At 74.2% G+C, this 57,177-nt stretch carries 48 protein-coding genes and 1 rRNA gene (1 of these 49 only partly in view); 29 read left to right on the forward strand and 20 right to left on the reverse strand.

Features of this window, described 5'->3' with window-relative positions:
• Nucleotides 1-9 precede the first annotated feature (9 nt).
• From rrf to J4557_RS43580, 3 genes are all read left to right on the forward strand, one after another.
• Nucleotides 10-126: ribosomal RNA gene (rrf, locus tag J4557_RS43570) — 5S ribosomal RNA — on the forward strand.
• 467 nt (nt 127-593) lie between these two features.
• A complete protein-coding gene (locus tag J4557_RS43575) occupies nt 594-1,100 on the forward strand; it encodes a hypothetical protein (RefSeq protein ID WP_208272833.1) in 507 nt (168 codons plus the stop codon).
• A 131-nt stretch (nt 1,101-1,231) separates the two neighbouring features.
• Entirely contained in the window at nt 1,232-3,496 is a 2,265-nt protein-coding gene (locus J4557_RS43580; RefSeq protein ID WP_208272835.1) for an N-acetylmuramoyl-L-alanine amidase, read from the forward strand.
• 99 nt (nt 3,497-3,595) lie between these two features.
• On the opposite strand, the gene J4557_RS43585 is transcribed toward J4557_RS43580, so the two are convergent.
• Together J4557_RS43585 and J4557_RS43590 are read right to left on the reverse strand one after the other, a co-directional pair.
• Nucleotides 3,596-5,248, reverse strand: a complete 1,653-nt coding sequence (locus tag J4557_RS43585) for a DNA repair helicase XPB (RefSeq protein ID WP_208272837.1) — start codon at nt 5,246-5,248, stop codon at nt 3,596-3,598.
• A gap of 183 nt (nt 5,249-5,431) precedes the next feature.
• On the reverse strand, nt 5,432-5,737 hold the full coding sequence (locus J4557_RS43590; protein ID WP_208272839.1) for an ArsR/SmtB family transcription factor: 306 nt from the start codon (nt 5,735-5,737) through the stop codon (nt 5,432-5,434).
• Nucleotides 5,738-5,848: 111 nt separating this feature from the next.
• On the opposite strand from J4557_RS43590, the gene J4557_RS43595 reads away from it, so the two are divergent.
• Complete coding sequence (locus J4557_RS43595; protein ID WP_208272841.1) at nt 5,849-7,288, forward strand: MFS transporter; 1,440 nt, start codon at nt 5,849-5,851, stop codon at nt 7,286-7,288.
• Here the strand turns inward: J4557_RS43595 and J4557_RS43600 are convergent.
• From J4557_RS43600 to J4557_RS43610, 3 genes are all read right to left on the reverse strand, one after another.
• Nucleotides 7,264-7,716, reverse strand: a complete 453-nt coding sequence (locus J4557_RS43600; protein ID WP_208272843.1) for a hypothetical protein — start codon at nt 7,714-7,716, stop codon at nt 7,264-7,266. The two genes, J4557_RS43595 and J4557_RS43600, sit on opposite strands and share 25 nt — an antisense overlap.
• 125 nt (nt 7,717-7,841) lie before the next feature.
• Nucleotides 7,842-10,223: a helicase-associated domain-containing protein gene (locus J4557_RS43605; protein ID WP_208272845.1), complete on the reverse strand. Its 2,382-nt coding sequence runs from the start codon at nt 10,221-10,223 to the stop codon at nt 7,842-7,844.
• 201 nt (nt 10,224-10,424) lie between these two features.
• Complete coding sequence (locus J4557_RS43610) at nt 10,425-11,042, reverse strand: TetR/AcrR family transcriptional regulator (protein WP_208272847.1); 618 nt, start codon at nt 11,040-11,042, stop codon at nt 10,425-10,427.
• A 166-nt stretch (nt 11,043-11,208) separates the two neighbouring features.
• Between J4557_RS43610 and J4557_RS43615 the strand changes: the two genes are divergently transcribed.
• Entirely contained in the window at nt 11,209-11,688 is a 480-nt protein-coding gene (locus tag J4557_RS43615) for a GNAT family N-acetyltransferase (protein WP_243777309.1), read from the forward strand.
• A gap of 19 nt (nt 11,689-11,707) precedes the next feature.
• Here the strand turns inward: J4557_RS43615 and J4557_RS43620 are convergent, their stop codons facing one another.
• Entirely contained in the window at nt 11,708-12,178 is a 471-nt protein-coding gene (locus tag J4557_RS43620; RefSeq protein ID WP_208272849.1) for a hypothetical protein, read from the reverse strand.
• A gap of 337 nt (nt 12,179-12,515) precedes the next feature.
• On the opposite strand from J4557_RS43620, the gene J4557_RS43625 reads away from it, so the two are divergent.
• Nucleotides 12,516-13,166, forward strand: coding sequence for an HAD family hydrolase (locus tag J4557_RS43625; protein WP_307800544.1), 651 nt, complete (start codon nt 12,516-12,518; stop codon nt 13,164-13,166).
• Between the two features lie 188 nt (nt 13,167-13,354).
• Complete coding sequence (locus J4557_RS43630) at nt 13,355-13,750, forward strand: cold-shock protein (RefSeq protein WP_208272853.1); 396 nt, start codon at nt 13,355-13,357, stop codon at nt 13,748-13,750.
• A gap of 53 nt (nt 13,751-13,803) precedes the next feature.
• On the opposite strand, the gene J4557_RS43635 is transcribed toward J4557_RS43630, so the two are convergent.
• A complete protein-coding gene (locus J4557_RS43635) occupies nt 13,804-15,234 on the reverse strand; it encodes an MFS transporter (protein WP_243777311.1) in 1,431 nt (476 codons plus the stop codon).
• Nucleotides 15,235-15,518: 284 nt separating this feature from the next.
• Here J4557_RS43635 and J4557_RS43640 point away from each other — a divergent pair, with 284 nt between their 5' ends.
• Complete coding sequence (locus J4557_RS43640) at nt 15,519-16,265, forward strand: DUF3027 domain-containing protein (RefSeq protein WP_307800549.1); 747 nt, start codon at nt 15,519-15,521, stop codon at nt 16,263-16,265.
• 67 nt (nt 16,266-16,332) lie between these two features.
• The gene (locus tag J4557_RS43645) at nt 16,333-19,323 is read left to right on the forward strand and encodes a sacsin N-terminal ATP-binding-like domain-containing protein (RefSeq protein ID WP_208272856.1); all 2,991 of its coding nucleotides are present in this window, start codon (nt 16,333-16,335) and stop codon (nt 19,321-19,323) included.
• Between the two features lie 46 nt (nt 19,324-19,369).
• On the opposite strand, the gene J4557_RS52005 is transcribed toward J4557_RS43645, so the two are convergent.
• Nucleotides 19,370-19,747 (reverse strand): DUF2530 domain-containing protein, encoded by a 378-nt coding sequence (locus tag J4557_RS52005; RefSeq protein ID WP_208272858.1) that lies wholly within the window; start codon nt 19,745-19,747, stop codon nt 19,370-19,372.
• 37 nt (nt 19,748-19,784) lie between these two features.
• The gene (locus J4557_RS43655; protein WP_208272860.1) at nt 19,785-20,348 is read right to left on the reverse strand and encodes a TetR-like C-terminal domain-containing protein; all 564 of its coding nucleotides are present in this window, start codon (nt 20,346-20,348) and stop codon (nt 19,785-19,787) included.
• Nucleotides 20,349-20,457: 109 nt separating this feature from the next.
• On the opposite strand from J4557_RS43655, the gene J4557_RS43660 reads away from it, so the two are divergent.
• The 3 genes from J4557_RS43660 to thpR all read left to right on the forward strand — a co-directional run bounded on the left by J4557_RS43660 (nt 20,458) and on the right by thpR (nt 23,475).
• A complete protein-coding gene (locus J4557_RS43660; RefSeq protein ID WP_208272862.1) occupies nt 20,458-20,925 on the forward strand; it encodes a MarR family winged helix-turn-helix transcriptional regulator in 468 nt (155 codons plus the stop codon).
• Between the two features lie 549 nt (nt 20,926-21,474).
• Nucleotides 21,475-22,716, forward strand: coding sequence for an MFS transporter (locus J4557_RS43665; protein ID WP_208272930.1), 1,242 nt, complete (start codon nt 21,475-21,477; stop codon nt 22,714-22,716).
• A gap of 135 nt (nt 22,717-22,851) precedes the next feature.
• A complete protein-coding gene (gene thpR, locus J4557_RS43670) occupies nt 22,852-23,475 on the forward strand; it encodes an RNA 2',3'-cyclic phosphodiesterase (protein WP_208272864.1) in 624 nt (207 codons plus the stop codon).
• Here thpR and J4557_RS43675 read toward each other — a convergent pair.
• Both J4557_RS43675 and J4557_RS43680 read right to left on the reverse strand, forming a co-directional pair.
• Complete coding sequence (locus J4557_RS43675) at nt 23,412-25,601, reverse strand: hypothetical protein (RefSeq protein WP_208272866.1); 2,190 nt, start codon at nt 25,599-25,601, stop codon at nt 23,412-23,414. The genes thpR and J4557_RS43675 overlap by 64 nt on opposite strands.
• 457 nt (nt 25,602-26,058) lie before the next feature.
• Entirely contained in the window at nt 26,059-27,096 is a 1,038-nt protein-coding gene (locus tag J4557_RS43680; RefSeq protein WP_372442587.1) for a hypothetical protein, read from the reverse strand.
• A gap of 243 nt (nt 27,097-27,339) precedes the next feature.
• On the opposite strand from J4557_RS43680, the gene J4557_RS43685 reads away from it, so the two are divergent.
• Entirely contained in the window at nt 27,340-28,215 is an 876-nt protein-coding gene (locus J4557_RS43685) for a class II glutamine amidotransferase (protein WP_208272870.1), read from the forward strand.
• 255 nt (nt 28,216-28,470) lie between these two features.
• Here the strand turns inward: J4557_RS43685 and serC are convergent, their stop codons facing one another.
• Nucleotides 28,471-29,610, reverse strand: a complete 1,140-nt coding sequence (gene serC, locus J4557_RS43690) for a phosphoserine transaminase (protein WP_208272872.1) — start codon at nt 29,608-29,610, stop codon at nt 28,471-28,473.
• 10 nt (nt 29,611-29,620) lie between these two features.
• On the reverse strand, nt 29,621-29,956 hold the full coding sequence (locus tag J4557_RS43695; RefSeq protein ID WP_208272874.1) for a hypothetical protein: 336 nt from the start codon (nt 29,954-29,956) through the stop codon (nt 29,621-29,623).
• A 205-nt stretch (nt 29,957-30,161) separates the two neighbouring features.
• Here J4557_RS43695 and J4557_RS43700 point away from each other — a divergent pair, with 205 nt between their 5' ends.
• Complete coding sequence (locus J4557_RS43700; RefSeq protein WP_208272875.1) at nt 30,162-33,053, forward strand: ABC transporter substrate-binding protein; 2,892 nt, start codon at nt 30,162-30,164, stop codon at nt 33,051-33,053.
• 119 nt (nt 33,054-33,172) lie between these two features.
• On the opposite strand, the gene J4557_RS43705 is transcribed toward J4557_RS43700, so the two are convergent.
• A complete protein-coding gene (locus J4557_RS43705) occupies nt 33,173-34,282 on the reverse strand; it encodes a citrate synthase 2 (RefSeq protein WP_208272877.1) in 1,110 nt (369 codons plus the stop codon).
• A gap of 93 nt (nt 34,283-34,375) precedes the next feature.
• Between J4557_RS43705 and pdxH the strand changes: the two genes are divergently transcribed.
• Entirely contained in the window at nt 34,376-35,146 is a 771-nt protein-coding gene (gene pdxH / locus J4557_RS43710; protein WP_208272879.1) for a pyridoxamine 5'-phosphate oxidase, read from the forward strand.
• Nucleotides 35,143-36,573 carry an MFS transporter gene (locus J4557_RS43715; RefSeq protein ID WP_307800546.1) on the forward strand — a complete coding sequence of 477 codons (1,431 nt, stop codon included), beginning with the start codon at nt 35,143-35,145 and terminating at the stop codon, nt 36,571-36,573. The genes pdxH and J4557_RS43715 overlap by 4 nt, the downstream gene beginning before the upstream one ends.
• 132 nt (nt 36,574-36,705) lie before the next feature.
• Here J4557_RS43715 and J4557_RS43720 read toward each other — a convergent pair whose 3' ends face one another.
• Nucleotides 36,706-37,410 carry a UdgX family uracil-DNA binding protein gene (locus J4557_RS43720; protein ID WP_208272881.1) on the reverse strand — a complete coding sequence of 235 codons (705 nt, stop codon included), beginning with the start codon at nt 37,408-37,410 and terminating at the stop codon, nt 36,706-36,708.
• Between the two features lie 100 nt (nt 37,411-37,510).
• Between J4557_RS43720 and J4557_RS43725 the strand changes: the two genes are divergently transcribed.
• The 3 genes from J4557_RS43725 to J4557_RS43735 all read left to right on the forward strand — a co-directional run bounded on the left by J4557_RS43725 (nt 37,511) and on the right by J4557_RS43735 (nt 41,781).
• Nucleotides 37,511-38,212, forward strand: coding sequence for an iron-dependent transcriptional repressor DtxR (locus J4557_RS43725; RefSeq protein WP_208272883.1), 702 nt, complete (start codon nt 37,511-37,513; stop codon nt 38,210-38,212).
• 234 nt (nt 38,213-38,446) lie between these two features.
• Nucleotides 38,447-40,786 (forward strand): SpoIIE family protein phosphatase, encoded by a 2,340-nt coding sequence (locus J4557_RS43730; RefSeq protein ID WP_208272885.1) that lies wholly within the window; start codon nt 38,447-38,449, stop codon nt 40,784-40,786.
• Nucleotides 40,786-41,781: a zinc-dependent alcohol dehydrogenase family protein gene (locus J4557_RS43735; RefSeq protein WP_208272886.1), complete on the forward strand. Its 996-nt coding sequence runs from the start codon at nt 40,786-40,788 to the stop codon at nt 41,779-41,781. Before J4557_RS43730 ends, J4557_RS43735 begins: the two co-directional genes overlap by 1 nt.
• On the opposite strand, the gene J4557_RS43740 is transcribed toward J4557_RS43735, so the two are convergent.
• Together J4557_RS43740 and J4557_RS43745 are read right to left on the reverse strand one after the other, a co-directional pair.
• A complete protein-coding gene (locus tag J4557_RS43740; RefSeq protein WP_208272888.1) occupies nt 41,778-42,446 on the reverse strand; it encodes a response regulator in 669 nt (222 codons plus the stop codon). The genes J4557_RS43735 and J4557_RS43740 overlap by 4 nt on opposite strands.
• Nucleotides 42,443-43,918 (reverse strand): HAMP domain-containing sensor histidine kinase, encoded by a 1,476-nt coding sequence (locus tag J4557_RS43745; RefSeq protein WP_208272890.1) that lies wholly within the window; start codon nt 43,916-43,918, stop codon nt 42,443-42,445. The genes J4557_RS43740 and J4557_RS43745 overlap by 4 nt, the downstream gene beginning before the upstream one ends.
• Before the next feature lie 108 nt (nt 43,919-44,026).
• On the opposite strand from J4557_RS43745, the gene J4557_RS43750 reads away from it, so the two are divergent.
• From J4557_RS43750 to J4557_RS43765, 4 genes are read left to right on the forward strand one after another with little or no spacing between them, the layout of a single operon-like run.
• The gene (locus J4557_RS43750; RefSeq protein ID WP_208272892.1) at nt 44,027-44,533 is read left to right on the forward strand and encodes a hypothetical protein; all 507 of its coding nucleotides are present in this window, start codon (nt 44,027-44,029) and stop codon (nt 44,531-44,533) included.
• A gap of 1 nt (nt 44,534) precedes the next feature.
• Nucleotides 44,535-45,641 carry a peptidoglycan-binding protein gene (locus tag J4557_RS43755; protein WP_208272902.1) on the forward strand — a complete coding sequence of 369 codons (1,107 nt, stop codon included), beginning with the start codon at nt 44,535-44,537 and terminating at the stop codon, nt 45,639-45,641.
• On the forward strand, nt 45,628-46,290 hold the full coding sequence (locus J4557_RS43760; RefSeq protein ID WP_208272904.1) for an ABC transporter ATP-binding protein: 663 nt from the start codon (nt 45,628-45,630) through the stop codon (nt 46,288-46,290). Before J4557_RS43755 ends, J4557_RS43760 begins: the two co-directional genes overlap by 14 nt.
• Entirely contained in the window at nt 46,287-47,471 is a 1,185-nt protein-coding gene (locus tag J4557_RS43765; protein WP_208272906.1) for an ABC transporter permease, read from the forward strand. The genes J4557_RS43760 and J4557_RS43765 overlap by 4 nt, the downstream gene beginning before the upstream one ends.
• Nucleotides 47,472-47,544: 73 nt before the next feature.
• On the opposite strand, the gene J4557_RS43770 is transcribed toward J4557_RS43765, so the two are convergent.
• Together J4557_RS43770 and J4557_RS43775 are read right to left on the reverse strand one after the other, a co-directional pair.
• Nucleotides 47,545-48,363, reverse strand: coding sequence for a class I SAM-dependent methyltransferase (locus tag J4557_RS43770; protein ID WP_208272908.1), 819 nt, complete (start codon nt 48,361-48,363; stop codon nt 47,545-47,547).
• 130 nt (nt 48,364-48,493) lie between these two features.
• Entirely contained in the window at nt 48,494-48,658 is a 165-nt protein-coding gene (locus J4557_RS43775; RefSeq protein WP_173096635.1) for a hypothetical protein, read from the reverse strand.
• A 107-nt stretch (nt 48,659-48,765) separates the two neighbouring features.
• Between J4557_RS43775 and J4557_RS43780 the strand changes: the two genes are divergently transcribed.
• From J4557_RS43780 to J4557_RS43795, 4 genes are all read left to right on the forward strand, one after another.
• Complete coding sequence (locus tag J4557_RS43780) at nt 48,766-49,164, forward strand: hypothetical protein (RefSeq protein WP_307800547.1); 399 nt, start codon at nt 48,766-48,768, stop codon at nt 49,162-49,164.
• 117 nt (nt 49,165-49,281) lie between these two features.
• On the forward strand, nt 49,282-51,321 hold the full coding sequence (locus J4557_RS43785; protein ID WP_208272911.1) for an MFS transporter: 2,040 nt from the start codon (nt 49,282-49,284) through the stop codon (nt 51,319-51,321).
• A 161-nt stretch (nt 51,322-51,482) separates the two neighbouring features.
• Complete coding sequence (locus tag J4557_RS43790) at nt 51,483-52,616, forward strand: acetyl-CoA C-acetyltransferase (RefSeq protein WP_208272913.1); 1,134 nt, start codon at nt 51,483-51,485, stop codon at nt 52,614-52,616.
• Between the two features lie 108 nt (nt 52,617-52,724).
• Nucleotides 52,725-53,519, forward strand: coding sequence for an enoyl-CoA hydratase-related protein (locus J4557_RS43795; RefSeq protein WP_208272915.1), 795 nt, complete (start codon nt 52,725-52,727; stop codon nt 53,517-53,519).
• Between the two features lie 61 nt (nt 53,520-53,580).
• Here the strand turns inward: J4557_RS43795 and J4557_RS43800 are convergent, their stop codons facing one another.
• Entirely contained in the window at nt 53,581-54,345 is a 765-nt protein-coding gene (locus tag J4557_RS43800) for an IclR family transcriptional regulator (RefSeq protein ID WP_208272916.1), read from the reverse strand.
• Nucleotides 54,346-54,575: 230 nt separating this feature from the next.
• On the opposite strand from J4557_RS43800, the gene J4557_RS43805 reads away from it, so the two are divergent.
• Entirely contained in the window at nt 54,576-56,543 is a 1,968-nt protein-coding gene (locus tag J4557_RS43805; protein ID WP_208272917.1) for an acyl-CoA dehydrogenase family protein, read from the forward strand.
• A 267-nt stretch (nt 56,544-56,810) separates the two neighbouring features.
• Nucleotides 56,811-57,177, forward strand: partial view of a class I SAM-dependent methyltransferase gene (locus J4557_RS43810; protein WP_241755908.1) — the beginning only. It continues 452 nt past the right edge of the window; the window shows 367 of its 819 coding nt (coding positions 1-367); the start codon lies at nt 56,811-56,813; its stop codon lies off the right edge, out of view.

The following is a 57,177-nucleotide window of genomic DNA, read 5'->3' on the forward strand; positions in this document are numbered from 1 at the left end:
CGTGAGGCGTTCGGTGGTTATGGCGGAGGGGAAACACCCGGTCCCATTCCGAACCCGGAAGTTAAGCCCTTCAGCGCCGATGGTACTGCATGGGAGACTGTGTGGGAGAGTAGGACACCGCCGGACACATATTGCGAAAAGGCCCCGCCGATCACGGCGGGGCCTTTTCCATTTTCCAGGCCCGATGGCGCCGCCCGCCGGCGAAGTCCGGTGCGGCTCACTATGTAGACGGGGCTGTTCGTTAGAGTAGGGTGGCTCTCCGACTCTTCCCGACGTCCGCCTCCGCCCCCCAGTGAGGACGACTGACGACCATGAGCCAGCCACCAGAACCAGGGCAGCCGCAATGGGCGACCCCGCCCCCGCAGCCGGGCCAGAATCCACCGCCGGGAAATCACGGGCAGCCGTTCGGGCCACCGGGAGTGCCTCAGGGCGCGCCCCCGGGAGTTCAGTGGGGACCACAACCGGGAGGCCCGCCCCAGCCGGGAAGTCCGCCAGGGCCCGGTTACCCGGGCGTTCCCTACCAGCAGGCCGCTCCGTTCGGGCCCGGGGGTTCTCAGAGGACACCTGGGGGCGGGCCGAACTGGTTCGGCCTGGTGATCGCGGGAGCGGCGGCTCTGCTGCTGGTCTCTGCGGTCCTCCCGTGGGTGAAAGTGACGCTGCAGGCGGAGGGGCTCACGTCGGGTGCCGCCCACAGCCTGGACAGGTCGTTCAACGGTTTCGAGGGCGCCGTCGGCTGGGGCTACCTGACGCTGCTGTGCGCCCTGGCCGCCGGCGGCCTGGGTGTGGTGGGCGCGATTCTCCGGAATGGACGGCTCGTCGGTGCGGCGGCGATTCCGGGGCTGCTCGGATTGGTTTCCCTGGGTCTCGCGGCCACACGCTTCGACTCCGCCAAGTCCGCGGTTCTCGAAGGGCAGCCCCGCGCGCTCCCTCCCGTGGTGCGCGTTCTCCTGGAGAAGCAGCTGCACGCCTCGCTGGACTTCGGCTGGTTCCTGGCGCTGCTGATGACCCTCGTGATCACCGGCGTGGGCGTCGCGGCGTTCGTGGCCGCCGCCGGACGGTCGTCCGGCCCGGTGAGGCAGCCGCCATTGTCCGGTCAGTGATGCTTACCGTTGTCCTCGCCGGTGCTTGCGTGACAAATGTGAGGCTTGGGGCGCTGTTGAGGTAGAGGCGCACAATGGGGCGCCGGGATGCCGGCCGAGGCTGATTCGGCCCGGGTCGTGATCGGAGAGACATGCTCAGGCGTACTTTGGTCGGCGCGTCCGTCGCCGCGGTCGTCGTCGCGGGAACGGTGACCTATCTGGTCTCCGACGGGTCGGACGCCACGACCGCCGCGGCCGCCCGGCCCGGCCCGGGACGCGTTAGTCAGCACGCGCTGCGGGACTTAACGGCCGCTTCCGCGGCGAAGAAGGTGGCGGGGCTGCCCGCCGCGTCCACCGAGCCGTTCAGCCTGCTCGGCGTGACATGGGACAGGCCGCGGTCGGAACTGCGCGGGACGGTGCGGGTCCGGACCCGGGCCGCCGCGTCCGGACGCTGGTCGGGGTGGCAGGAGGTCGAGCCGGCGACCGAGGACGCCCCCGATACCCGCGAGAGCGCGGGGCCGGGAAGCCGGGGCGGGACGAACGGCCTGTGGGTCGGCCCCTCCAACGGCGTCGAGGTGCGGGTGACCGGGCAGGGCCGCACCCTCCCGGCCGGGTTGCGCGTCGACCTCGTCGACCCCGAAGGGGGCGCGGGCGGAAGCGGGACGTCACGTCCGCGCGCCGCGGGCGAGGGCGGCACCGATGTCCGGCTCGCGGCGGCCGCCGAGCCGGTCGGCTCGCCCGCCCCCAGCGACTCGCCCGCTCCCAGCGACTCCCCGGCCCCGAGCGACTCGCCCGCCCCGGACGCGTCGGCGAGCGGGACTCCGGAGGCGTCGCCGTCGGCGAGCACGTCCCCGACCGCGTCGCCGTCGAGCTCCGCGGCGGTCACGACCGCGGTCACCGCGCCGAAGCCGACGATGGTGTCGCGGGCGGCGTGGGGAGCCGACGAGTCGCTGGTCAAGGACCCGCCGGAGTACGACACGTCGGTGAAGGCGGTGTTCGTCCACCACTCCGACACCGGCAACTCCTACACGTGCGCCGAGGCTCCGTCCGTCGTGCGGTCGATCTTCCTGTACCACGTGAAGAGCGAGGGCTGGAACGACATCGGCTACAACTTCCTCGTGGACAAGTGCGGCACCGTGTACGAGGGCCGCGGGGGCGGCGTCGACCGTCCGGTGCACGGCGCCCACACCTACGGCTTCAACACGGACACGGCCGGGATCGCCGTGCTCGGCACCTACACGAACGCGAACGAGACGCCTGCGGGTGTCGCGCCCACGCAGGCGGCGCTGAACGGCGTCGCGAAGGTGGCGGCGTGGAAGCTCGGCCTGACGGGCGTCGACCCGACGGGGAAGACGACCCTGACGTCGATGGCGCCGAACGGGACCGGCGGGAAGTACCCGTACGGGGAGAAGGTGTCGTTCTACACGATCTCCGGGCACCGTGACGGTTTCGCGACGGCCTGCCCGGGAGCGCAGCTGTACGCCAAGCTCGGCGCGATCCGCACCGCCGCGAAGGCGCTCACCACCCCGGCGGTGGCCGTCACGCTGACCGGCGCGACGAACGTGGGCGGGCGCTACTACACCAAGAGCACCGTGACGGTCGGGTGGAAGCCGGTCGCGTCGGCGACGTACCAGGTCCGCGTGGACGGTGCGGTCGCGGCGACGCCGGCGGCGGGCGCGTCGTCCGCGGCGCTGACGCTGCAGCCCGGCACGCACAGCGTCGTGGTGCACGCGACGTACAGCGACGGCAGCACCGCCGACTCGCCGGCGGCCACGGTCGTCGCGGACGTCACCAAGCCGGTCTTCGGGACGCCGCCGGCGCTGTCGCTGCGGCGGGCGACGGTCAGCACGACCGCCGTCCCCGTCACGCTCGGCTGGAAGGCCACCGACAACGCGCTGCTCAACTCGGTCAAGGCGACGTCGCCGGCCGCCAAGACGTTCGCGGCCACCACGACGAGCTGGGCGGCGTCGGCGAAGCCGGGGACGGCGCAGTCGTGGTCGCTGACCGCGGCCGACGCCGCCGGGAACACCGCGACGTCCGGCATCTCCCGGAGCGTCGCGCTCATGCCGGAGGGCCAGTCGACCCGGACCGGGACGTGGAAGAAGACGACGAACAGCTCCTACCTCGGCGGCTACGGGCTCTACAGCGCGAGCAAGGGCGCGAGCGCGAGCTGGACGTTCACCGGGCGCGAGGCGGGCCTGGTCGTCAAGCGGCAGTCGAACGTCGGCGCGGTCGTCGTCTACGTGGACGGCGTGAAGGTCGGCACGCTCGACACCCGCGCGTCCTCGCTCGCGTACCGGCAGCTCATCTGGACGCGGGCCTGGAAGGCCAGCGGCAAGCACACGATCAAGGTGGTCGTCGCGGGGACGTCCGGGCGGCCGACCGTCTGCATCGACGGGATCGCCTACATCCGCTGACGGCACGGACACCGAAGGGCCCGGCGTGCGCGACGCCGGGCCCTTCGGCCTTCCCCGGCCCTTCGGCCGTTCGCGCGTCCTCCGGACGCCGCCGGCGGGTCAGATCTCCTCGCCCGCGAGGACCGCGTCGGCGTCGACGATCCGGTAGGCGTAGCCCTGCTCGGCGAGGAAGCGCTGCCGGTGGGCGGCGTAGTCCTGGTCGAGGGTGTCGCGGGCGACGACGGCGTAGAAGCGGGCGCCCTGCCCGGACGCCTTCGGCCGCAGCAGGCGGCCGAGGCGCTGCGCCTCCTCCTGCCGCGACCCGTACGCGCCGGACACCTGGACGGCGACGGACGCCTCCGGCAGGTCGATGGAGAAGTTCGCGACCTTCGACACGACCAGCACGTTCAGCTCGCCGGACCGGAACGCGTCGAACAGCCGCTCGCGCTCGCGGACCCGCGTCTCGCCCTTGATGACCGGCGCGTCCAGCAGCGCGCCGAGCTCGTCGAGCTGGTCGATGTACTGGCCGATGACGAGGGTCTGCTCGCCCCGGTGCCGGTCGACGAGCGCCTGGATGAGCTTCGTCTTGGTGTCGGTGGTGGCGCAGAAGCGGTACCGCTCCTCGGGCTCGGCGGTGGCGTACGCGAGCCGCTCGGCGTCGGTGAGGGTGACGCGGACCTCGACGCAGTCGGCGGGGGCGATCCAGCCCTGCGTCTCCATGTCCTTCCACGGCGCGTCGTACCGCTTCGGGCCGATGAGGGAGAACACGTCGCCCTCGCGGTCGTCCTCGCGGACGAGCGTCGCGGTGAGGCCGAGGCGCCGGCGGGCCTGCAGGTCCGCGGTCATCCGGAAGATCGGCGCGGGCAGCAGGTGGACCTCGTCGTAGACGACCAGGCCCCAGTCGCGGGCGTCGAACAGCTCCAGGTGCGTGTAGACGCCCTTCCGGCGCGTCGTCATGATCTGGTAGGTGGCGATGGTGACCGGCCGGATCTCCTTCTTCGTGCCGGTGTACTCGCCGATCTCGTCCTCGGTGAGCGAGGTGCGCCGGAGCAGCTCCTGCTTCCACTGGTGCGCCGAGACGGTGTTGGTGACCAGGATCAGCGTGGTGGCCTCGGCGCGGGCCATCGCGGCGGCGCCGACGATGGTCTTCCCCGCGCCGCACGGCAGGACGACGACGCCGGACCCGCCGTGCCAGAACGCCTCGGTGGCGTCGCGCTGGTAGGACCGCAGCTCCCAGCCGTTCTGGACGAGGGAGATGGCGTGCGCCTCGCCGTCGACGTAGCCGGCGAGGTCCTCGGCGGGCCAGCCGAGCTTGAGCAGCGCCTGCTTCAGCGAGCCGCGCTCGCTCGGGTGGACGACGACGGTGTCGTCGGCGACCCGGTCGCCGATCATGCCCTTGATCTTCTTGGCGCGGAGCACCTCCTCCAGGACCGAGCGGTCCGAGGAGGACAGGACGAGCCCGTGCACGGGGTGCTTCTCCAGCCGCAGCCGCCCGTAGCGCGCCATGGTGTCGGCGACGTCGACCAGCAGCGCGTGCGGGACGGGGTAGCGGGAGTACGTGATCAGGGTGTCGACGACCTGCTCGGCGTCGTGCCCGGCGGCGCGGGCGTTCCACAGCGCGAGCGGCGTGACCCGGTAGGTGTGGACGTGCTCGGGCGCCCGTTCGAGCTCGGCGAACGGGGCGATGTCCTTGCGGCAGGCGTCGGCCAGTTCGTGGTCGACCTCCAGCAGCAGCGTCTTGTCGGATTGGACGATGAGCGGACCGTCGGTCAATGCAGAAGCCCCCGTCGATGATCGCGATGGCTCGTCCGGACGCCGTGCACGCTACCCGAGGCGTGCCGGCGCGTCGCGCGTTCCGGGCGGGCCGCAGGGTTCAACGCCCGATCCGTCCGGGATATTGCGTCGGCGGCCGCCGGCACCGCGTTCGCGGTCGCCAGTGGGGCCGCCGGCACCGCGTCAGCGGCCGGCGAGGGCGCCGCAGACGGAGGCGAGCAGGCCGGGGAAGCGCGCTTCGAGGTCGTCGCGGCGGAGCGAGAGAAGGTTCTCGCGGCCGTGGGGACGCTGCCAGATGACGCCGCTGTCGCGCAGCACGCGCCAGTGGTGGGTGAGCGTCGACTTCGAGATGTCGTCGAGGATGCTGCCGCAGCTGTGCTCGCCGCCGTCGGCGAGGACGCCGACGATGCGCAGCCGCAGCGGGTTGCCGAGGGCGGCGAGGACGTTCTCCAGCAGGATCTGGTCCCGGTCGGGGTGCTGGGCGATCATGCCCGCCAGCCTACGCGACGGTACGTCAGTACGCATATTGACGAACAGTTGGACTGTACGACAACATTCGAACAGTTCGCTTTGGATCTTCCGAGAGACAGGACCGTTCGCATGCCCGCACCCGATCGGCGCCGGCCGGGCGGGAGCCTCGCGCTCCTCGCCCTGGCGCAGCTGATCTTCTCGCTCGACCTCAACATCGTCTATGTGGCGCTCCCCGACCTCGGCACCGACCTCGGCTTCTCCGATCAGACCCGGCAGTGGGTCATCAGCGCCTACGTGGTGCTGGCCGGCGGGTTCCTGCTGCTCGGCGGCCGCGCCGTCGACCTGCTCGGACGCCGCCGGACGTTCGTCGCCGCCCTCGCCCTCTACGCGCTGTCCTCGCTGGCCGGCGGCCTCGCGGGCGCGCCCGGCGTGATCATCGCGGCGCGGGCCGTCCAGGGGATCGGCGGGGCGCTGCTGCTCCCGTCCACCCTGTCGCTGATCAGCACGCTGTTCGAGGAGGGACCGCGCCGCAACCGGGCCCTCGCGGTGTGGGGCGGCGCCGGGGCGAGCGGGCTGACCGCCGGCGCGCTGCTCGGCGGCGTCCTGACGCAGGCGTTCGGGTGGCCCGCCGTGTTCTTCGTGAACGTCCCGCTGGCGGGGCTCGTCGCGGTCGCGGCGCTGTTCGTGATCCCTGACGACCGGCGGGGCGCGGTCCGCGAGCGGCGCCGGTTCGACCTGCCCGGCGCCCTGACCGTGACCGGCGGTGCGACGCTGCTGGTGTTCGGGCTCGTTCAGGGGCCGGAGACCGGCTGGACGGCCCGGCCGATCATCGGAGCGTTCGCCGCCGCCGCCGTGTTGCTGGCCGCGTTCGCGGTGGTGGAGGCGCGCGGCGCGGACCCGCTGATGCCGTTCGGGCTGCTGCGCAACCGCAGCCTCGTCGTCGGGGTCGCGACCACGTTCGTGTTCATGGGGACGTTCGGAGCGCTGCCGTACTTCCTGACGGTCCTCTTCCAGGACGTGCACGGGTTCTCGGCGCTCGAGACGGGGCTGGCATTCCTCGTCCCGTCCGTGGCGATCGCCACCGGCACCCAGCTCGGCGAGCGGATGGTGGGGCGGCTCGGGACGCGGCGGACGCTCGTCATCGGCTTCGCCGCCGGGGTCGTCGGCACCGCGCTGCTCGCCGCCGGGTTCGACATCGACGCCGCGTTCCTCACGACCGTGCCGGGACTGGTCGTGTCAGGGGTCGGGCAGGGGCTCGTGTGGACGGCGATGTGGATCGCCGCGTCCACCGGTGTCGCGCCGGAGCGGCAGGGTGTCGCGAACGGGACGGCGTCCACGGCGCTGAACCTCGGGAACGCGATCGGCCTCGCCGTGCTGACCGCGGTCGCGAACGCGGGGACGGGCGGCCGCACCGGCGATCTGCTGCGGGCCGCGATCGCCGACGGGAGCCGCACCGCCGTGCTGCTCGCCGCCGCGGGCATGGCGGCCGGGATGCTCGTCGCGCTCGCGCTGCACCGCCGGCGCGCCGCGGCGCCGGCCCCGGTTCAGACCCCGCCGGTCGAGGTGTAGTCCGGGTCGTGGGTGAGGATGACGGCGAAGTAGATGACCGCGATGATGATCCCGATCAGTACCGACGCCGCGAACAGCGACCAGCTCCAGATCGTCAGCCGCCGGGCCGAGGCCGGGTCGGTCTGCACGCGGCCGAGGGCGAGCGCGCTCGTCACGATGCCGGGGATGGCGACGATGTTGCAGCACAGCAGCGCCACGATGCAGTTGCACACCAGCGCCGCGATGGCCGAGCCGTTGTTCGCCGGCGCGTGGGGCACGCCGGGCGGGCCGTACGGCTGGCCCTGCGGGCCGTACGGCTGGCCCTGCGGGCCGTACGGCTGGCCCTGCGGGCCGTACGCGCCGACGTCGTCCCACCCCGGCGTCCCGCCCTGGCCGTAGCCGCCGTACGGGTCGTGCCAGCCGGGCGGCACCCCTCCGTATCCGCTCACCGGTAGCCTCCTCGCGCTTGAGGGCACGGTACCTGCCTGATAGCGCTCATGGTTGGACAGAACGGGCGCGCTGCCGGTTCCCTCCGGCCGCCGGTCCCTCCGGGCGGGTCACCGTGCCGGAGGCGTCAGGACTCGTCGTCCAGTTCGGCGACGCCGGTGATGCGGTGCAGCGCGAACCGGTGCACGGCGGCGCGGGTCGCGTCGTAGCCGGTGAGGAAGCCGCCCTCCACCCGGACCGGCTCGACGATCCGGCTGGACGCCTGGCCCTGCTGGTCGAGGTAGCCGATCCAGACCCGGCCGCCGCGGTCGACGGCGCCGCGCAGCCGCTCGATCGTCGCCATCGCCGGGGACCGGGGCGGCTCCCCGGACGGGGCGTCCGCGCGCAGCCGCGCCTGCTCGGCGCCGTGCCGGGCGGCCTCGTCGCCGGCCCGCAGCGCGCGCACCGCCGCGGAGATCATCGAGTCGTCCGCGGTCTGGTCCGGGCGCAGCCGGACGATCTCGGCGGTCGGCGGCGGCTCGGCGCGCTGCGCGTCCGGCCGCGTCACGATCACCCCGCCGCCCGGTGACTCGGCGACCGGCGCGAGGCCCATCGCGCGCAGCCCGTCGAGCAGCTCGCCGCGGTGCAGGCTGGACGCCAGCACCGTCGGGGCGAGCCGGTGCAGCCGCAGCGCCGCCGCGCGCCGGTCGGCGAGGATCTCGTCGAGCGTGCCGGCGGAGTCCGTCCGCACGTACGAGGCGAGGGAGCCGACCCGCAGGTGCCCGTGCCGGCGCGCCACGTCGTCGATGAGGTAGGTGAGCGGCTGCGGCAGCGGCGTCGCCGAGTGCCGGGCCAGCAGGCCGCTGACGTCGTCGGCGGTGCGCCCGGCGTCGAGGGCGCGGCGGATCGACTCGGGGGTGAACCGGTACACGGTCGCGCCGCCGGTCGACTCGACGTCGGCGGCGAGCGCCAGCTCCCGGCTCAGCTCGGTGACCAGCGGGCCCGGCGCGACGGCGGTCAGGTCGGCCTGGATGAGGATCCGGTCGACCGGGTCCGGCAGGTACTTCTCCAGGCCGGGCTCGGGGTCGTGGCCCGCGAGCAGGTCGCGGGCGAACGGCGCGAGCTCGCCGAACCCGGTGAGGCCGAGCGCCGCGGCCTCGCGCAGCGTCCAGCCGACCAGCCGGTCGCGGGCCGGGCCGCCGCGCCGGGGACGAAGCCACGCCAGCCGGGCCCGCAGCGCGTCGGCGTCCACGGCGGTGCCGCGCTCTGCGCCGGCGAGGATCTCCAGGGCTGCGCGGCGGGTCGCGGGGGCGCTGCTGCGCACCATCGCCTCGCTCAGCGCGTTGATCAGCCGGTCCCGGTCGTCGCGCTCCCCGGCGAGCCCGGCGGCCCGGTCCGACTTCAGCCAGCCGCGCGCCAGCTCCGTCCAGCGGCCCGCGGTGTCGCGCATCAGCCACAGGTCGTAGGCGGGGGTCGGCAGCCACTCGCCGTCGAGGTCGCCGCTGCGGGTCAGCAGGCCCGCCGCGTACGCGACCTCGACCAGCAGCGCCGCCTTCCACTCCGGGACGTCCAGCAGCGTCGCGGCGTTGCGCAGGTCGCGGACGGCCAGGCCGCCGCTGCGCAGCACGGGCGGCGGCTCCAGACCCCAGCGCTCCAGCAGCTCCTCGGTGAGCCGGACCGCGTTGAACGCCTCACCGGCGGCGGCGCGGACCACCATGTCCTCGCCGCGGGGGCTGCCGGACGGCGCGCCGGCGAGCGGCGGCGGCTCGGCCGGCAGGTCCTGGAACAGGCGGCCGCCGCGGAGGTGGAGCGCGATCTCCCGGGGCAGCGTGACCGTCCGGTCGTCCTCGGCGGCGAGCAGCCCGCGCGCGAGGAGGCGCTCGATCGGGGTCGCGGCGGTGTCGACCCGGACGGGGCGGCGCGCGTCGGCGACCCGTCCCACCGGCGGCCCCCAGGCGAGCGCGTCCAGCGCGGACCGCGCCTCCGGGCCGGCGGCCTCGACCAGCGGCGCCGGGTCGGCCAGCAGTTCGGCGAGCCGGCGCAGCAGCCGCGCCGAGTCGGCGAACCCGCGCGGCGCCTCGCCCTGCAGGTCGGTGACCAGCGCGGCGAGCCGCTCGACGGGGTACCCGGCGAACACCTCCCGGACCGGCGGGCCCAGCCCCGCGGGATGCGGCAGTCCCTGCCGGACGCCCGGCGCGGGGTTCAGTGCGCCGTCGCCGCCGTTCCACACCAGCCCGAACCGCAGCAGCCGGTCGACGGCGTCGCCGACCTGGGCGGGAGTGGCGTCGAGCGCGGCGGCCAGCGCGTCCGGCAGCACCGGCGAGGGCAGCACGAGCGCCGCCTCCAGCGTCGCGAGCGTGAACCGGTCGAGCCGGTCGAGGGCGCGGGAGACGGCGGCGGGCGTCGCGGCGCGCGCGGCGAGCGCGGTCAGGTCCGCGGGGACGGGCGCGAGCAGCTCCGGACGCGCGGACAGCAGCGCGCGGAGCTCGTCGTCGGCTCGTGCGCGCAGCCAGTCCGCATACGATTCCATGCCGTTCGCCACCTTAGTGTCGCGGGCGTCCCGGCCCGCCGCGCCCCGGGAACGGGGCGTTTCCGCATGTCGGACGCTGCGAGTGCGGGACCCTCCCAGCGTAGGAGCGGAACGGTGCGGCCGGTGCGGCGCCGCGGCACGCGGAGGAGGGCGTGCCGGAAACGCCGTCCGGCGCGATAGGGAACCGGCCGGAACGGCGGATCAGGACGCCGGCGTGCGCTCCAGGTTCACCAGGCCGAGCCCGAGCCGGGCCCAGCTCTCCACGAACCGCTTCTCGTCGATCCGCGTGGGCGGCTCGTACATCGACTCGTTCGCCAGCCAGTAGTTGACGACGGCGCCGCCCAGGATCGAGGCGACCGCCGCCCAGTCCTCCTCGGCGCCCGCGTACTCCGGCTGCTGCGACAGCCAGGTCGCGATGCCGTCGTACAGCGGGTTGACGATGCCCTCGCGCATCTCCGCGACCAGGTTCGGGAACTGGTCGAGGTCGCGGAAGAGCACCCGGATCAGGTCCTGCTCCTCGCGCATCTTCGCCAGCCCGGCCTGGCAGGTCATCCGCAGCCGCACCTCGAGCGGGCGGTCGGCGAACACCTCCGCCTGGTCGAGCACGGTGGTGATCTGCTGCCTGGTCCGCTCGATGTGCTCCCGGATCGCGGAGGCGAGCACCTCCTCCTTCGACCGGAAGTGCCGGTACAGGCCCCCCGCGCCGGGCGACAGCCCGGCCGCCGCCTCGATCTCGGCCACCGAGGTCGCCGCGTAGCCTCGATCGGCGAACAGACGGAGCGACTCGGCCACGATCCGCTCGCGCGTAGATCTCGTCATGGTGATGAATTCCTCCGGAAGAACAGTAAGGCATCTTGGACCTGCGGGCTCCTGCCGCGGCCCGGCGCGCCCGAATTCGTGACGCGTCTCGCCCCGCGCCGGGGGCGACTAGAGTTCGATGCTCTGCGCCCCTGTGCCGGAAGGGGCGTCGCCGGAAGGGTCGACGATGTTCATGTCTCCGCGGAAGGCGGCCGACGGGGCCTTCCTCCCCGAGGACTTCGTGGTGCCCACGCTGGTCGCCGGACCCCGTTTCCAGATCCGCCCGATCACCGTCCACGACGTCGTCAAGGACTACGGCGCGGTGATCGGCAGCCTGGACCGGCTCGCCGGCCGGTTCGGCCCGGAGTGGGGCTGGCCGGACCGCGAGTTCACCTTCGAGCAGGCGCTGATCGACGTCGCGTGGCTGCAGAAGGAGGGGCAGCTGCGCCGCTCCTTCAGCTACGTGGTGAACACGCCGGACGGGGAACGCCAGTTCGGCCGCATCCACGTCGCCCCGTCCGGCGAGCCCGGCGCCGACGCCGTCGTGGTGTTCTGGGTCCGCGCCGACGAGGAGGACACCGCGCTGGAGAAGGACCTGGAGGACTTCGTCCGGCAATGGGTCACCACGGCGTGGCCCTTCGACGTCGTCCGCTTCCCCGGCCGGTAGCCGTCCGGGCGGGCGGGGGTCAGGCCGCGCGGCGGACGACGGCCACGACGATCCGCCCGATGACGAGGTAGACGAGCGCGGCGAGGCCGTAGTTGACGGCGACGTCGGCCTTGGCGTTGTCGGGCTGGAACACGTCCTTGAACTGCCAGGCGAGCTCGTCGGCGCGCGCGCCGAACCAGTGCACGAGGTCGTTGCCGGTGTTGGCGTCGAACACCACGAACAGGATGTGCACCGCGAGCACCAGCACCACGATCGTCGTCACGACCGAGATCACCGTGGCGACCAGGTTGACGGTGCGCTTGCGGGCGGCCGCCGCGGACGCGGTGAACGGCCGCCGGGACCGGTGGTCGCCCGGGTCGACGCGCGTCCCGGTCATGGCGTGCCGCGCGGTGGTGCCCGTACCGGCGGGTTCGGTCCGGCCGGGGTCCGGCCTCACCGGTTCCCGCGCGCTCGTCGTGCGGTCCGTGTCGTCTGCCCTGTTGTCCGCCATGGGGCGCCCTCCTTCGCCGGGCCGGCCTGCGGCTGATCGTCCTTGGGGTGGGGGTGGCTCGTTCGATCCCTACGTTTTTCCTGGTCAAACGGTTTTCGGCAGAAGGCGCGGGTATCAACTCGACACGGGCGGCCGCCCGGAACCCGGCAGACCAGACCGGGGCCGGGCACCAAAGGTCCCCGCGCCAAGAGTTCCCGCGCTCTCCTACTCGGATCCCGTCGCATCGCCACTACCGGGAGAGCGCGGGTACTTGCGTCCGGGCCCGTCCGTCGCGGACCGTCCCTCGCGCGCCCCGGCGTTGGCTTTCGCTCCATACCGGACCTTTACCCTGTGTGGCGTGCTGGACCTTGATTCGCGGAAGATTCCCCGTCCGGATGGTGCCGATTTCTCCGTCGGCTTCGACCTCGACCTCACGCTGGCCGACACGCGCGCCGCGATCGCCGCGGTGTACGCCGCGATCGCGGCGGAGACCGGCGTCCCCATCGACGTCGACACCGTCGTGCGGCGGCTCGGTCCGCCGCTGGAGGTGGAGCTGGCGTACTGGTTTCCGCCGGAGCGGATCCCCGCGATGGCCGACCTGTACCGGGCGCTCTACCCGGACGTCGCGCTCCCGGTGACCGAGGCCATGCCCGGCGCCGCCGCGGCGCTGGAGGCGGTCCGCGCGGTGGGCGGCCGGGTGGTCGTGGTGTCCGGGAAGAACCAGCGCGACACCGAGCGCACCGTCCGCTTCCTCGGGCTGGACGTGGACACCGTCGTCGGCGGGCTGTTCGGCGCCGACAAGGGCGCCGCGCTCCGCGAGCACGGCGCGCGCGCCTACATCGGCGACCACACCGGTGACGTGGACGCCGCGCGCGCCGCTTCCGCCGTGGCCGTCGCGGTCGCGACCGGCGCGTTCGACTCCGCCGCCCTCACCGCCTACGGGGCGGACGTCGTCCTCCCCGACCTGAACGCCTTCCCCGAGTGGCTCGCGGGATTCGCGGCGGTGTGACGGGGCGCCGGGCCGTCCTCTCGCGGGGCGCCGGCAGGGCCGATATCGAGGTGCCGCGGAGGCGGCGTCCGGGATAGCTTCATCCCGTTGCCCCAGGGGGCTTCGCGGGGGTCCCGGCGTGTTCACCGGTACCCGGCGAGGCACTAATCTTGGGGTCGATTCAGGACGATTACCGAACGAGGTATCCCGTGCCGACTGGCAAGGTCAAGTGGTACGACTCCGACAAGGGGTTCGGCTTCCTCACCCGCGACGACGGCGGTGAGGTCTTCGTGCACTCCTCGGCGTTGCCGGGCGGCGTGACGACGCTCAAGCCAGGCCAGCGCATCGAGTTCGGCGTGGTCGAGGGCCGGCGCGGCCAGCAGGCGCTGCAGGTGCGCGTGCTGGAGAGCCTGCCGTCGGTCGAGCGGACCATCGCCAAGCAGCGGCGCAAGAAGCCGGACGAGATGGTCGTCATCACCGAGGACCTGATCAAGCTGCTGGACGGGATCTCCAACACCTACCGGCGCGGCAAGCACCCGGCGCCGGCCGAGGCGAAGAAGATCGCGACCGTGCTGCGCGCAGTGGCGGATGACATCAGTACCTGACCGGACGGCGCCCGGAGCGGGGCGCCGCCGGAGGGGCCGTCTCGCGGTGACGGTCAGGCGCGCATCTGCGTGTGCGCGTCCTTGATCGGGGCGCCCGTCGTGGACGGGACGCGGCGGTGCGCGCCCGCGCGGCGGGTCAGCAGCAGGCCGAGCGACAGCGCGAGCGCCGCCGCGACGATCGCCAGCGCGACCCGGCCGTCCGCGACGATCGACATGCCGAGGCCGAGCAGCCCTCCGACCACCCACGCGAGCTGGTGCAGCGTCTCGGTCACCGCGAACGTGGACGAGCGGACCTCCTCGCCGATCTCCCGCTGGACGACCGCGTCCATCGACAGCTTGCCGAGGACCTGGCCGAGACCCGCCGCGAGCGCCACCGCGAGCGCGGCCCAGAGGCCGAAGAACAGCGCGCTGACCGCGGTCACGGCGGTGACGGCGGCGAGCGTCGCGGTGACGATCAGCCGGGGCGCCCGCGCCTTCATCCAGGCGCCGAGGGCGGTGCCGATCAGGCCGCCGGCGCCCGCGAACGCCGCGAGGAGGCCGAGCGCGAGGTTGTGCGACACCGGGTCGAACCGCTCCTGGCGGAGCAGGAACGCCAGGTAGAGCACGAGGAAGCCGGACAGGGCGCGCAGCACGGCGTTCGCCTGCATCGCCTCCGCGACCACCGGGCCGACGCGGGGCAGCGTCCGCCAGTGCCGGGCGGGCCGGTCGGGCTCGGTGTCCGCCTCGCCCCCCGCATCGGTTCCGGCGGCGGCGGCCGCGTCCGCCGGCGCCTCGGCGGTGTCGGGCAGGTCCACGTGCCTCGGCAGCCGCATCGCGAACACGGTGCCGAGCAGGAACACCGCCGTGCCGATGCGCAGCACCCAGCCGGGGCCGATCAGCACGGCGAGGCCCGCGCCCGCCGGAGCGGCGACCGACGAGGCGATCAGCCCGGCGAACGAGGCCCGCGCGTTCGCCGTGACCAGCGTGATCTCGTCCGGCAGCAGCCGCGGGGTCACCGCGGCGCGCAGCACCCCGAACGCCTTCGAGGTCACCAGGACGCCGAACGCGGCGGGCAGGAAGGTGACCGGGTCGTTGTGCGCGACGGCGCCCGCCATGCCCCAGCACAGCAGGCCGCGGATCGCGAACGTGGCGGCCACCGCGTACCGGCGGACGTGCCGCATCCGGTCGAGCGCGGGGCCGATCAGCGGAGCGACCAGCGCGAACGGCGCCATCGTGACGAGCAGGTAGAGGGCGACCTGGCCGCGCGCCTGGTTGACGTCCAGGCCGAAGAACAGCGTCCCGGCGAGCGCGACGGTGACCATCGCGTCGCCCGCCGAGTTCAGCGCGGACGCCTCGATGAGGTCGCCGAGGCCGCTGCGCCCGGCGCCGTGCGCGTGCGTGACACGCCGGGTGAGCCGGCCGGCGCCGCACGCCGCCGAGCGCATGCGGCGCAGCGTCCTGCCCGCGCCGCCCACACCGGCGCGCACGGAGCGTCGCAGTCCCATCGCGCCCTGATCTCTCCTCGCGGGGTTCGTGCCGATTCCGGCCGCCGCGGCCCGCCTGGTCGCGCGTCCGGCCGCCTGATTGAGAGTACGTTCCCTTTCGGCGGGCCGGATCACCTCGCGCCGTCCGCCGCCCGTGTGTCGGGTCATGCCCCGGGATGCGCGAGAATCGAGATGTGAGCCCAACGCGTCAGTCCAGCCCCGCGCGTACCGCCGCCGCGCGCACCACCTCCGGGCCCGCCCGCCGGCCCCGCACGCCCGCCGTCGATCCCGCCTGCGCCGAGGCGGTGGACCTCGCGCGGACGGCCGCCGAGGAGACCGCCCGCCCCGCGCCGGTCGGGGAGCATCTCGGCCTGCGCGCCGAGGGCGACCGGGTGGTCACGCACTATTTCGCCGCGCTGGACCCGGCCTACACGGGCTGGCGGTGGGCCGTCACGGTCACCCGCGCCGCCCGTGCCAAGATCGTCACGGTGAGCGAGTGCGTGCTGCTGCCCGGTGACGACGCGCTGCTCGCGCCGCAGTGGGTGCCGTGGCTGGAGCGGCTCCGCCCCGGCGACCTCGGCCCCGGCGACCTGCTGCCGACCGCGCCCGACGACGTCCGGCTCGCCCCCGGCTACGCGCAGGTCGACGAGTCCGTCGAGCGCGAGGCGCAGTGGGAGCTCGGCCTCGGCCGGGTCCGGGTGCTGTCCCGCGAGGGCCGCGACGAGGCCGCCGCCCGCTGGTACGAGGGCGTCGCGGGGCCCCGCGCGCCGATCGCCGCGTCCGCGCCGGCGCAGTGCTCCACCTGCGGGTTCTACGTGTCGCTCGCCGGCGACCTGCGGCAGATGTTCGGCGTGTGCGCCAACGAGTACGCCCCGGACGACGGCCGGGTGGTGTCCGCCGACCACGGCTGCGGCGCGCACTCCGAGGCCGTCAACCTTCCGGCGGCGTCCGAGCACAACCCGCCGGTGATCGACGAGCTGGGCTACGACGTCGTCCCGTCCGCCGGCGAGGACGCCGGAGCCCCGGACGACGAGGCGCTCGGGCACAGCTGACCGCGACGAGACCGGACCGGGGGCGCGTGCCGTCCCTCCGACGAGCCGCGACCCGCGCGGCGAGGTGGTGACCGAGGTGGCCGCGGACCCGTTCCGCACGCGCGTGCTGCGCGAGCGCGTCCTGCGCGCCTGGGACGAGTCCCCGGCGCGCTTCCGCGAGGACGCCAACACCGAGGAGGACCACGCGCTCGGCGGCTACCGCGACCGCGTGGTCATCGAGCTGGCGCAGAACGCGGCGGACGCCGCGCTGCGCGCCGCCGTCCCCGGGCGGCTGCGGCTGGCGCTGGACTCCGCCCGCGCGGTGCTGACGGCGGCGAACACGGGCGCGCCGCTGGACGCCGCGGGCGTCGAGGCCCTCTCCACGCTGCGGGCGTCCGCGAAGCGCGGCGACGCGGGCGCGGTGGGGCGGTTCGGCGTCGGGTTCGCGGCGGTCGTCGGCGTGACCTCCGAGCCGTCCATCGCATCCCGGACGGGCGGCGTCGAATGGTCGGAGGACCGGGCGCGCGCGCTCGCGGGCGGCCTCGCCGGGGTCGCGGACGAGCTGGCGCGGCGGGAGGGCCGGGTCCCGCTGCTGCGGCTGCCGTTCGAGGCGGAGGCGCCGCCGGAGGTCCCGGACGGGTTCGACACGGTCGTCCGGCTGCCGCTGCGGGCGGGCGCGGCCGGGTCCGTGCGGCGGCAGCTGGAGCAGGTGGACGCGGCGCTGATGCTGGCGCTGCCCGCGCTGGAGACCGTCGAGATCGAAATCGACGGCGACGTCCGGCTGCTCTCCGCCGAGCCGCGCCGAGCCGGGCTGGTCGTCGTCGACGGGCAGGCGTGGCAGACCGTCGAGGCGCATGGGACGACGCCTGGAGAACTGCTTGAGGACCGGCCCGTGGAGGAACGGGCGCGCGCGTCCTGGCAGGTGCGATGGGCGCTCCCCGAGGAGGGCCTGCCGGACGGTACGCCCGCCGTGGTGCACGCGCCCACGCCCAGCGACGAGCGGCTCGACCTGCCGGCGCTGCTCATAGCGTCGTTCCCGCTCGCGCCTGACAGGCGGCATGTCGCGCCCGGCCCCCTGACCGACTTCCTCGTGGCACGGGCCGCCGAGGCGTACGTGGACCTGCTGAAGGCGCGTCCGGCCGAGCCGCGCTTGCTCGACCTGGTGCCCGGCCCTGTGGGCGCCGGGGAACTGGACGCGCGGCTGCGGCGGGCCATCCGGGAACTCCTGCCCGAAGCGGCGCTCCTCCCCGTCCCGGACGACCCCGAAGGCCGCCGGATGCGCGGCCGGGACGCCCTGGCGCTGGACGCCCCCGCCGCCTTCCTGGACCTCCTCGCGGGCCGCGCCGGCGAGGAGGCCGTCGTCGGCGGGCTCCTGCCGCCGGGCTGGCCGGCGCGGAGCCCGGCGCTGGCCGCGCTCGGCGTCCGCCGCGTCGAGCTGGCCGACGTCGTGGACGAGCTGGCCGCTGTGGACCGCGGACCGCGCTGGTGGCACCGGGTGTACGAGGCGCTCGCCGAGGCCGCCAGGGACGCTCTGGGGGCGCTTCCGGTGCCGCTGGCGGGCGAGACGGCACGGCTGGTGCGCGGTCCGCGCGGCCTGCTGGTCGCGGACGGCGTCGATCCGGAGGGCCTCGACGCGCTCGGGCTGCGGTTCGTGCATCCCGGCGCCGTCCATCCGCTGCTGCTGCGGCTCGGCGCGGTCGAGGCGGGCCCGCGGGCGGTGCTCGGCGACCCGGCGGTGCGGGCCGCCGTGGAGGACTCCTTCGACGCCGACGACCCCGGCGCCGTCGCCGAGGCCGTCCTGGGCCTGGTCGCGGCGGCCCGGCTCGACCCCGGCGAGGAGCCGTGGCTGGCCGAGCTGGCGCTCCCCGGCGACGACGGCGATCTCTACCCCGCCGGCGAGCTGCTCCTGCCGGACAGCCCGCTGCGGACCGTGATGGCCGGCGACGCGCCGTTCGGCGTCGTCGCGCCGGAGACGCTGGAGCGGTGGGGCGCCGAGACCCTCGCCGCCGCGGGCGTGCTGGACGGCTTCGCCCTCGTGCGCGCGGAGGACGTGAACCTGTCCGGCCTGCTGGACGAGGCCGAGACGCTCGAACTCGACGACGAGGACCGCTGGGCCGACGACGTCCTCGAACGGATCGGCCCGCAGGAACTGCCGCCGCACGTGCCGGAGTTCCAGGCGGTCCGCGATCTGGAGCTGGTCGACGACTGGCCAGCCGCGCTGCGGCTCCTGGCCGCACCGCCATGGCGCGCCGCGATCGTGGAGCCCGCCCACGTCGCCCTCTACACGGGCCACCGCGCCGTGGTCCCGTCCTACACCGCGTGGTGGCTGAGCCACCGTCCCATCCTGGACGGCCGCAGGCCGGGCGAGTTCCGCCTCCAGGGCGACGATGCGCTCGCGGGGCTCTACGACATCGCCCCGGAAGGATTCGACGAGCAGCTGCTGCTGGCCTTGGGCGTCCGTACCTCGCTGGCGGATCTGCTGGACGAACCCGGTGGCGCCCAAGAGCTGCTCGACCGGATGGGCGATCCGGAACGCACCGTCAGCCGGGTCCAGCTCGGCGGCCTATGGACGGCCCTCGCCGACACCGCCGTCACGGTGGAGCCGCCCGAGAGCGTGCGCGCGGTGGTGGACGGCGCCGTCGAGGTCGTCGACGCCGCCGACGCCCTCGTCCTGGACGGTCCCGACGTCTTGCCGCTGCTGGCGGGGCAGCCCCTGGTCATCGCCGCGCAGGGCCGGGACGCGCGGCTCGCCGAACTGCTCGACCTGCCCCTGGCCGGTGACGAGGTGCCCGGCGAGGTGGAGACGGCGGGGGAGAAGCGGCCCGTCCCGGACGCCGTCAGGGCCGTGCTGCCGCAGGCGCCGGAGAGCTATCTCGCGCACGAGCGGCTCATCGTGGACGGCCAGGACGTCCCATGGTGGACGAGGGACGGCGAAGTCCACGCGAGCGGGGCCGGCGGCCTCGCGCGCGCGCTCGCCTGGGCCTGCGGGGACTGGGCGGCCAGGCTCCTCGCCGAGGCCGTCCTCCGCGACCCGGGCGCCCTGCCCCTCCTGCTGGCCGAGGACGACCTGGAGCCCTAGACGACCTGGAGTTCTGGACGGCCTGGAGTTCTGGACGGCCGGAGTTCTAGACGTCCGCCTCGGAGGTCTCGGAGGTCTCGGACGTCTCGGACGCCTCCGCGACGGCGTCCTGGCGCGTGGCCCCGGGCCCCTCGGGGGCGCCGTCGGCGGGCAGCACCGCGTCCTCCACGGCGGCCTCGCGGCGCGCGGCGCGGGCGGCCTCCAGACGCTCGCGGCCCGCCTGGAGCCGCGGGATGTACCAGACGCCGAACAGGCCCGTGACGATCCCCGTCACGCACACCCAGAGCCACCAGTGGTCCCCGGACGGCGTCCCGGCCACCAGCAGGACGACGAGCGCGACCGCCCACGCCACGGTGCCCGCGAGGGCCACACGGACGTCGTTGGTCCGCATGGGCGGCGGGTCCGGACGGCGCGGAGGGGTCATGGAGATCAGGTTACGCGGCGGGCGGGCGAGAGGGGCGTCACACCCTGGGCTGGTGGAAGCCCGAGGTGAAGAGGGTGATCAGCCGCTCGTAGCTGGCCTCCAGGTCCTCCGGGAGGCCGAAGCCGCCCGCCGCCTCCAGCATGGCGAAGCCGTGCACGGCGGAGCGCAGGCAGCGGGTCGCGTGGACGAGCTCCGGGCCGTCCAGGCCGTAGCCGCGCAGTACGGCGTAGAGGACGCCGAGGACGCGTTCGGCGGCGGCGTCGGCGAAACGCCCGTGCTCGGCGGACTGCTCCAGCGACGCGTAGCGGCTAGGGTGCTCCACAACGTAGCCGCGGTAGGCGCGCATGATGGCCGCCACGGCGTCGTCCCGGGATCGTCCCATGGCGGCGGTACCGAGGCGGTCGGCCAGCTCTTCGAGGATTCTCGCGGTCACCAGCTGTCGCAACTCGGCCAGGTTGCGGACATGCTTGTAGAGGGAGGGGGTCGCGACCCCGGCCCGTCCGGCGACCGCGGCGAGCGTGAGGGCGCCGGGTCCGCCGGCGTCCACGACGGCGATGGCGGCGTCCACCACCGCGTCCGGCGTCAGGCCCGCGCGCGGCATCCCGGTCCTTTCTTCGACTACTTAATAGCCAAAAAGCTAATAGTGTTAGCTGGACCTGTCAAGGAGCGGGCGTGGCAGCATGGGTGACCAGCACGGGAGAACGATGACGATGACTACGCCACCGACCGGCGGCCGGACCGCCTCGCCTCCGGGGCTGGCCGAGGAGCTGCGCATCTCGATCGCGCGGCTGTCGCGCCGGCTCCGGCACCTGCGGCCGCCGGCGCCCGACGGCGGGCCGAACCCGCTGTCGCTCACCCAGTTCGCGGCGCTCGCCGCCATCGAGCGGCACGGCTCCATGACGCCCGGCGAGCTGGCCGACCACGAGAAGGTGCAGCCGCCGTCGATGACGCGCGTCATCGCCTACCTGGAGGAACGCGGGCTCGTGGTCCGCAGCCCGCATCCGACCGACGGGCGCCAGGTGGTGCTGATGGCCACCGACGACGGCTCGGCGCTGCTGCGCGCCGAACGGCGCCGCAAGGAGGCGTGGCTGTCCACCCGCCTCGGCGAGCTGACCGAGGACGAGCGCGAGATCCTGCGCCGCGCCGCGCCGATCATCGACAAGCTCAGCCGCTCCTGACCCCGCCCCGCCGAATCCGGTACCAGGTGGCCGGATCCGGTGCCCTGAGGCGGTCCGGTTGCCGGAATAGCGGTCGCGCGATTATCGTTAGCCTTGATAATGACTTCTGCTAACGATGGACACGATGAACCGGACGGTGCCCCGGCGCGCGGGGCGCGCTCCGGGCGGCCCGGCCGCTCCGGGGCCGCGCTCCCCGTAGCGTCCCGCGCGCACCGCCGCCGTTCCGCCCCCCGCACCCCCGTCCGTTCCCCCCGCGCGGCCGTCCATCCGGCGGGCCGGCCGGACGCCGCCGGACCGCCGCCGCACGCCGAGCGCGCGGGGCTCCCGAATGGAGCGGTCCAAACAGCCGCCGGGCCGCCCGCCGACCAGGGCTCCGACGCCGGCCAGGCGCACCGGCCCGCCGAGGCGGGCGCCGCCGAGGCCGATCAGGCCGCGGGCGCCGTCGTCGCTGCCGAGGAGACCGACGCGGTCCTCGAAGCGCCGGACGCCGCCGCAGACGCCGCCGAGGACGCCGAGTCGGACGACCCCGAGGAAGCCCGATCCGGCGGCATGTTCCGGTCCCTCCGGACCCGGAACTACCGGCTGTACGCCATGGGCCAGGTCATCTCCAACACCGGCACCTGGATGCAGCGCGTCGCGCAGGACTGGCTCGTCCTCGACCTCGCCCACAACAACGGCACCGCGCTCGGCATCACCACCGGCCTGCAGTTCCTGCCGCTGCTGCTGTTCGGCCTGTGGGGCGGCGTGATCGCCGACCGCTACCGTAAGCGCCGCGTCCTGATGATCACCCAGGTGTCGATGGGCGCGCTCGCGCTGATCCTGGGCGTCCTCACCGTCACCGGCAACGCGCAGGTCTGGCACGTCTACCTGCTGGCGTTCGGGCTCGGCCTCGCCACCGTCGTCGACAACCCCACCCGCCAGTCGTTCGTGATCGAGATGGTCGGCAAGCGCGACCTGCCGAACGCGATCGCGCTGAACAGCGCCACCTTCAACGGCGCCCGGCTGCTCGGCCCCGCCGTCGCCGGCGTGCTGATCGCCGTCATCGGCACCGGCCCGGTGTTCCTCGTGAACGCCGCGTCGTTCGGCGCCGTGCTGCTCGGCCTGTACGCGATGCGCGAGAGCGAGCTGCACGACTCCGGCACCGTCAAGCGCGCCAAGGGGCAGCTCCGCGAGGGGCTGCGCTACGTCCGGGGGCGCCGCGACCTGGTCCTCGTCCTGGTGATGGTCGGCTTCGTCGCGACGTTCGGCATGAACTTCCAGATGACGACCGCGCTCGTCGCCAAGGAGGTCTTCCACACCGGGGCGTCCTCGTTCGGCCTCGCGTCCAGCATGCTGGCGCTCGGCGCGCTGACCGGCGCCCTGCTGGCCGCGCGGCGCGTGACCAAGCCCCGGCTCCGGCTGCTGGTCCTCGCCGCGATGACGTTCGGCGTGATGGAGACCGCCGCCGGGCTCGCCCCCACGTACTGGTCGTTCCTGGTGCTGCTCGTCCCCGCCGGGATCGCGCTGATGACCTTCACCACGTCGGCGAACGCGACGATGCAGCTCGGCGTCCAGCCCGAGATGCGCGGCCGCGTGATGGGCCTCTACATGTTCGTCTTCATGGGGACCAACCCGCTCGGCGCGCCCACCGTCGGCTGGATGGCCGAGCAGTTCGGGCCCCGGCTGAGCATCGTGCTCGGCGGGCTGGTCTCGATGGCCATCGCGGTCGTCGTGGCGGCCCTCGCCGCGCCGCGCGGCTCGATCCGGCCGGCGCTCGCGCGGCTGGCCCGCGTCCCGGCGGCAGGCCGCTGACGCCCCGCGCCGGCGGCGCGCCACGGCCCGGCGCCCGGCGGCGCGGCGGCGACCGGCGCCGATGGCGCAGCGCAACCGCGTGACAACGGGTGCCGTCTGCTGGAAAGCTGAAGTGGTGGCTCTCCGGACGTTCCCATGAGGCTCTTCGTGGCGCTCGTACCGCCACCGGACATCCTGGACGAGCTCGAGGAGGCCGTCCTTCCGCACAAGGACGACGTCCCCGAGCTGAAATGGATCCGGCGGGAGCTGCTCCACGTCACGCTGGCCTTCCTCGGCGAGTGCGACGACCGCACCGTCGACCGGCTCCTGCCCCGGCTGGAGCGCGCCGCCCGGCGGCACGAGCGGATGACGCTGTCGCTGGCGGGCGGCGGCGCGTTCCCGAGCAACGGAGCGCACGCCCGCGTGCTGTGGACGGGCCTGTACGGCGACCGGCGGGGCCTGGCCCGGCTCGCGGCGTCCGTGGCCGCCGCGGGGCGCCGCGCCGGGACGCCGCCCGACAAGCACCGCTCGTTCCGGCCGCACATGACCCTCGCCAGGTCCCGGCAGCCGATCGACGTGCGGCCGCTGATGGAGGCGCTGTCGGCCTTCGCGACCGGCTCGTGGACGGCCGACGCCGTCCAGCTGATGTGCAGCCACCTGCCCGGCAGGCAGTACGACCAGCTGACCTACGAACCGCTGAAGACCTGGTCGCTGCGCTACAGCTCCGGCGGGGGCGGCGCGGGCCGGTCGGCGTCCGGCGGGCCCCAGGGGACGCCGTAGCGCTCGCAGGCGCGGCGCAGCTCCTCCAGGTCGGGCGGGAACGTCACCTGCCGCAGGACGCGTCCTGAGGGCCCCCAGACGACCAGCCGCGGCAGCCGCTCCGTCGACTCGTCGACGCCGACGCCGCCGATGCGGTCGCGGGCGAGGTCCCACTCGACCCGGCCGCGCCGCGTCACGACCGCCAGCCCGGCGGACGACACGCGCAGCTGCGAGCGGTTCCGGTCGTACAGCCAGTAGCCGGCGAGGCCGACCAGCAGCCCGGCGGGCACCGACCAGCTCGCCGTGGTGCCGAACCCGCCGAGGTCGGGGCCGAGCCACACCGCGCCGATCAGCGCGACCGCCTCGCACAGCAGGACGCTCATCCCGTACGTCCCGACGCGGGAGCGGCGCGTCGCGTCCAGCAGCGCGCCGGGCGCGGTGACCGGGCTCGGCGGCTCCGGCGCCGTGAACGTGAGATCAGGTTCGCCGGGGAGCCCGCCGGACGTCCGGAGCGCGTCCCGCGCGCCCTCCGGCGCCTCGGAACCGCCCGGACCGTCGGACCCCTCGGACCCGTCGGACGCGGCGCCCGGCGCGGACAGCGGCGCCGTCGCGCGGGTCTCCGGCTCCGGCGCCGCCAGCGTCGACATCGCCGAATGGAACGCGGCGCTGAGATAGGCGTCGTACTCCGCGTCGTTCACCGGCAGGCCCGCCTTCCGGGCCGACTCGCGCAGGTCCGTGCGGGAGATCCGCAGCGCCGACAGCGGCGCGGCGAAGAACTCGTCGCCGTCGGCGTCGTACAGCCGCACCCACGCGTGCCCGGCGATCGTCAGCAGCTCGATGCCGCCGATCCTGTCCTCCGGCATCTTCAGCACCACGTCGCCGGCCGCGTCCGCCCAGCCGAGCCCGCCGTCCGCGACGACCAGCCGGCCACCGGGGACCTGCGCGAAGATGTCCGGCAGTCCCTCCAGCCCGTACTCGGGACGGCGCGGCGGCCGCGCCCCCGGCGTGATCACGTGGTAGCCGTGGTCGTCGAGCGCGTGCGCGAGCTGGAAGCCGTCCAGGCCGTGCACGGGCAGCCGCGCGACCAGCTCCAGCCGGTGCCCGAACGCCAGCGCCGCGAGCTCCGCGCGGCGCGGCTCGCCGCTCAGCGGGTCCAGCCGCAGGCCCGGCCCCACCACGACCGCCGCGACCTCCCCGGACGGCAGGTCCTGGAGCTGGCGGCGGCCCGGCCGGGCCCGCACCAGCAGCCGCTCCGCGGTGATCGTCCAGTGCACCCGGGCGGCGCGCAGCAGCCGCCGCCGCGCCGCCAGCACCCCGGTGATCGCGGCGAGCGCCCAGCAGCCCGCGGCCAGCCGCGCCTCGAACCCGCCCGCGCCCTGCACCGCGATCCGCACGATCATGATCGCGCCGAGCACGCCGGTGAGCGTGCCGAGCAGCGCGACGCGGCGCCGCGCGGGCAGCGGGTCGGGCGTGTCGAGGCGGAACTCACCGCGCTCCGGCGCCGCGCCGTCCGCGCCGCCCTTCGGGCGCGGCGGCTCGTGCACCGCCGCGAGCAGCGCCGCCTCCTGGTCCAGCAGCCGCTTCTCCGCGGCGTGGTCGCGCGGCAGCGGCCCGGGCGCCGAGAAGCCGGGACCGGGCACGTCCCCGTCCGGGCCCTCGTGCCGCAGCGCCTCGTCCAGCGCCGGGTCGAGCAGGTCGCTCGCCTCGCCGTCCAGGACGTGCATCGGGATGCCGAGCCGGCGCGCCGTCACGAACAGCGCCAGCGGCTCCAGGCCCATCGCCGTCAGCCCGCCGACCGCCGTCCGCCCGAACCGGTGGAACACCGTCAGCATGCCGTCGCCGGTCGTGATGGCGAGCCCGTCGATCCGGTCCCGCTCGTAGCGGACCATCACCAGCCCGCCCTTGCCGATCCGCTCCAGCCCCGCCGCCGACAGCCGCCAGTACGGCCGGGGCCGCCGCCGGCGCGCCTCCGGCGCCGCGCCGAGCAGCCACGGGAACGCCGACACCGCCGCGATCAGCAGCGCCCACAGCCACACGGGCCGGATCGGCAGCAGCGCCAGCGCGACCGCCAGCAGCGCGAACGGCCCCGCCGCCACCGGCCGCCACCGTCCCCCGACCCCCGAGAGCCCGACGAGCTCCGTGTTCATTTGATTGCCCTCGGCGGTCGGGCCTTGGAGGCCCTCCCTTCAACGGGCAATGCGGCGATCGCTGCATCGCTTCGACTCGCCCGGGGGGCTCGCTGCGCGATCAAGTTCTCGCAAGCTCGAACTCGGCTTCGCACGCGATCGCAACGCTGAGGTCCGCGCGGGCGGGGCTTCAGACTGAGGCGGGGGTTCGGGTCACCGGCGGTGGGTGCCGTCGGTGGCCCGGGTGGGGGCTTCCGGGGCGTGGTGGGGGAGGGGGTGTCACCCTGGGGCATGCGGCGCCCTCCTTCGGCGGGCAACGGGGCGAACGTGGGGGACGCTTCGGCTCGCTTCGCGATCGGATTCTCGCAAGCGCGGCGCCGGGTTCGCAGAGGTTCGGGGGTTCGCGGAGCAGACCGTGGCCGGACGGTCAGGTCCCGGCCGCCCGCCCGCGCCGCGCCGGTCGCGGAGGTCGCACGGATCATCCGCGTCTCCGGAACAGGCCGTAGCCGACGGCGGCGGCGATGGCGAGGGCGACGAAGAGCCCGGTCCGGACGCCGCCGGCGTCGCGGTGGCCCTGGTCGGCGTCGTCCTTCCCGGCCTTCTTCTCGGCCTTCGCGGAGGCCGGCGGTGAGGCGGCGGCCTTGTCCGCGCCCGGCACCGGGACCTTGTAGACGGGCTGCTTGACGCCTTCCGATCCGGCGAGGAAGTACTTGCCGTCGGCCGTGTAGGTGATCGACTCGCCCTGCGGCTGGAACGGCAGCGACACCGAGCCCAGGGACCTGCCGGGGCGGCCGTCCGGCGTCACGGCGTACATGCGGGCGCCGAAGTAGGTGCGGATGACGCAGGTGCCGCCGTCCGGCGCGAACGCCCCGTCCGTCGCCATCGCGGGCGCCTTGCCGATCTTGCGCATGACGTTGTAGCCGGACGTGCGCAGGTGCCGCGGCGCCTCGTAGATCGCGCCGCCGAACAGCTTGCTGGCGATGTAGAGCCGGTTCGTGCGCGGGTTGACCATGAGCGTCTCGGCGTTGCGCGGCCCGTCCGCGTACTTGATCTTGAAGGCGGTGGCGCGGATCGTCTGGCTGCGCAGTTGCGCCGGCTCGGGGATCCGGTAGACGGTGACGTACGGCCAGGCGCCGCCGAGGTTGTCGCCGATGTCGCCCATGTAGATCGCGGGACGGCCCCTCTCGTCCCTGCCGAGCGCCATCGCCTCCCAGTCGCGCGCCGTCGCGCCGCCCAGCGTCAGCACGGCCCGGACCCGCCCGTCCGGGCCCAGCGCGTAGATCTTGGGGACGCCGCCGGAGTCGTTGTGGGTGTAGACGATGCCGGGATGCGCCGTGCTCGCCGCGAGCCCGCTGGACTCGGTGATCCGCGGGTCGGTGATCGTGAAGGCCGTGGTGCCGCCGGACCCGGTCGCGGCCGCCGCGGGCGGGGCCCACCAGGCGGCCGGGGCGGCGCCGAGAGCCAGTGCGGCGGTGGCGCCGAGCAGGGCACGGGGGGCCGCCGGACGCACTGACATATCGTGATCAACCCCGTTCCCCCGCCCGGTCGATCATACGACGCGCCCCGCGAGCCGGGAGTGCCCCGGCGGTCAACGCAGCAGTGCTCCGATGACCACGGCCAGGATCAGCGCGGTCAGCACGGTGGGGAGCAGCCATTGGGGCGCGCGGTTCACGCATCGAGCTTATGCGGCCCCGTGCGCGGCGCGAACCGGACGGCGATGATCTGCATCTCATCTGGCATGTGCGGTTTGTTCGGGGTGGTGCGCTCGCCCTTCGCCGACGACCCGGGACGGGCGTCGGACGTGTTCGTGACGCTCGGCTCGCTCGCGGAGGAGCGCGGCACGGACGCGGCGGGGGTGGCGCTGCTCGGGGGCTGGCCGGGCCTCGGGCACGACGGGTGCCGGGTGGTGAAGGGCCGCGGCCGGTTCTCCGCCGTCTGGCGCACCGAGCTGCTCGCCGAGCTGGACCGGGCGCCGGTCGCGATGGGCCACACCCGCTGGGCGGCGCCGGGGTCCCCGGCGGACGCGGCGGGCGCCGGCCCGATGCTGGTCGCGGGGCCCGGGCCGAAGTCCGCGGGCATCGCGGGCACGCACGACGGCGACGTCGACGCCGCGGCGCTGCGGGCCCGGTTCGCGCCGTCCGCCCCGCCCGGCGGGGCCGGCGGCGAGGCGATCCTCCGGCTGCTCGCCGGGCGGCGCGGCTCGTCCCGCGTCACCGAGGCCCTGGAGGCGCTCGTCGGACGGACCGCGCTCGCGTGGGTGGACCGCGACCGCCCGACCCAGGTGCACCTGGCGCGGGCCGCGCTGAGCCCGCTCGCCGTCGCCGTCGACTCCGAGCAGAACATCTACTGGGCCTCGAACCCGCGCTGGTTCCGGGTGGTGCAGCGGTACACGCGGGTCCGGTTCGCGACGATCGTCATGCTCCGCGAGGGCACCTACATGCGGGTCGGCACCGAGCGCGCACCTGGGCGCCGCGACCGGCCCCAGGTGCTGGCGGCGGCCTCCTTCGTCCCGGCGGCGCGGCCCGCGGACCGCGACGACCGGGTCTGGGCGGGCTTCACCGAGGCGGACCGCGACCGCGACCGGGCCACCCTCCGCCACCGCCTGGTCAGCCCCGATCTCGCCCCTGTCGCCTGACCCCGGAGCCTCAGCCCCGGGGTCAAGCGACCTGAGCCGTCGCGATCGCGAGCGAAGCCGGATTCGAGCTTGCGAGAATCCGATCGCGCAGCGAGCCCCAGGGCGAGTCGGAGCGATGCAGCGATCGCACGCATCGCCCGTTGAAGGGAGGGCCCCAGGGCCCGACCGCCGAGGGCGGTGCAATCAACACAGCGATCGCACGCAGTGCCCGCCGAAGGGAGGGCGTCCAACGCCCGACCGCCGAGGGCAATGCAGTTAGGACAGCCGCTCGACGACGTAGTCGATGCACACGGTGAGGGCCTCGACGTCGGCCGGGTCGATCGCCGGGAACATGCCGATCCGCAGCTGGTTGCGGCCGAGCTTGCGGTACGGCTCGGTGTCGATGATCCCGTTGGCGCGCAGCGCCTTGGCGACCGCCGCCGCGTCAACGTCGTCGTTGAAGTCGATCGTGCCGACGACCTGCGAGCGCTGCTCCGGGTCGGTCACGAACGGCGTCGTGTACGAGGTCTTCTCGGCCCAGGTGTACAGGCGCTGCGAGGAGTCGGCGGTGCGGGACGTCGTCCAGTCCAGGCCGCCCTGCCCGTTCATCCACTCGATCTGCTCGGCGAGCAGGATCAGCGTGGCGACGGCCGGGGTGTTGTAGGTCTGGTCCTTGGACGAGTTGTCCCGGACGGTCTTCAGGTTGAAGAACTCCGGCACGTAGCGGTCCGACGAGGCGATCTCGTCGATCCGCTCCAGCGCGGCGGGCGAGGCGAGCGCAACCCACAGTCCGCCGTCGGCGGCGAAGCACTTCTGCGGCGCGAAGTAGTAGACGTCGGTCTCGGTGACGTCGACTGGCAGGCCGCCCGCGCCGGACGTGGCGTCCACCAGGACGAGCCCGTCGCGCGCGGTGGTGCCGGCGGGACGCTTGATCGGCATCGCGACGCCGGTCGAGGTCTCGTTGTGGGTGAGCGCGTAGACGTCGACGTCCTCCTCGGCGGACGCCTCCGGGTGCTGGCCGGGCGGGGCGGAGATGACGGTCGGGTCCCCCAGCCAGGGCGCGCCCGTGGTGACCTTGGCGAACTTGCTGGAGAACTCACCGAACGTCAGGTGCTGCGCGCGCTGCCGGACGAGGCCGAACGCGGCGGCGTCCCAGAACGCGGTGGTGCCGCCGTTGCTGAGCAGGACCTCGTAGCCCTCGGGGAGGGAGAACAGCTGCGCCAGGCCCTCGCGGACGCGGCCGACCAGGGACTTGACCGGCTTCTGCCGGTGGGAGGTGCCCATGTACGTCGCGCCGGACTCGGCGAGCGCGGCGAGCTGCTCGGGACGGACCTTGGACGGACCGCATCCGAAGCGGCCGTCGGCGGGCTTGATGTCGGCGGGAATGGCTATGGCTGGATTCGCGCTTTCGGTCACTCGCAGAAGGCTACTTGGTGCGGTGTACGACCCAGGTAAGCAGGGCCACCAGCATCACTCCGCAGACAGCGGCGACGACCCCCGGCGGATAGATCCACTCGCGGCCGTGGGCGTGGTCGTCCACGGCCGCGCGGACGGCGTCGTAGGTGAGGAACGCGAGCAGCGCGGCGCCGAGGAAGGCGGCGACGCGGCCGGAGACGGCGTTGGTGCGGCGGCGGCGTTCCTCGCGCTCCGCGGCGTACCGGCGCATCTCGTCGGCCGGGTCGGGCTCCGGCTCGGCGGGGCGGACCGCGCGGGCGGCGGGTCCGATGTCGCCTTCCAGCGGCTCGTCCGGGTTCTCGGTCACGGCGCCCATGATGGCAAACGGGTCCAGGTCCGCGGCACGCCGCCGGGTCCGGGTCGGTGGCGGATCATGCGATCGCCGGGTGGATCTCGGAAGTTTTCGATCCATTTCGCTATACGCGACGTCCAATGTCCCAAGGGCGCGCGCGGGAGGCGCGTGCCGAGACGAGGAGCCGCCGGGGGACGAGGGCGAGAGCGAGGGGTTTCCCATGCCGGGCGACGGCGACCGGATCCTGTCGGAGGATCGGCTGCGCGGAGTGCTCGACCTGTTCGAACGGCTGCGCGAGCGGCCGCCGTGGCGCTGGCGGGAGCGGTTGCGGCCGCTGCTCCTGCTGCTTGGCCCGGCGGGGCCCGCCGCGCACGTCGCGGAGATGTTCAAGAACCGGTGCGAGCAGGAGCGCGCGCCCGTCTCGCACATCGCGGCCGACACCCCCGCCACGGACGTCGCGGGCGTGCTGCGCGAGGCGAAGCGGGAGCTGTCGCAGCCGAGCAGCCGGGCCCGCGGGGAGCCGGCGCTGCGGTTCCCGCTGCTGGAGATGGCGCTGTGGCTGCGGGACCTGCGGGAGATCCGGCTGGCCGGCGACCAGTCGCCGCCCCGGTACGCCTCCCCGTCGGAGCGGGAGAACTTCCAGCTCGTCCGGCGGCTCACGCACCCGCCCGTCGGCGACAACGAGAACGCGCGGCGCCGGGAGCTGAACCGGGTGATCCGGGGGCGGGGCCGGGACGTCCTGCGCGACCTGGAGGAGCCGCGCAGCCGCACCGCGACCTTCCTGTCGTTCCTGGAGCAGATCGCGCCGATCGGCGTCGCGGTCGTCGCGCTGATCAGCGCCGGGACCGCCGCCGCGCTGGACCTGGCGTCCGCGGTGCTGGCGGCCGTGGTGGGGCTGGCGTTCGTGACGGTGCAGATCGTCGCGCGGACGCGCGGCTGGTACGGGGTCCGGCGGTTCGGCTGGTTCGTCGGGCAGCCGTACCTGCAGCGCGACTCCACCGGGTTCCTCGGCTTCGCCCTCAACGTGTTCGACCCGCGGCCCGTCGAGCCGGACGACCACGCCGAGCAGCTCGACCTGCTGCTGGTCGCCGCGTTCCTGGAGGACCTGCGGCGCAACTACCGGCGCGACTACCGGCGGGCGGCGTGGGCGCGGGTCCGCTACCCGGTGCTGATCTTCGAGCATCTGGCGCCCGGGCATCCGGGCGTGGCGGTGATCGAGTACATCGAGCGGGTCCGCGCCGACAGCGGCGACGGCGCGGCGCCGCCCGGGTTCGATCCGCTGGTCGTCACCGCGGGCGTCGACCCGCGGACGCCCGCCGAGGACGGCCCTTCCGCCGCGGCCGGGCCCCGGCTGGTGGACCGGCTCGCGCAGGCGGTCCGCGTCGACCTGTGGTCGGGGGAGCCGCAGAGCGTGTTCGCGGCGCGCGCGCTGTGGGACCGGTACTGGCGCGAGCAGCGGCGCGTGGGCGTCCTCGGGTCGCGGCGGGAGCTGCGCGTCGACATCACCCGCGACCCCGGCGGCGACATCCCGCCCGTCCGGCCGGTGCGGCGGCGGCCGCGGCTGACGCACCCCGCGCTGCCGTGGATCGCGATGGTCGCGGTCGCCGCCGCGTCGATCACCGTCATCTCCGTCCAGGTCGACCGGTACTGCTCGCCGTTCGGCATCAAGCGGACGGCGTCCGGCGAGTGCATCGGGATCACCGACGGGTCGTTCAAGTTCGGCGAGGCCAGCGACGGCGAGAACAACGACAACCGGCTGTCGTCGGTGCTCGGGCGGCTGAAGCGGCAGAACGACGCGGTGGCGCGGTCCGGCAAGCCGCACGCGACGATCGTCTACCTCGGGCCGATCACCGCCGACCCCGCCATCCAGAACCGGCAGCTCGACCTGCTCGCCGGCGCCGAGGGCGAGCTGGTCGGCCTGGCGATGGCGCAGGAGGAGTTCAACGCGGCCAGCCAGAGCCTGCGGATGCGGGTGCTCGTCGCGAACGCGGGCGCCCGGTTCCAGCACGCCCGGCAGGTCGCCGGGCAGATCCGCGAGCTGGCGCTGAAGGACCGGTCCGTCGTCGCGGTCGTCGGGTTCGAGCAGAGCCGCGCCGAGACCCAGGACGCGATCAAGGTGCTGTCGACGGCGGCGCTGCCGATGGTCGGCACCGCCAACAGCTACAACGAGACGGGGATGCTCGGCCACGACGCGGGCTTCTCCCCGTACTACTTCCGCCTCGCACCGCCGAACCGGCGGCTGGCGCAGCACGCCGCCTACTGGGCGAGCCGCGGGCAGGTCGGGGGCGAGCGGGCCCGCACCGTGGACGTCATCTACAACGCCGACCCCCACGACCTGTACAGCAGGGACCTGGCCGCGTCCTTCAAGAGCTCCTTCACCGGATACGTGAAGGGAGGGCAGGTCGTCGTCCGCGACTACGACAGCCCGGGGAACCTCGGCAAGACCGTCCACGAGCTGTGCCGCAGGCCGCCGGACCTGTTCTACTACGCGGGCCGCTCGGACGAGTTCCGCACCTTCACCAACGTCCTCCAGCACACCTGCCCCAGCGGGCAGATCGTCCTGGCCGACGACGAGATCGCCAAATACGTCAGCGACAACGCCCCGCAGATCGGCCGGGTCGCCACGTTCCGGCTGTTCTACATGCCGCTCGCCGCGCACGAGGCGTGGACGGACGCGTGGGTCGGCGACCGCCGCAACGTGTTCTTCAACGCCTATCCCGGCGCCGTCGACTCGATCATCGGGAAGAACGCGCCCCGCGACCTGCGGCCGTCGGAGACCCGCGCCGCCGTCAGCTACGACGCCGCGTCGATGATCGGGTTCGTGGCGGGCCAGGTCTTCACCGCGCAGGCGGCGCCGCCGACCGCGGGCGGCGTGTTCGCGGCGCTGGACGACCCGGGCGAGGGCCCGCTGTGGAACGGGGCGAGCGGCGTCCTCACGTTCACCGGCCGCGCCGACGGCCACGTGGTGGTGGACAAGCCCGTCCTGCTCGCCACGGTCCGCCCGGACGGCGCCGTCGAGGTCAAGGAGGTCTGCGGGCGGCTCGTCACCGGCCACCAGGCCCGCGCGGACTGCCCGGCGGCCGACGGCGCGCCGTCCGAACCGTCCCGCTGAGGGCGCACGGGGCCCCGAAGCCCGCCGAGGGCGCACGAAGGCCCCCGGTTCCGTGTGAACCGGGGGCCTCAGGCGCGTTCAGCGGGGGGAGGGAGCCGGCGCGTCAGCCGGCCGTGCGATCAAGCACCGCGCTTGAGGACCTCCGCCGCCCCGGCGACGTCGTCGATCGACCGGGTGCCCGGCCCGACGTACCGGGCGCTCGGCCGGACGAGGCGGCCGGTGCGCTTCTGCTCCAGGATGTGCGCGGCCCACCCGGCGGTCCGGCCGCAGGTGAACATCGCGGGCATCATCGCGGTCGGGACCTCGGCGAAGTCCAGGATGACCGCGGCCCAGAACTCCACGTTCGTCTCGATCGGGCGGTCGGGGCGGCGCTCGCGCAGCTCGGCGAGGGCGGCGTCCTCCAGGGCCTTCGCGGCCTCGAAGCGCGGCGCGTCCAGCTCCTTGGCGGTGCGGCGCAGCACCCGGGCGCGCGGGTCCTCGGCGCGGTACACGCGGTGGCCGAAGCCCATCAGCCGGTCGCCGGAGTCGAGGATGTCGGCGACGACCTTGCGGGCGTCGCCGAGCTGCTCGACCTTCTCGATCATCGGCAGGACGCGGGCCGGGGCGCCGCCGTGCAGCGGGCCCGACATGGCGCCGATCGCGCCGGAGATGCTCGCCGCCACGTCGGCGCCGGTGGAGGCGATGACGCGGGCGGTGAAGGTGGAGGCGTTCATGCCGTGCTCGGCGGCGGAGACCCAGTACGCGTCGATGGCCCGGACGTGCTTCGGGTCGGGCTCACCGCGCCAGCGGACCATGAACCGCTCGGTGATGGTCGAGGCCTCGTCGATCCGGCTCTGCGGGACCATCGGGACGCCGATGCCGCGCGCCGACTGGGCGACGAACGACAGCGCGGTCACCGACACCCGGGCGAGGTCGGCGCGGGCCTGCTCGTCGGAGATGTCGAGCAGCGGCTTCATCCCGTAGGCGGGGGCGAGGGTGGGGAGCGCGCTCTGCACGTCCACCCGGACGTCGCCGGAGGTGACCGGCAGGACGTGCGGGTCGGCGGGGGCCAGCCCCGGGTCGAAGCTGTCGTCGACCAGGAGTCCCCAGGCGTCGCCGAAGGAGACGCGGCCGACGAGCTCCTCGATGTCGACGCCCCGGTAGCGGAGGGCGCCGCCCTCCTTGTCCGGTTCGGCGATCTCGGTCTCGAAGGCGACGACCCCCTCAAGACCGGGTTTGAAGTCGGACATGTCGTCCTGCCTTTCGTCCCCAACTGTTGATAAGGCGGTGTCGTGCCATTGAACCCTGTCCGCCTTACCGACCAGTACCCAGGTCCATGTGAGATGCACAATCCCCAGGTGAGAGGCTCAGACGCTGTGAATTCCCCAACGCCCGACCCCGCACGGCTCCGCAGGTCCTACGAGGGCGGCGAGCTGGCGGAGGCGGCCCTCCCCGCCGATCCGCTCGCGCTGTTCGCCGCGTGGTTCGCCGACGTGCACGCCGCCGGGCTCCCGGAACCGAACGCGATGGTGCTGGCCACGGCGTCCGCGGACGGCGTCCCGAGCGCCCGGACGGTGCTGCTGAAGGGGTACGGGCCGCACGGGTTCCGCTTCTTCACCAACCTCACCTCCGCCAAGGGCCGTGAACTGGCGGAGAACCCGCGCGCGGGGCTCGTCTTCCCGTGGCACGCGATGCACCGGCAGGTGCGCGTCGCCGGCCCGGCGTTCGCGCTGTCCCGGGACGAGTCGGAGGCGTACTTCCGGACCCGTCCCTACGGGTCGCGGATCGGCGCGTGGGCGAGCGAGCACCAGTCCGGGGTGATCGCGGACCGCTCGGTGCTGGAGCGGCGGTTCGCCGAACTCGCCGAGCGGTGGCCGGATCCGGCCACCGAGCCGGGCGGCGGCGCGGTCGCGGAGGGCGACGCGGTGCCGCTGCCGGACTTCTGGGGCGGGTACCGGGTCGTCCCGGAGGCCATCGAGTTCTGGCAGGGGAGGCGCGACCGGCTGCACGACCGCATCCGGTACCGGCGGACGGCGCTGGACGATCAGGGCCGTCCCCTGGACGCCGACCCGGACGCGGCCGGGCGGTGGGTGACGGAGAGACTGTCTCCGTGACACCGGAACAGCAGCCGACCCCCGCCTACGCTCCTGACACCCCCGGAGAGGAAGCCGCGGACGCGTCCGCGGGCGAGTCCGAGAGCCGACCCGGGGAATCCGGGGAAGCAGAGGAACCCGAGGAACCCGGCGGGCCGCGCGCCGGCTCGCGATCGGAGGAGCGGGGCCGCCGCGGCATGGTCCGGCGGCTCGCGATCGACACCCGCCCCCTCGGCCACCCCGCCTACCGCCGGCTGTGGCTCGGGCAGGGCGTGTCGTTCATCGGCTTCCAGGTCACCGCGGTGGCGGTGCCCGTCCAGGTCTACGACATGACCGGGTCGTCGTTCTGGGTCGGCGTGCTCGGGCTCGTCAACCTCGTCCCGCTGATCGTGTTCGGGCTGTGGGGCGGCGCGGTCGCCGACCACATGGACCGGCGCAGGCTGCTGTTCTCCTCGTCCTGCGTGATGTGGGGCGCCACGCTGCTGCTGCTCGTCCAGGCGCTGCTGCACCTGGAGAGCCTGCCGCTGATCATGGCGGTGGTGGCGGTGCAGGCGACCGGGTTCGCGGTGTCGTCGCCGACCCGCAGCGCGATCATCCCGCGGCTGGTGGACACGTCCCTCGTCCCGGCCGCCAACACGCTGAACTTCACCGCCAGCCAGGTCGGGATGCTCGCCGGACCGCTGTTCGCCGGCGTGATCCTGGCCCGCTGGAGCTACGGCGCCGCCTACGGGATGGACGCGGCGCTGTTCACCGTCGGGCTGTGGGCGGCGCTGCGGCTGCCGGCGATCCCGCCGCTCGGCGAGATCGCCGGCACGCCCGGGCTGCGGTCGGTGATCGACGGGCTGCGCTACCTCGGCACCCAGCCGGTGCTGCTGATGTCGTTCGTCGTCGACATCATCGCGATGGGCGTCGCGATGCCGCGCGCGCTGTTCCCCGAGCTGGCCGAGACCCGGTTCGGCGGCGAGGGCGCGGTCGGCTACCTGTTCGCCGCGATCGCGGTCGGCGCGTTCCTCGGCGGGCTGATCTCCGGCTGGATCGGCCGCGTGCACCGGCAGGGGATCGCGCTGGTGGTGTCGATCGTCGTGTGGGGCCTCGCCGTGGCCGCCGCGGGCCTCGCGCACCAGCTCTGGCTGGCGGTGCTGCTGCTCGCCGTCGGCGGCGCCGCCGACCTGGTGTCGTCGGTGTTCCGGCAGACGATGCTCCAGACGTACGCGCCCGACGAGATGCGCGGCCGCCTCCAGGGCGTGTTCACCGTCGTCGTCGCGGGCGGTCCCCGGCTCGGCGACGTGCGGGCGGGCGCGGTCGCGAGCGTCGCCGGCGCCACCGCGTCCTGGGTCGGCGGCGGCATCGCCTGCGCCGTCCTGGTGGTCGCGGTCGCCCTGCTCGTCCCGGCCCTCCTCCGCTACGACACTGCGTCTTCGCGATCCCGGCCGAAGGGCCTCGCCTAGCGGCTCGACCCTTGACCATGCTCGGGCGAGCGCGGCATCGCTTCGCGATCTTCCCGGTGACGCTCGCCTCCGGCTCGCCTCACCGGTCAGGTAACGCGCTCGCGCGGCGGCTGGGGCCCGCCCCGCAGCGGCCTAGCGGAGGGCTTGGGCGGCGATCCTGAGGTCGTCGAGCAGGCCGGCGTACACGGCGTCGCGGTCCTCGGCGCGCAGCACGGCGGACGGGTGGATCGTCGCGACGACCTGGGTGTCCGCGTCGCCGGGCGGGGTCGCGTCGATCTTCCGCCCGGCGGCGGGGGTGCCGATCGTCTCCAGGTCGGGGAGGGCGAGCAGCCGCCCGCGCAGCTTCGTCACCCGGAACGACGAGCCCAGCAGCGCCTTGCCGGCGGTCGCGCCGAGCGCGACGACCACGTCCGGGTCCAGGGTCCGCAGCTCGGCCAGCAGCCAGGGGCGGCACGCGCGCATCTCGCCCGCGTTCGGCGTCTCGTGGATGCGCCGCTTCCCGCCCGCTTGCCGCTTGAACTTGAAGTGCTTGACGGCGTTGGTGACGTAGACGTCGCCGCGCTCGATCCCGGCCTCCTCCAGCGCGCGGTCCAGGACGCGTCCGGCGGGGCCGACGAACGGGTGGCCCCGGCGGTCCTCCTGGTCGCCGGGCTGCTCGCCGATCAGCACGACCCGTCCGCCGGACGAGCCCTCGCCGAACACCGTCTGGGTGGCGTTCTCGTAGAGGCCGCAGCCCCGGCAGCCGGCCGCCGCGCGGCGCAGCGCGTCCAGATCGGAGCGCTCGGCGGGGGAGGCCGGCAGGTACGGCTCGGCGTCGTGGGAAGTTTCCGCGTTCATCTCGCGTTTCCCCGTACCCGCCGTCTCCGGGATATTCGCGCGATCCGGCGACGAGGGGCCCGAGCAAGTAGACTTCAAGGCCATAAGACTGGAGGGAGCTGTGACCTCACACGGCCTGATCGATACCACGGAGATGTATCTCCGGACGGTGTTCGAGCTCGAAGAGGAGGGGATCATCCCCCTTCGCGCGCGCATCGCCGAGCGGCTCTCCCAGAGCGGCCCGACGGTGAGCCAGACGGTCGCGCGGATGGAGCGCGACGGGCTGCTGCGGGTCGAGGGCGATCGGCACCTCGAGCTGACCGACAGCGGCCGCGGCCTGGCCACCCGCGTGATGCGCAAGCACAGGCTCGCCGAGTGCCTGCTGGTCAACGTCATCGGACTGCCCTGGGAGGACGTCCACATCGAGGCGTGCCGGTGGGAGCACGTGATGTCGGAGGAGGTCGAGCGGCGGCTGGTCGCGCTGCTGGACAACCCGACCACCTGCCCGCACGGCAACCCGATCCCCGGCCTGGACGAGCTGGGCGGCCACGGCGGGGACGACGCCGCCGCGCCGCTGTCGGTGATGACCGCGGTCGCGAGCGCGTCGGGCGCCGCCGCCGTCGTCCGGCGGATCAGCGAGCAGGTGCAGATGGACAGCGACCTGATGCTTAGACTCAAGCAAATAGGGATACAACCGGGACGAGAGGTGACTCTCCGGGCGACCGATGACGGGGTGCGGGTGACCTGTGACGACGAGGCCGACGGTGCTGCGACGGAGCTGCCGCGCGACATCGCCGAGCACGTCTTCGTCAGCAGGCGCTAGCGCGGTCGGCGTGCCGCCCCCCGCCCCCGCCGCGGCGGTCTATACCGAAGATCTCCATACCATCGCGCCGTTCGGGCGTATCCCGGCGGCGGGTTCGTCGTTCAATACGACGAGGAGAACACGTACGAGGACCGCGCCGCGACGCCCGGTGATCACCGCTGCGGGCGGTGCGGCCCGGCCGCGCGGACGCGACGCGGCCCCCGGCGGGACCGCGACTGTGATCGGGATGGGGAGATGAAGCGTTGGGGGGAAGCGCCCTTCGAGGCGCATCTGCCGCCCGAGACCGTCCTCAACCAGATGGAGATGGCGGTCATCGTCTGCGACCGCTTCAGCAACGTCATCTACGGCAACGCCTTCGCGCGCCAGCTGTTCGGGTTCGGCGGCGACGAGATCATCGGGCACTCCATCCTGTCGCTCGGCATCGCCGAGGAGGACCACGAGCAGGCCACCGAGCTCGCCCGGCACGTCCTGAAGGGCGGCGTCTGGGAGGGCACCTTCTGCAACCTGCGCGCCGACGGCACCACCGTGTACACGCGCGCGCACGCCGTCCCCTTGAGGCACCCGTCCGGCGCGGTCGACGGCGTCGTGATCTTCGCGCGGGAGGCGCTGCGCTCCAACCAGCGCGACCAGGAGCGGTACGGGCTGCTGGAGCGGATCGGCGAGCGGCTCGCCGGGTCCCTCGAACTGGAGTCGACGCTGCGGCGGGTCGCCGACACCCTCGTCCCGCAGTTCGCCGACCACTGCTTCATCGACCTCTACAGCGGCGACCGGCTCTACCGGCGGGTGTCCCGGCACGCCGGCAACTGGGAGCCGCCGCCCGGCACCTGGGCGGAGGTCGGCGAGCCCGTCTCCTACCCGCCGGGCCACTTCAGCGCCAAGGCGATGGCGCGCCGCGACGCCGTCCTCGTCGAGGACATGGTCCAGCACCGCTTCGCCGCGCCGACCGAGTCGTCGCAGCGGCTCGGCGAGTCGATGGGCATCACCTCGGTGATCTCCGCGCCGCTGCTGGTGCGCGGCGAGCTGCTCGGCGTGATGAGCCTGGCGCTGTCCAACCTGTCCAAGCGGCCCGACCCGCACTACGACGGCTTCGACCGCGACCTGCTCGGCGCCATCGCCAGCCGCGTCGCGCTCGCCGTCGACAACGCGCTGCTGTTCGAGGAGGAGCGCGAGACCGCGCTCGCCTTCCAGAAGCACCTGCTGCCCGGTGACCGCCCGCCCCCGCTGGACGGCCTGCAGATCGCCTGGCGGTACGAGCCGGCCCGCCCGCTGGAGGCGCACGGGCACGGCATCCAGACCCAGGTCGGCGGCGACTGGTACGACGTGATCCCGCTGTCGGCCGGACGCGTCGGGCTCGTCATCGGCGACGTCGAGGGACGCGGCGCCCGCGCCGCGGCGGTGATGGGCCAGCTGCGCGCCGCGCTGCGCGCCTTCGCCCAGGACGACAAGCCCCCGGCCGACATCCTGCGCAAGCTCGACGAGTGGGTTCGCACGATGACCCGCCCGGAGCGGATGCGGTCCGGCTGGAACAGCGACGACCTCGTCCGCCCGCCGCTGGTGTCGTGCACCTACTTCGTGTACGACGCGTGGTCGCGGGTGCTGGAGTTCGCCAACGCCGGCCACGACCCGCCGCTGCTCATCGTGGACGGCGAGGTCGGCGAGCTGGACTTCGAGAGCGAGGGCGCCATGCTCGGCGTCCGCGCCCCCGGCATGGGCGGCGAGATCCTCTTCAACGAGGAGCAGTCGGAGCTGAAGCCCGGCTCGACGCTCGTGCTGTACACCGACGGCCTCATCGACCGGCGGCCCAAGGACGACGGCGAGTACTACACGCGGGAGGAGTCCCGCGAGATGGTCCGCGACGCCGTCCAGCGGGTCGCGCGCGGCGGCGTCGAGGCCATCGCGAACGCCGCCTACGACGCCGTCCCCGGCGACATCGACGACGACGTGGCGATCGTGGTGATCCGCACCGCCGCCGACGAGCTGGCGGTCGAGGAGCGCACGTTCCCCGCCGAGCCGATCATGGTGTCGGAGGCGCGCCGGATGGCCGCCGACGCGTTCGCGTCCTGGGGCATGCTCGACGAGCAGGCCGAACTGGCCTGCCTGCTGGTCTCCGAGGTCGTCACGAACGTCGTGCTGCACGCCACCTCGACGCCGCAGCCGCGCCGCGAGATGGTCGTCCCGGTGCCCGCCGGGCCGCCCGGCCGCGGCGGCGAGCCGCTGAGCGCGCCGCCGCCCGTCCAGTTCAACACCGCGCAGGTCGGCGGCGCGTTCGAGGGCGGCCTCGACCCCGCGATGGACCCGGGCGCGTTCGACGAGGACGACTGGAGCCTCGGCGCCGACCTCGGCCGCCGCGAGCCGCCCACCAAGGAGTTCCGGCTCCGGCTGCGGCGCGGCGGCGACGCGATCTGGGTCGAGGTGTTCGACTCCGACATGCGGCTGCCGCGCATCCGCAGCGCCGGCGAGACCGACGAGGGCGGCCGCGGCCTCTACCTCGTCGACCAGCTCGCGAGCCGGTGGGGCGCCCGTCCGACCAACGACGGCAAGGCCGTCTGGTTCGAACTGCCGCTGACGCCGTGATGCGGGCCTGGACGGTGGACGCGCCGGCTCCGATCGCCTCGGGGCCGCTCCGCCGCGCCGACCGGGACGTCCCGTCGCCGGGGCCGGGGGAGCTGCTGGTGCGCGTCCTGGCCTGCGGCGTCTGCCGGACGGACCTGCACGTCGCGGAGGGCGACCTGCCCGTCCACCTGCCCGGCGTGACGCCCGGCCACGAGATCGTCGGGGAGGTCGTCGAGGCGGGCGCGGGCGCGCTGCACGCCGCCGGCGACCGGGTCGGCGTCGCGTGGCTGCGGGGCACCTGCGGGGCGTGCCGGTTCTGCCGCCGCGGCGCCGAGAACCTGTGCCCGTACTCGGTGTACACCGGCTGGGACGCCCACGGCGGCTACGCCGAGTACGCCCTCGCCGTCGACGCCTACACCTACGCGCTGCCGCCCGAGCTCGACGACGTGCGCGCGGCGCCGCTGCTGTGCGCGGGCATCATCGGCTACCGCGCCCTGCGCCGCTCCGCCCTGCCGCCGGGCGGGCGGCTCGGGATCTGGGGGTTCGGCGGCTCCGCGCACCTCGCCGCGCAGGTCGCGCTCGCCGAGGGCGCCGACGTGCACGTGTTCACCCGCAGCCCCGCCGCCCGCGAGCTGGCCCGCGATCTCGGCGCGTCCTGGGCCGGCGACTCCTTCGACGTCTCGCCGGACCCGCTCGACGCCGCGATCGTCTTCGCGCCGGCCGGCGAGCTCGTCCCCGCCGCGCTCGAACGCCTGGACCGCGGCGGCACCCTCGCCGTCGCCGGCATCCACCTGAGCGACGTCCCGGCCCTGAACTACCAGCGGCACCTGTTCCAGGAGCGGCAGGTCCGGTCGGTGACCGCCAACACCCGCGCGGACGGCGAGGAGTTCCTGCGCCTCGCGGCCCGCCTCGACGTCGCCGTCACCACGCACCCCTACCCGCTGGACGCCGCGGACCGCGCCCTCGCCGACCTGGCCGCCGACCGGTTCACCGGCGCCGCCGTCCTCGTTCCCTAACCGGTCCGGGGGTCGTCGGACAGCGCGTCCCGGAGCGGCACGAGGCCCTGCTGGAGACCGAAGATCGCCGCCTGGGTCCGGTCCTGCAGGCCGAGCTTGGCCAGGATGCTGGACACGTGCGTCTTCACCGTCTGCTCGCCGAGCGCCAGCGCCCTGGCGATCTCCCGGTTGGAGCGTCCCCGGGCCAGCTCGGCGAGCACGTCGCGCTCGCGGGGCGACAGGTCCCGCAGCGGCCCCGCCGGGTCGTCCTCGCGCAGTTTGCGGACGAGCAGCGCGGCCACCCCGGAGTCCAGCACGCTGCCCCCGGCCGCGGCGGCCCGGACCGCCTCCACCACCCGGTCCACCGCGGTGGTCTTCGGCAGGTAGGAGCAGGCCCCGGCGTGGACGGCCTCCAGCGCCAGGTCCCCGGCGAGGAAGGACGTCAGCACGATGACGGCGGGCCCGGAACCCTCTTCGCGCAGGGCGTGCAGGACCCCGAGCCCGTCGATGCCGGGCATCACCAGGTCCAGCAGCACCACGTCGGGCCGCTGCGACCGGATCGCCTCGATCCCCGCCGCGCCGTCCGCGCACTCGCCGGTGACCGTGATGTCCGGCTCCTGTTCGAGGACGAACCGCAGCCCCTGCCGCACCACCTCGTGATCGTCGACGATCAGCACCCTGATCATGCCGGGATCCGCACCCGTACGGTCGTGCCCTCCGCGGGCGCGCTCGCCACCTCGAAGGTGCCGCCCAGCTCGGTGACCCGCTCGCGCATCAGCGCCATCCCCATCCCGTGCCGGCGCGCCGTCCCCGCCGCGTCGAAGCCTCGTCCGTCATCGCTGATCAGCACCATCACCTGTCCCGCGGCCTCGGTCACCCGGAGCTCGATCCGCTCCGGCTCGGCGTGCCGGGCCGCGTTGCCGAGCGCCTCCTGGACGACCCGCAGCACCGCCAGCTCGACGGCGGGCGGCAGCTCCGGCGCGTCGATCTCCGCCGTGATCCGGATGCCCAGCCGCGCCTCGAAGGCCTGGCACAGGTCCCGCAGCGCCGCCGCGAGCCCCGCCTCCTCCAGCGCGACCGGCCGCAGCTCCAGCAGCATGGCGCGCATCTCGCGCATCGTGCGCTCCAGGGTCTGCTCCATGGACTCGGCCTGCCGCCGCAGGTGCGACCCGGCGGGCAGCGCCCGGCGCAGCCCGCCGGCCAGCAGGTTGGCCGAGAACAGGTCCTGGGACACCGAGTCGTGCAGGTCCCGGGCGATCCGGTTGCGCTCGTCGCGCCGCGCGGCCGCGCCCGCGGCGTCCCGTTCCGCCCGGCCGGCGAGTTCCAGCCGTTCGGCCATCCGGTTGAAGGCCAGCTCCAGCCGGCCGACCTCGTCGCCGCCCGACACCGGGATCCGCGCGTGCAGGTCCCCGTCCGCCATCGCCGCGGTGCCCTCGGCCAGCCGCCGGATCCGGCCGATGAGCCGCCGGGTGCTGAGCAGCCCGAACACCCCGCCGGCGGGGAGCAGCATGATCAGCATGATGAGTCCGGGCAGCAGCATGTCATCGGTGCCGGGGGTCCGGCCGGTCGCGTCGGCGGAGCCCTTGGCGTGCGCGCCCGGCCGGACGAGGCCGCCGGCCAGCCGGACGTAGGCGATCCCGAAGGGCCGCCGGTGCCCGTCGGGCGTCGTGGTCGTCGCCGGGCTCGTCGCCCAGGCGGCGCCGTCGCCCAGCGAGACGACGCGGCGCGAGGTGCCGACGGCGTCGCCGGGCAGGGTGGAGCCGACCGGCACGGCCTGGGGGGCCGTGGTCGCGGCCACCCGGCCGTCCAGCCCGGCCAGCGCCTCGACGATCTCCGGCACCGGGTCCGTCGCGGTGCGCCCGAATCCGGACCGGGCCGCGGCCGCGAGGAGCGCCCGGTCGGAGAGCGCGCCCCGTCCGGTGGCGGCGGCCGTGGCGGCCGCCGCGTCCTCGTCGGCGAGGGCGGTGCTCTTGAACCTGCCCGCCTGGGTGTCGGCCTCGGCCACCCGGGCGTTGGCCTGCTTCACCTGGTGGCGGGCGTGGGCCATCCGCGGGACGAAGTAGCCCAGCACGACCGCTTCGACGACGAGGACGGCCGCCGCGGAGACGGCGACGTACGAAGCCGCCATCCGGATCTTCAGCCCGAATCGGGACAGCATGGAGCCAGCGTAGGTCGGCGGACCGGCCGCGGGGGTCCCTCGAACGGCGGTGCGCCCGCTCCCTTTTTGGGGGATCCGCCCGACGGCGGCGGGCACGAGATTTGCCTCATGAATCTACGAACCGTAGGCGCCGGGCTCCCTCTGGCCCTGCTGCTCGCCGGATGCGGCGGTCACGGCACGCCTGCCAAGTCCAGTGCGAGCCCCAACGCCGGAACGGGGGACGCGCTGCGCCGGCTCGCCCAGTGCGCCAGGGCGAACGGCCAGCCGAACTTCCCCGACCCGGTGCAGAACTCCGACGGGACGTGGGGGTTCCCGCCGTCCGGGGGCGGCCAGCGGCTTCCGGAGGCCTGCGCGTCGCTCAAGGCCCAGGCGGGCCAGCAGAGCCGGCCGAGTCCGGTGTCGAGCGCCGACCTGGCGCGGCTGCGGCAGTACGCCGCGTGCCTCCGCCGGTCCGGCCTCCCGGACTGGCCCGACCCCGACAGCGACGGTGCCTTCACGCTTCCGCCCCGGCTCCAGGGGCTGGGCAAGAGCACCATCGTCGCGAAGCTGAAGCCCTGCCAGAAGTACTCGCCGGGGCGCGTCAAGTTCAAGACGTCGCCCGGGGGAGGCCAGTGACATGCGCCGGACCCTGATCCTCGGCGGCGTCGCGCTGGTCGGGCTCGCCGGCGCCGCGGGCTGGACGGTCATGGACGGCGGCGGTCACGCGAGCGGCGGGACGGAGACCGGCGCGATCAGCACCGGCACCGCCGCCGTGACCCGCACCGACGTCGCGGAGCGCCAGGTGCTGAGCGGCAAGCTGGGGTACGCGGGCGCCTACCAGGTGCAGGCCACCGGGGCCGGCGTGGTCACGAAGCTGCCGCCGGTCGGCCGCCGGATACGGCGCGGGGACGCCGCCTACGAGATCGACGGCACGAAGGTCCCGCTGATGTACGGGACGCGGCCGGTCTGGCGGGCGTTCGAGGTGGGGATGACCGACGGCGCGGACGTCAGGCAGCTCGAGAGCAACCTCAAGGCGCTCGGCTACGGCGACGGCCTCACCGTCGACGACCACTACTCGACCGCCACCTACTGGGCCGTCCGGCACTGGCAGGACGACCGGAACCTGACGGTGACCGGCACCGTGCCGCTCGGCCAGATCGTGTTCGCCCCCGGCCCGGTCCGGGTCTCCGCGCTCGACGTCTCGCCCGGCACCAGGGTGCAGGCCGGGCACCCGGTCGAGCACGGCACCACTCCGCGGCAGGCGGTCACGGTGCAGGTCTCGCCGACGGAGCTGCCGAACGTGAAGGTCGGCGATCCGGTGGTGGTGACGCTGCCCGACCAGAGCACCCGGCGGGGCCGGGTCTCCGCGATCGGCACGGTCGCCACGACCCCGTCCACCGGCGGAGACGGCGGAGACGGCGGGGGCGGCGGGGGCGGTACGGCCGACCAGTCGACCGCCCCGGTGACGGTCACCGTCACCGGCACGATCCACGGTCTGCTCGACCAGACGTCGGTCCAGGTCTCGATCGTCGCGCAGCAGGACCGCGGGGTGCTGGCCGTGCCGACGACGGCGCTGCGCCCGCTGCCCGGCGGCGCCTACGAGGTGATCGTCGTCAGCGGCACCGCGCGGCGCCACGTCACGGTCAGGACCGGGCTGTTCGACGAGAGCAGCGGGCTGGTCGAGGTCACCGGCGCCGGGCTCGCGGCGGGACAGCGCGTGGAGGTGCCGGATGACGGTTCTTGAGCTCGCGGACGTCCGCAAGACCTACCCCGGTGAGCCCCCCGTCGAGGCCGTCCGGGGGGTGAGCCTCACCGTCGAGTCCGGCGACATGCTCGCCGTGCGCGGTGCGTCGGGGTCGGGCAAGTCCACGCTGCTGCAGCTCATGGCGGGGCTGGACCGGCCGACCGGCGGGTCCGTGCGGCTGGCGGGGGAGCCGGTGCAGGACATGTCGGACCGGGCGCTGGCCGGGCTGCGCGCGCACCGGGTCGGCGTCGTGTTCCAGCAGTTCTTCCTGCTGGACGCGCTGTCCGCACTGGAGAACGTCGCCTCGGGGCTCCTCTACCGCGGGATCCCGGCCCGGGAGCGCCGCCGCCTGGCCCGCGCCGCGCTGGAACGCGTCGGCCTCGGGCACCGGACCGGCCACCACGCCGCCAAGCTGTCCGGAGGCGAACGGCAGCGGGTGGCCATCGCCCGGGCGGTCGTCGGGCGCCCGGCGATCGTGTTCGCCGACGAGCCTACCGGCAACCTGGACAGCACCACCGGGGCCGGGATCCTCTCGCTCATCCGGGAGCTCAACGCCGAGGGCACCACCCTCGTCATCGTCACTCACGAGGATGCCGTCGCGCGGGCGTGCCGCAGCCGGATCGAGCTGCGCGACGGAGCACTGGTATGAAGAGCACGCTGCGCATCGCCGACCTCCTGCCCACCGGGACGCTGGGACTGCGGTCCCGGCGCGTCAGGGCCGTGCTGTCCGGCCTCGGCATCGCGATCGGCATCGCCTCGATCGTCGCGGTGCTCGGCGTCACCAGGTCCAGCCAGTCGGACCTGCTGGCCCGCATCGACCAGCTCGGCACCAACATGCTGACCGTCGCGAACGGGCACACCATGGGCGGCGCCGAGGCCGAACTGCCCGCGACCGCCGCGCCGATGATCCGGCGGCTGCCGGGTGTGCAGGCCGTCGCGCCGACCGCGCAGATCACCACGGCCGCGGTGTACCGCAACGACCACGTCCCGGCCGGGCAGACGGGCGGCCGGGCGGTGCGGGCCTGCGACGGCTCGCTGCTCACCGCCCTCGGCGCCTCGCCGCTGACCGGGCGGTTCCTGACGTCCGGGCCGTACCCGGTCACCGTCCTCGGCCACGACGCCGCCACCACGCTCGGCGTGCGCGGCGCCGGCCCGGGCGTCCGGGTCTGGCTCGGCGGGCACTGGTTCACCGTCGCCGGGATCCTCCGGCCGCTGCCGCTGGCCCCGGAGATCGACCGGTCCGCGCTGGTGTCGTTCGCGGCGGCCGAGAAGACGCTCGGGTACGACGGGCACCCGAGCCGCGTCTACCTGCGCGCCCGCCCGGACCGCGTCGCGGCCGTGGCGGACCTCCTGGCCGCCGCCGCCGATCCCGCCGCCCCCGACCAGGTCACCGTGAGCCGGCCCTCCGACGCGCTCACCGCGCAGCTGGCCGTCAAGTCCTCCGGGCAGGCGCTGTTCCTCGGGCTGGGCGCGATCGCGCTGCTCGTGGGGGCGATCGGGATCGCCAACGTGATGGTCATCTCGGTCTTGGAACGGCGGTCGGAGATCGGGCTGCGCCGGGCGCTGGGCGCCGCGCGCGCGCATGTGGCGGCGCAGTTCCTCACCGAGTCGCTGGTGCTGTCGTCCTTCGGCGGCGCGGCGGGGCTGGCCATCGGGACCGCGATCACCCTGGGGCTCGCCTACGACCGCGGCTGGAGTGTGCTGATCCCGGCGCAGGCCCTGTGGGGCGGATTGCTGCTGGCCGTCGGCACCGGCGCGGTCGCCGGTCTCTATCCGGCGCTGCGCGCCGCGCGGCTGTCCCCGACCGAGGCGCTCCGAGGGGGCGGGTAGCGGCCGGCGGCGCCGCGGGGCGGCCGGTGCGCGCCGGGCCGGCCGCCCCGCGGACCGGGCGCCGGCGGTGCGGTCAGATGGGTTCGGCGGCGACGTGCGCCCAGGACTGGGTGAACCAGAGTTCCCCGCCGATCACGCGGGGCTTCGCGCCGGTGCGGGGGCCGCCGTCGACCTCGTCGGTGAGCGCCTCGCGGATCCGGTCGGCGGACGCCTCGTCCCGCGCGCCCGCGAGCCACGGCTCCACCGGCCGCTCGACCGTGAACACGTCGAGCCGGCGGATCGTCGCGCCCGCTGAGGTGATCATCTCGGTGAGCCGGGCGATGGACGGGGTGCCCGGGTGGTCGGGGTCGCGGAGCCGCTCGATCCGGTCCCGCTCCTGGCCGGCCAGGTTGCCGCGGACGAGATCGGCGATGATCAGCCGTCCACCGGGCCGGCAGACCCGCAGCAGCTCGCGCAGCACCCGCTCCGGCTCGCCCAGCGTGTACAGCGAGAACCGGGCCGTGACCAGCGAGAACGTGTTGTCCCTGTAGGGCAGTGCGGTGGCGTCGGCCCGGACGGCCGGGGCGGTGGGCCGGGGGCGGGGGTCCTCGCGGGTCGCCATGGCGGGCGGCCGGTCCCCGTCGTCGGGCGAGCCGGTGATGCGCACCGGGCCCGTCCCGAACTCGACCGTGGACATCCGGCCGTTCCTGCCCGGTTCCTCCGGCGCGGGCGTCGCGTCCACCGCGGTCACGTGCCGGACCCGCGGGCGCAGCGCGGCGGGCATCGGCCCGCGGCCGCGCGCCACGTCCAGGCAGACGTCGTCGCGGCCGGGTTCGACGAACTCCAGCAGGCGCCTCAGGTGCGGGGCGATGCCGCCGGCGGTCTCCTGGACCGCGGTCGACGGATGCGGCACGGGTGGTCTCCCTCGGCTCGGACCGGCTCCTCGGGCGCGGGGACAGCGTGAAGCCGGTTTCGCCAGTTATGACTCCCGGTCGAGGCGGGAAGTTCGGATCCCGGGGCGGGAATTTCACCGCCCCGGCGCGTCAGCCTCTCAGGTGCTCGCCGTACAGCGCCCCGACGACCAGCACGAACACGATGATCACCGCGGCGCGGGTGGGCATCGGCATGCGCAGCTTCACCGCGACCCAGCGCACGCAGAACGCGGCGAGGAGCGCGACGACCGCGAGGCTGAGAAGGCCCTCGTCCATGGTCACCTTCAATCCGGGGGGAGTGCCGCCTCCTAGAACGATAGACGCGTAAGGCAAGGGTTACCTCGGAGGAGGAGCCCCGCGAGCCGCCCGATAACCTCGCGCATGTGGCAGATGCGAAGGAAGTAGACGGCCGGGACCGGCTGGACGACCTGATGACCAACGTGGCGCGGGCGCGGGTCGCCCTCGGCCTCGCGGCGTTCGCCGCGCCCAAGCTGACCGTGAAGGCGATGACGTCGGTCGGCGGCACCGACCCGGGACGCGACTACGTCGCCCGGATGTTCGCCGCCCGCGAGATCGCTCTCGGCGCCGGCTACCTGCTGAGCGACGGGCCCGGGCGGCGGCTGTGGGCCCGCGCGGGGCTGCTCGTCGACTCGCTCGACACGATCAGCGGGCTGCGCACCCGCCGCGGCCTCCCGCTGTGGGTGACCGCCGGGGCCACCGCCATCGCGGGCGGCGCCGCCGCCGTGGGCGCCGCCAAGGTCGCCCGCGACATCCTGCGCTGACGTCCCCGCAGGGCCCCGGCCGCCGCGCCGGGGCCCGGCCCGGCGCCGCCGGGTTCCGATTTGGGGTGATCTCTGTGGGTAGACCTCCCTCGTCGGTCGGCGAGGGGGGACGGCGGTATGACCGCTGACACGGTGGCGCGCGGCGAGGAGACCATGCCCAAGGGCAGGGACCTGTACGTCATCCTCGGCGCGCTGATGCTGGCCATGCTGCTGGCCGCGCTGGACCAGACGATCGTCTCCACTGCGCTGCCCACCATCGTCAGCGACCTCGGCGGCCTCAACCACCTGTCCTGGGTCGTCACCGCCTACCTGCTGGCGTCCACCGCCTCGACGCCGCTGTGGGGCAAGCTCGGCGACCAGTACGGCCGCAAGCGGCTGTTCCAGGGGTCGATCGTCCTCTTCCTGGTCGGGTCGGCGCTGTGCGGCATCGCGCAGGACATGACGGGGCTGATCTTCTTCCGGGCGCTGCAGGGCCTCGGCGGCGGCGGGCTGATGGTGCTCGTCGTCGCGATCGTCGGGGACGTCGTCCCGCCCCGCAACCGGGGCCGCTACCAGGGGATGTTCGGCGCCGTCTTCGGCATCGCCAGCGTGTGCGGGCCCCTGCTCGGCGGCTGGTTCGTCGACAACCTGTCCTGGCGCTGGGTGTTCTACATCAACATCCCGATCGGCATCGTCGCGCTGCTGGTCATCGCGGCCGTGCTGCACGCCGCGGGGGAGCGCGAGCGGCACCGCATCGACTACCTCGGCTCGCTGCTGATCGTCGGCTGGTCGGTCGGGCTGGTGCTGATGACGACCTGGGGCGGCACCCGCTACGACTGGCTGTCCGCCCCGATCATCGTGCTCGCGGTCGTGTCGGTGGCGCTGATCGGGGTGTGGCTGCTGGTCGAGCGCCGCGCCGCCGAGCCGATCATGCCGCCGCACCTGCTGCGGCACGCGGTGTTCTCGCTGTCCTCGGCGATCAGCTTCGCGGTCGGCTTCGCGATGTTCGGCGCGCTGACCTTCCTGCCGATCTTCCTGCAGGTCGTGCACGGCGTCTCGCCCACCCTGTCGGGCGTGCACCTGCTGCCGATGATGATCGGCATGCTGGTCGCCTCGATCGGCTCCGGGCAGCTGATCAGCAGGACCGGCCGGTACAAGATCTACCCGGTGATCGGCACGCCGCTCATCGCGATCGCCCTGTTCCTGCTGTCGCGGCTGGACGAGAACTCCTCGACGCTGTCGATGAGCCTGCGGTTCGCGCTCCTCGGGTTCGGCCTCGGCCTGGTGATGCAGGTCCTCGTCATCGCGGTGCAGAACGCCGTCTCCTACGAGGACCTCGGTTCCGCGACGTCCGGCGTCACGTTCTTCCGGCAGATCGGCGGCTCGTTCGGCGTCGCGGTGTTCGGCTCGGTCTTCAGCAACGAGCTGGCCTCGCACGTGGAGGACCTCGCCAGGCGCGGGATGCTGCCGCCCGGTTTCAACCCGTCGGCCGTGCAGGGCAACCCGAAGCTGCTGGACCGGTTCCCCGGCTCGGTGAAGCAGGGCGTGCTGCACGCCTACGCGCAGTCCATCGACACCGTGTTCCTGTGGGCCGTGCCCGTCGCGGCGGTCGCGTTCGTCCTCACCTGGTTCCTGCGCGAGGTGCCGCTCCGCGCCACCTCCCAGACCCCCGACTACGGCGAGGGCTTCGGCGCGGCGCCGACCGTCCGCTCGTCCCGGCACGAGATCGAGCGGGCGCTCAGCGAGCTCATGCGGCGGGACGCGAAGGCCGCGGAGATCTACAACCGGCTCGCCCGCCTCTGCGGCGTCGACCTGCCCGTCGGCAGCATCTGGGCGCTGTGCCGCATCGCCAAGGACCAGACGGTCGCCGGCATGGACCTCGCCGACCGCGCCGGCGTCCCCGTCGAGGAGGGCCGCCCGTACGTCGACCGGCTCGTGGACGCGGGTTACGTCCGGCGCAATGACGGCGTCCTCGCCATCACCCCGTCCGGCCGGGCGACCGCGGAGCGGCTGTTCGCCGCGCGCCGCGAGGGCCTCGCGAGGCACGTCGAGGGCTGGTCGCCCGAGGAGCATCCGGAGCTGTCGGACGTGCTGACCCGGCTCGCCCGCGTCTCGCTGGGCCAGGACGCCGACGGGAACGTCCTGAAGCCCGGCCGGCCCGCCGGGACCGCGCCCTGACGCGCCCGCCGCCGAGCCCGCGGGAATGCTTTCGTCGCGGGGTGAGCGGCGCGGTGCCGAGACTCACCTCACATGGCGTTGCGCTGCGAGGGATGTAATCTCATACTGACGACCGAATCTCACTCGGTTTCGGGACGGAACCCCAGACTTTTGGAGGCGTAGTGGCCGAGGCGTACATCGTCGGCGCGGTCCGTACCCCCGTCGGTACCAAGAAGGGCGCCCTCAAGGACGTGCATCCCGCCGACCTCGGTGCGCACGTGCTCAAGGAGCTCGTGAACCGTACCGGCGTCGACCCCTCCGCGGTCGAAGACGTGATCATGGGCTGCGTCATGCAGGCCGGCCCCCAGGCGCTGGACATCGCGCGCACCGCCTGGCTGTCGGCCGGGCTGCCGGAGAGCGTGCCCGGCGTCACCATCGACCGCCAGTGCGGCTCCTCCCAGCAGGCGATCCACTTCGCCGCGCAGGGCGTCCTCTCCGGCACCCAGGACCTCGTCGTCGCGTCCGGCGTCGAGCACATGGCCAAGGTGCCGATGGGCGCCACCATCGTCCAGGGCCTCGACTTCCCGTACGGCGAGGGCTGGGGCGAGCGCTACGGCCAGCAGGAGATCTCCCAGTTCCGCGGCGCCGAGCTGATGGCCGAGAAGTGGGGCTTCACCCGCGAGGACCTGGAGAAGTTCGCGCTGGAGAGCCACAAGCGCGCCGCCAAGGCCATCGAGGCCGGCTACTTCGACCGCGAGATCGCCCCGATCGCCGGGCTCTCCAAGGACGAGGGCGCCCGCCCCGACACCACCCTGGAGAAGATGGCGGGCCTGAAGGCCCTCCGCGAGGGCGGCGTCATCACCGCCGCGGTGTCCTCGCAGATCTCCATCGGCGCGTCGGCGCTGCTGATCGCCTCCGAGGAGGCCGTCAAGCAGCACAACCTGACCCCGCGCGCCCGCATCCACACCCTCGCCATCACCGGCTCGGACCCGGTCTACATGCTGACCGGCCCGATCCCGGCGACGGAGAAGGCGCTGTCCAGGGCCGGCCTCAAGATCGACGACATCGACGTCTTCGAGGTGAACGAGGCGTTCGCCCCGGTCCCGATGGCGTGGGCGCACGACACCGGCGCGTCGCTGGAGAAGACCAACCCCAACGGCGGCGCCATCGCCACCGGCCACCCCCTGGGCGCGACCGGCGGCATCCTGATGACCAAGCTGCTGCACGAGCTGGAGCGCACCGGCGGCCGCTACGGCCTCCAGACGATGTGCGAGGGCGGCGGCCAGGCCAACGCCACCATCATCGAGCGTCTTTAGTTCCTTGCGTTCCTCCGTGGCCCATCCCCGGTTCGGGGGTGGGCCACGAGTGTTCGCGGGGGGCGGGATGATGGCCGGGTCGTGCCGGTGGACCGCGAGGAGCGGAGCATGTACGAGACGATCGTCTACGAGGTCGCGGAGCGGGTCGCGCGGATCACGCTGAACCGGCCCGACGCCCGCAACGCGCTCAGCGACACCATGATCGACGAGCTGCTCGACGCGTTCGAGCGGGCGAAGGCCGACGACGGCGTGCGGGTCATCGTGCTGACCGGGGCGGGCGACCGGGCGTTCTGCGCGGGCGCCGACCTCGGTGGGCTCGGGCGGGCGCAGGCGGACGGACGGTCCGTCGCGGACGCCGGGGCGATCCGGGAGAGCGCCCCCTTCCGGCTGTTCACCGCGTTCCCGAAGCTCGGCAAGCCGATCATCGCGCGGCTCGCCGGGCACGCGGTCGCCGGCGGGCTCGGCCTCGCCGCGGCCTGCGACCTGGTGGTGGCGGCCGACGACGTCAAGCTCGGCACCCCCGAGGTCAACGTGGGCCTGTGGCCCATGATGATCATGGCGATCATCAACCGGAACGTCGCGCCGAAGCACGCGTTCAAGCTCTACTACACCGGGCGGCGCGTCACCGCGGCCGAGGGCCGCGACATCGGCCTGGTCACCGAGGTGGTGCCGCGCGCCGAGCTGGACGCGCGGGTGGACGAGCTGGCCCGCACCATCGCGGCCAAGAGCCCGCTCGGCCTGCGCCGGGGCCGCGACGCGTTCTTCGCGATCGAGGGCCGCCCGCTGGAGGACCAGGTGGAGCACCTGCTGTCCGAGCTGGTCGGCCTGGCCGCCACCGAGGACGCCAAGGAGGGCATCACGGCGTTCCTGGAGAACCGCGCCCCCGACTTCAAGGGCCGCTGACCGCCGCCGGCGGGCCGTCCCGGGCGGGTCGCCGTCGGCTCGGCGGTGCCGGCGGGGCCGGTCAGGTGGTCGCGGTGAGAGTGAGGGTGCGCTGGAGTTCGGCGGCGCGGGCGTGCATGCGGTCGGCGGACTTCTCGATCCTGGGGAGCTTGCCGGTGCGGCAGGAGATGGCGAGCGCGCCGATGGTGCCGCCGGTCGCGTCCGTGACCGGCACCGCCGCGCAGCCGGTGCCGAGGGCGTACTCGTCGCGGTCGAGGGAGAGCCCGCAGGGCGAGGTCAGCGTGCTGAGCAGCCGGGTCGGCTCGGTGATGGTGTTCGGGGTCAGGTCGACGAGCGGATGCCGGGAGAGGTAGTCGCGGAGCCGTTCGTCGTCGAGCTGGCTCAGCACGCACTTGCCGAGCGCGGTGGCGTGCGCGGACTCGTCGAAGCCGACCCAGACGTCGACGCGGGGCGCGCGCGGGCCGTCGGCGATGTCGATGAGCCGGATCTCGTCGTCCACGTGCATGCCGAAGTAGCACGCGACGCCCAGCTCGTCGCGGAGCGCGATGAGCGTCGGGCGGACCCGGGCGAGCAGCTGCTGCGTCCGGCTCCGGCCGTGCAGCGACTGGACGCGCTCGCCGAGCACCCAGACGCCGTCCGGCAGCCGCATGGCGTAGCCCTCGTAGGCGAGGGTGCGCAGCAGGTGGTAGGCGGTGGCGAGGGGCAGCCCGGCCTCGCGGGCCAGCTGCTTCGCGGGCGCGCCGCTCGGATGCGACGCCACCACCTCCATGAGGTGCAGCGCCCGCTGCACCGAGGCGATGAGAGTGGGCCTGCGTGTCTCATCCATCACGCACAGCGAACCCCTCCGGCCTGGCGAGGTCAAGGGCTTTGGCTGTACTCGGCCGTGTGCCCGGCCCCTCGCGTGCGACACGCCTGGGCGGCGCGGGAGTACACGGCGGGATGAGCGGGGAAGTAATTTCGGGACAGTGCAACCTCTGGGGGCGGATCCCCCAGACCCCCCAGGGCTGCCGCCCGAAGGGCGGGCGGGAGCAGGGGAATCGCTTCCGAGGAGCCGGCATGAGCCAGCCGAGTCGCAGCCAGACGCCCGTCGACGAGCGGACCGCGCGGCGGGTCGCCGAGGAGGCCCGCGAGAGCGAATGGCGGCTGCCGAGCTTCGGCAGGCAGCTCTTCCTCGGCGATCTCCGGCTCGATCTCGTCCACCCGCATCCCCGCCCGGACGACGCGTCGCGCCGGCGCGGCGAGGCGTTCCTCGCGCGGCTCACCGAGTTCTGCGCCACCCGGGTCGACCCCGCGCTGATCGAGCGCGAGTCCCGCATCCCCGACGACGTGGTCAACGGCCTGCGGGAGATGGGCGCGCTCGGCATGAAGATCCCCGAGCACTACGGCGGCCTCGGGCTCAGCCAGCTCTACTACGGCAGGGCCCTGATGGTCGTCGGGTCGGTGAGCCCGGCGCTCGGCGCGCTGCTGTCGGCGCACCAGTCCATCGGCGTCCCGCAGCCGGTGAAGATGTTCGGGACGGAGGAGCAGAAGGAGCACTGGCTGCCGCGGTGCGCGAAGCAGATCAGCGCGTTCCTGCTCACCGAGCCCGACGTCGGCTCGGACCCGGCGCGGCTGCGCGCCAGCGCCGTCCCCGACGGCGACGACTACGTCCTCAACGGCGTCAAGCTGTGGACGACCAACGGCGTCGTCGCGGACCTGGTCGTCGTCATGGCGCGCGTGCCGAAGTCCGACGGGCACCGGGGCGGCATCTCGGCGTTCATCGTGGACATGGCCGCGCCCGGCATCACCGTGGAGAACCGCAACGCGTTCATGGGGCTGCGGGGCATCGAGAACGGCGTGACGCGCTTCCACGACGTGCGCGTCCCCAAGGCCAACCTGATCGGCGCGGAGGGCGCGGGCCTGAGGATCGCGCTGACCACGCTGAACACCGGGCGGCTCTCGCTGCCCGCGATCTGCGCGGCGAGCGGCAAGTGGGCCGCGAAGATCGCCCGCGAGTGGTCGAAGGAGCGGGTGCAGTGGGGCCGGCCGGTCGGCGAGCACGAGGCCGTGGCCCGCAAGATCGCGTTCATCGCCGCGACCGCGTACGCGCTGGAGGCCGTCCTCGACCTGTCCGGCCAGCTCGCCGACGACGAGCGCAACGACATCCGGATCGAGGCGGCGCTGGCGAAGCTGTGGTCCTCGGAGATGGCCTGCCGGATCGCCGACGAGCTGGTCCAGCTGCGCGGCGGCCGCGGCTTCGAGACGGCCGAGTCGCTGGCCGCGCGCGGCGAGCGGGGCGTGCCCGCCGAGCAGCTGCTCCGCGACCTGCGGATCAACCGGATCTTCGAGGGCTCCACCGAGATCATGCATCTGCTGATCGCGCGCGAGGCGGTGGACGCGCACCTGTCCGTCGCGGGCGACATCATCGACCCCGACGCGTCCGCCGGGACGAAGGCGCGGGCGGCGGTGAAGGCGGGCGGCTTCTACGCGCGCTGGCTGCCCACCCTCGTGACGGGCGCGGGGCAGCGGCCGAACGCGTACGCCGAGTTCGGCGCGCTCGCCAAGCACCTGCGGTACGTGGAGCGCGTCTCCCGCAAGCTGGCCCGGTCCATCTTCTACGCGGCGGGCCGCTGGCAGGGGCGGCTGGAGTACAAGCAGGGCTTCCTCGGCCGGATGGTGGACATCGGCGCCGAATTGTTCGCGATGAGCGCCGTCTGCGTGCGCGCCAATGCCGATTCCTCGGGCCTTGGTCCGCTTTCCGGATCCATTGTGGACGGCGCGAGCGAGGCCAATGTTCCCGGTGCGTCCGCCGTCCTGCTCGCCGACGCGTTCTGCCGGCAGGCGCGCGTCCGCGTCGAGGAACTCTTCGACGGGCTGTGGCGCAACACCGACGAGATGGACGTGAAACTCGCGCGCGCCGTCCTCGCCGGAGATTTCGCCTGGGTCGAGGAGGGCGTATTGGACCCCTCCATTCCCGGGCCGTGGATAGCGCCCGCCGAACCAGGTCCGAGCGAAAAGGCGAGCGTGCACCGCAGGATCGGCTGAGAACGCCGCTCTGACCTGCGGTGCGTGACCGCCGGACTGCTGTGCGCTACGGTGACCTGGCCCGGTCGCCGGTCGGTGGGACCGGTCACACCGGGACAGACCGGTCGCCGGTCCCGTGCACCGATTCCCGAACGCCGGGCATTGCGGTTGCGTACGGATGGGTAGACTGTCCCGACCTTGCGCCAGAGATCAGACCATCCCGAGGGATCCGGTCCGTCGATCCGGCGAAAACAAGCAGAACGCCAACGCACCCAGCGAGCGGGAAGTATGCAGCAACCTGGTCAGAAGAAGTCCATCGCAGGAACCCTACTCAATCTACTCGGAAGCGGCCCGAAGCCCGCTCCCGCGGCGCCCACCGCGGGAGACGGAGAGGTCATACAGCCCGCCGCCGGCGACGGGGCGCTGGAGAACCACCTGGGCGGTGACGAGGCCCGCAACTACCGCAAGTACGAGTACGAGACCGTCGCTCCCCACGTCGGACGCTCGCTGCTGGAGATCGGCTCCGGGCTCGGGCACTTCTCCGAGCAGTTCGCCGGACGCCTCGACTACCTCGCGGTCAGCGACAACGACCCGTACTGCGTCGGCGAGCTGCGCAAGCGCTACGCGGACAACGACGACGTCGAGGTCATCGACC

Source organism: Actinomadura nitritigenes (assembly GCF_017573545.1).
GTDB classification, from domain to species: Bacteria; Actinomycetota; Actinomycetes; order Streptosporangiales; family Streptosporangiaceae; genus Spirillospora; species Spirillospora nitritigenes.

Bases quoted from the DNA above. Each gene is read 5' to 3' on its own strand.
- J4557_RS43610 (WP_208272847.1), bottom strand. From the start codon at position 11,042: ATGACGAGATCTACGCGCGAGCGGATCGTGGCCGAGTCGCTCCGTCTG.
- J4557_RS43775 (WP_173096635.1), bottom strand. From the start codon at position 48,658: ATGGACGAGGGCCTTCTCAGCCTCGCGGTCGTCGCGCTCCTCGCCGCG.
- J4557_RS43740 (WP_208272888.1), bottom strand. From the start codon at position 42,446: ATGATCAGGGTGCTGATCGTCGACGATCACGAGGTGGTGCGGCAGGGG.
- J4557_RS43595 (WP_208272841.1), top strand. From the start codon at position 5,849: ATGCCCGCACCCGATCGGCGCCGGCCGGGCGGGAGCCTCGCGCTCCTC.
- thpR (WP_208272864.1), top strand. From the start codon at position 22,852: ATGAGGCTCTTCGTGGCGCTCGTACCGCCACCGGACATCCTGGACGAG.
- J4557_RS43750 (WP_208272892.1), top strand. From the start codon at position 44,027: ATGAATCTACGAACCGTAGGCGCCGGGCTCCCTCTGGCCCTGCTGCTC.
- J4557_RS43660 (WP_208272862.1), top strand. From the start codon at position 20,458: ATGACTACGCCACCGACCGGCGGCCGGACCGCCTCGCCTCCGGGGCTG.
- J4557_RS43655 (WP_208272860.1), bottom strand. From the start codon at position 20,348: ATGCCGCGCGCGGGCCTGACGCCGGACGCGGTGGTGGACGCCGCCATC.
- J4557_RS43615 (WP_243777309.1), top strand. From the start codon at position 11,209: ATGTTCATGTCTCCGCGGAAGGCGGCCGACGGGGCCTTCCTCCCCGAG.
- J4557_RS43800 (WP_208272916.1), bottom strand. From the start codon at position 54,345: ATGGATGAGACACGCAGGCCCACTCTCATCGCCTCGGTGCAGCGGGCG.
- J4557_RS43590 (WP_208272839.1), bottom strand. From the start codon at position 5,737: ATGATCGCCCAGCACCCCGACCGGGACCAGATCCTGCTGGAGAACGTC.
- J4557_RS43795 (WP_208272915.1), top strand. From the start codon at position 52,725: ATGTACGAGACGATCGTCTACGAGGTCGCGGAGCGGGTCGCGCGGATC.
- J4557_RS43675 (WP_208272866.1), bottom strand. From the start codon at position 25,601: ATGAACACGGAGCTCGTCGGGCTCTCGGGGGTCGGGGGACGGTGGCGG.
- J4557_RS43605 (WP_208272845.1), bottom strand. From the start codon at position 10,223: ATGGAATCGTATGCGGACTGGCTGCGCGCACGAGCCGACGACGAGCTC.
- J4557_RS43665 (WP_208272930.1), top strand. From the start codon at position 21,475: ATGTTCCGGTCCCTCCGGACCCGGAACTACCGGCTGTACGCCATGGGC.
- J4557_RS43580 (WP_208272835.1), top strand. From the start codon at position 1,232: ATGCTCAGGCGTACTTTGGTCGGCGCGTCCGTCGCCGCGGTCGTCGTC.
- J4557_RS43765 (WP_208272906.1), top strand. From the start codon at position 46,287: ATGAAGAGCACGCTGCGCATCGCCGACCTCCTGCCCACCGGGACGCTG.
- J4557_RS52005 (WP_208272858.1), bottom strand. From the start codon at position 19,747: ATGACCCCTCCGCGCCGTCCGGACCCGCCGCCCATGCGGACCAACGAC.
- J4557_RS43620 (WP_208272849.1), bottom strand. From the start codon at position 12,178: ATGGCGGACAACAGGGCAGACGACACGGACCGCACGACGAGCGCGCGG.
- J4557_RS43635 (WP_243777311.1), bottom strand. From the start codon at position 15,234: ATGGGACTGCGACGCTCCGTGCGCGCCGGTGTGGGCGGCGCGGGCAGG.
- J4557_RS43700 (WP_208272875.1), top strand. From the start codon at position 30,162: ATGCCGGGCGACGGCGACCGGATCCTGTCGGAGGATCGGCTGCGCGGA.
- J4557_RS43785 (WP_208272911.1), top strand. From the start codon at position 49,282: ATGACCGCTGACACGGTGGCGCGCGGCGAGGAGACCATGCCCAAGGGC.
- J4557_RS43705 (WP_208272877.1), bottom strand. From the start codon at position 34,282: ATGTCCGACTTCAAACCCGGTCTTGAGGGGGTCGTCGCCTTCGAGACC.
- J4557_RS43720 (WP_208272881.1), bottom strand. From the start codon at position 37,410: ATGAACGCGGAAACTTCCCACGACGCCGAGCCGTACCTGCCGGCCTCC.
- J4557_RS43730 (WP_208272885.1), top strand. From the start codon at position 38,447: ATGAAGCGTTGGGGGGAAGCGCCCTTCGAGGCGCATCTGCCGCCCGAG.
- J4557_RS43735 (WP_208272886.1), top strand. From the start codon at position 40,786: ATGCGGGCCTGGACGGTGGACGCGCCGGCTCCGATCGCCTCGGGGCCG.
- J4557_RS43680 (WP_372442587.1), bottom strand. From the start codon at position 27,096: ATGTCAGTGCGTCCGGCGGCCCCCCGTGCCCTGCTCGGCGCCACCGCC.
- J4557_RS43760 (WP_208272904.1), top strand. From the start codon at position 45,628: ATGACGGTTCTTGAGCTCGCGGACGTCCGCAAGACCTACCCCGGTGAG.
- J4557_RS43805 (WP_208272917.1), top strand. From the start codon at position 54,576: ATGAGCCAGCCGAGTCGCAGCCAGACGCCCGTCGACGAGCGGACCGCG.
- pdxH (WP_208272879.1), top strand. From the start codon at position 34,376: ATGCACAATCCCCAGGTGAGAGGCTCAGACGCTGTGAATTCCCCAACG.
- J4557_RS43755 (WP_208272902.1), top strand. From the start codon at position 44,535: ATGCGCCGGACCCTGATCCTCGGCGGCGTCGCGCTGGTCGGGCTCGCC.
- J4557_RS43745 (WP_208272890.1), bottom strand. From the start codon at position 43,918: ATGCTGTCCCGATTCGGGCTGAAGATCCGGATGGCGGCTTCGTACGTC.